Genomic DNA, 57088 nt, shown 5'->3' with positions numbered 1-57088 from the left:
CGTGAAGCCCGCCAACGTCCTGCTCGGGCCCGCTCCGCTCTCGACCGCGCCGGACCAGGGGCACCCCCACGGCCGGGTCGTCCTCACCGACTTCGGCATCGCGCACGTCCAGGGCGAGGAGTCCCTCACCGCCGGCGGAGAGTTCGTCGGCTCGCTGGAGTTCGTGGCGCCCGAGCGGATGTCCGGACGCGGCGCGGGACCGGCCTCCGACCTGTGGTCGCTGGGCGTCCTCCTCTACACGGCCGTCGAGGGCCACTCGCCGTTCCGCCGCCCGACCCCGGAGTCCACCCTCGCCGCGATCCTCACCACGGACCCACCCGAGCCGAAACGGGCCGGCCCCCTCGCACCTCTCCTCACCGCCCTCCTGGCCCGCGACCCGAACGACCGCCCCACCGCCGAGGAGACCGCCGGCGCGCTGGAGCGGGCGGCCGAGGGCGGATCCGCGTCCTTCCCCGCGGCGCAGACGGCCGGGAAGGACGCCGAGCCTCAGGACGCGGGGAGCCTGCGCGAGCTCGGGGACGACGTCGTGACGCTTCGGGTCGGGACGCCGCAGGCCGCGGGGCCGCGCCCCACTCCGACCTCCCGGCCCCGGCGTCCCCTCCACCGCCGCCCCCTCGCCCTCGCGCTGCTCACCGGGGTCCTCGTCGGCGGGGCCTGGCTGGGAACCTCCCTGCTCCCGGGGGAGGGCGGGAGCGGGGCGGGCGGGGAGCGGACGGTGACCTACGCCAGTTCGGCGCCGGCGGCTCCGTCGGAGCCTGCCCCCGCGATGGCGCGTTGGATCGCCCACCGGGAGGACGCGATGGACGCCGTGCTCTCCCTCCCGGGTGCGTACCGGGAGTCCGCCCGGCAGGGCGCCGCCGGTCGGCAGCCCCGCCAGGTGGTCTACTCGGCGGGCTCCGTCGACGTACGCCTCACGCAGTGGGATCGGGCGCCCGCCGCGCCGATGGCGCTGGCGGCCCAGGCGGACGAGACCTGGCAGGGCCACGCCCCCGACGCGCGCACCCAGACCACCCGCACCAGCTTCCGCGGCTACGACGCCGCGCTCGCCGACACCACCTACGGACGTGACGACACGCCGACCCGCGTCATGGAGCTCTTCGTCCGCACCGCCGACGCCCGCCTGTACGAACTGCGCGTCGACATGCCCAAGGGCACCCCGGACGAGAAGCAGGGCACCGCCGTGTTCAAGCAGGCCCGCGACCGTCTGGAGATCGGTGAACAACCTCCCCCGACGCCCTGATCAGCAGGTTTGTTGCCAGTGAACGCTGGCGTCGTGTGTGCGGTCGGTGAAACCGTATTACCGGCGGGTACCCAAAGTCTTCCCCACGTCATACCCTGCGCCTCATGACGGACTCGCAGGCCCCGGAAACGACGCCGGAGACAACACCGGAAACGACGCCGGACAAGACGTCGGCCAAGACCGGCACCAACCCGATCGCCCCCACCCCCACCGGTGTCCGCACCGCCGCCGACGTGGTCACGCCGGAGCTGGTCGCCCAGCTCACCAAGGGCGTGACCGGCTCCGGCCGTACGGCCAACCACACGCCGTTCACCGGCGAGAAGCTGGCCGACCTGCCCGAGTCCACCCCGGCGGACGTGGAGCGGGCCTACGAGGCGGCCCGCAGGGCGCAGGCGGTCTGGGCGCGCACGCCCGTGCGGGAGCGCGCCGCCGTCCTGCTCCGTTTCCACGATCTGATACTGGCCCGTCAGGCCGAGGTGCTCGACCTGATCCAGCTGGAGACCGGCAAGGCGCGCCTGCACGCCCACGAGGAGGTGCAGGCCGTCGCCGTCGCCGCACGGCACTACGGCCGCAAGGCCCCTTACTACCTGCGCCCCAAGCGGCACGCCGGCGCCATGCCGACCCTGACGAAGGTCACCGAGCTGCGCCACCCGCGCGGCGTCGTCGGCCAGATCGCCCCCTGGAACTACCCGCTGGAGCTGTCGGTCGGCGATGCGCTCCCCGCGTTCGTCGCGGGCAACGCGGTCGTCATGAAGCCCGACACCGAGACCTGCCTGACCGCCCTGTGGGCCCGCGACCTGCTCGTCGAGGCCGGCCTGCCCGCCGACGTCTTCCAGGTCGTCCTCGGCGAGGGCCCGGTCGTCGGCCCGGAGGTCGTCAAGCACGCCGACTACGTGTCCTTCACCGGCTCCACCCGCACCGGCCGCGAGGTCGCCCAGGGCGCCGCCGCCCGTCTCGTCGGCGTCTCCCTCGAACTCGGCGGCAAGAACGCCATGCTGGTCCTCGACGACGCCGACATCGAGAAGGCCGCGGCCGGCGCCGTCCGCGCCTGCTTCTCCTCCGCCGGTCAACTCTGCATCTCCATCGAGCGGTTGTACGTCCACGAGTCGATCGCGGACGCCTTCGTCGAGCGCTTCGCCGCCCGCACCAGGGCCATGCGCCTCGGCACCTCCCTCGCCTACGGCGCCGACATGGGCTCCCTGGTCGGCGAGCGCCAGCTTCAGACGGTGACCCGGCACGTGGACGAGGCCGTCGCCAAGGGCGCCAAGGTCGTCGCCGGCGGTGTCGCCCGCCCGGACATCGGCCCGTACTTCTTCGAGCCGACCATCCTCGACGGTGTGACCGAGCCGATGTCGGTGTGCACGGAGGAGACCTTCGGCCCGGTCGTCTCGATCTACCGCTTCAAGACCGACGACGAGGCGGTCGAGCAGGCCAACGCCACGCCGTACGGCCTGAACTCGTCGGTGTGGACGAAGGACGGCCGCCGCGGCCGCGAGGTCGCCTCCCGCGTGCGGGCCGGCACCGTGAACGTCAACGAGGGCTATGCCGCCGCCTACGGCAGCGTCCAGTCCCCCATGGGCGGCATGAAGGAGTCCGGCCTCGGCCGCCGCCACGGCTCCGAGGGCATCCTCAAGTACACGGAGGCCCAGACGGTCGCCCAGCAGCGTCTGCTGCCGCTGGCCCCGGCGCTGGGCATGGACGACGCGAAGTACGCGGAGTTCATGAGCCGGAGCCTGAAGGTGATGAAGGCACTCCGGCTGCGCTAGGTCGTGTTTCGCCCTAGACCCACCCGTTCTCGACGAGGAGAGCACGTGCCCCAGGACGCCCACGCCCACGCCCCCGCCCACTCCCGCGCCGACGGCCATGACCATGACTACGACGTCATCGTCGTCGGATCCGGCTTCGGCGGCTCCGTCACCGCTCTGCGCCTGACGGAGAAGGGCTACCGCGTCGGCGTCCTGGAAGCCGGCCGCCGCTTCACCCGTGAGGCGCTCCCGAAGAACTCCTGGGACCTGAAGAACTACCTCTGGGCCCCCGGACTCGGCCTGTACGGCATCCAGCGCATCCACCTGCTGGGCAACGTCATGGTCCTGGCCGGAGCGGGCGTGGGCGGCGGCTCCCTGAACTACGCCAACACCCTCTACATACCGCCCAAGCCCTTCTTCGACGACCCCCAGTGGCGTGACATCACCGACTGGCAGGAGGAGCTGAAGCCGTACTACGACCAGGCGCGCCGCATGCTCGGCGTACGCCTCAACCCGACCACGACCCCCTCCGACGTGCACCTGAAGGCGGCCGCGGAGCGGATGGGCGTCGGCGACACCTTCCACATGGCGCCGGTCGGCGTGTTCTTCGGCGACGGCGAGGACGCGGACGGCACAGGCGCTAAGGCGAGGCCGGGGCAGCAGGTGCCCGACCCCTACTTCGGCGGCGTCGGCCCCGACCGCAACGCCTGCACCGAGTGCGGCGAGTGCATGACCGGCTGCCGGCACGGCGCGAAGAACACCCTCAACGAGAACTACCTCCACCTCGCCGAACAGGCGGGCGCGGTCGTGCACCCGATGACGACGGTCGTGTCCGTCACGGACGACTCACAGGGCGGCTACGCCGTCGCCACCCTCCCCACCGACGACCGCCGCAAGGCGAAGGGCCGGATCTTCAAGGCCCGCCGGGTCGTCCTCGCCGCCGGCACCTACGGCACCCAGACCCTCCTGCACCGCATGAAGGCGGGCGGCCAACTCCCGTACCTCTCCGACCGGCTGGGCGAACTGACCCGCACCAACTCCGAGGCCCTGGTCGGCGCGCAGACCGACGACCGCCGCTACCGCAAGGCGACCGGCGCGCCGAAGGCGGACTTCACCCGCGGCGTCGCCATCACCTCCTCGATCCACCCCGACGCCGACACCCATATCGAACCCGTCCGCTACGGCAAGGGCTCCAACTCGATGGGCGGCCTGTCGATCCTCCAAGTGCCCTACGCGGACGGCTCGTCGAGGGTCGCCGGCTGGCTGGCGAACGCCGCCCGCCACCCCTTGCTCGTCCTGCGCTCGCTGTCCAACCGCCGCTGGTCGGAGCGGACCATCATCGGCCTGGTCATGCAGTCCCTGGACAACTCGCTGACGACCTACCTGAAACCGGACGGCGTCGGCAAGGGCCTGCTGACGGCACGTCAAGGGCATGGCGCCCCCAACCCCAAGCAGATCAGGGCCGCTTCCGAGGCGGCCTCCGCGATCGCCGCCGACATCAACGGCTTCGCCGGCTCCAACGTCGGCGAGCTGATGGGCACCCCTCTCACCGCCCACTTCCTCGGCGGCTGCCCCATCGGCGACTCCCGCGAGACCGGCGTCATCGACCCCTACCACCGCCTCTACGGCCACCCCGGCATCTCCGTCGTCGACGGCGCCGCGGTCTCCGCCAACCTGGGCGTGAACCCGTCCCTCACCATCACCGCGCAGGCCGAGCGGGCGATGTCGTACTGGCCCAACAAGGGCGAGACGGACCCACGCCCGGCACAGGGAACGGCGTACGAGCGGCTGAAGCCGGTGGAGCCGAAGAGCCCCGCGGTCCCGGCGGAGGCGTTCGGCGCGCTGCGCCTGCCCTTCCTGGGCATGCCGGCCGTCCCGCCCAAGCAGTAGGGCGACCGCCCAGGACATGGGCGAAGGGACCTGCGCCCCCCTCCGAGCGCAGGTCCCTTCGCTGGTCCTTCGGTCCTTCGGTCCTCGGACCGTCAAGACGTGTTACGCGTGCGAGCCCACCTTGCGGCGGCGAGCGGCGAACACCGCGCCCGCGCCGGCGATCACGGTGACCCCGCCGATCAGGCCGATCATCGGCAGCGCGGAGCTGGAGCCGGTGGAGGCGAGGCTGCCGCTGATCGGCTTGGCGCTGCCCTGGGGCCGGGCGCCGGTGCCGCTGGTGGGCTTGTCGCCGTTCGGCTTGGCGTCACCGGCGCCGCCCGCGTCGCCGCCGGCGGCGAGGATCTCGACGTCGTACTCGTCACCGTTGTAGTGGCAGTCGGCCTTGTCGCCCACGTAGACGGCTTCGCTCATCGCGAGCGAGGAGCCCGCCGGCGCCTTCGCACCGACCTTCACCCGCAGGTCGATGGTGGCGGAGGAGTCCTTCTCCAGCTCGTCCAGCAGACCCACGAAGGAACCGGTGACGTTGACGGTCTTGCCGTCCTCGTCCTCGTAGGAGTCCTGGTAGGCGTTGGTCCACTTGCCGTCCTCCTTGACCTGGACGACGGCGAGTCCCTCGGACAGCCAGGCGTCCTTGTCGTCGCCGTACTCCAGGAACGTGGCCATGTACACGTTCTTGAAGTCGACGGCGGAGTTGTTCTCCACCTCGTACGTGAAGTCGTGCCAGCCGGAACCGGCGACGATCTTGCTCGGCAGGCCGCTGATCGTCGCCGAGAGGTTCTTGTCCAGGTCGACGCTCTTGCAGTCCGTGTACGGGTCGAACCCGCCCGCGCCCGCGCTTGCCGAAGCGCTCGCGCCGGCCGTGCCCGAGCCGGTCGCGGACGGCGACGTGGTGCCCGACGGCGTACCGGACGCCTTCGCGCCGCCGTCCGACGAGGACGACGAGGACGGCGACGTGGTGTCGGTCGGGGAGCCGGTCGCGCCCGGGGCGTCCGCGTCGGCCGTGGACGGCGTGGAGGTGATGCTCTCCGTCGCGGTCGGGCTCGGGGAGGACGTGCCGTTCTCCTCCGCGAAGGCGGCGGGCGCGGACAGCAGGGTGAGTGGCGCGATGACGGCGGTCGCGGCCATGGTCACCATCGTGCGACGAAGCTTCATGAAGACCTCGGGTCGATCTGGCTTGGGGGGAGGCCTTCCGCATGGGGGTGTGGGAGTGGGCCTTGTTGCAGTAGGTGTGACAGGTGAAGCCTGTGAACAGTTGCCCTGAGCTCACAGGATCTTTATGTGGTGCGCATCACATCTTCCGGGGATCGGGTGACGGGTCGGGCGACGGGCCGGATTCAGCCACCGGTCGGCTTTGCGCCCCGCAGGATCCCCTGGACGCCGGCGGCCGGTTTCCCCGCGGCCCGGTATGCCACCGGTTCCTCGTCGCCGGGGATCAGCCGCTGCCGCAGCGCCGAGCGGTAGGCGTCGGCGGTGACGGTCTCCCCCTGGAACTCGCCCTCGCCGATCCGACCGCCGTCGCAGGGCAGGACGGCGCCCGAACCGAGCGGGGCCCACACTCCGTCGGAGAAGTGTCCGAACGCGACCACGTAGTCGTGGCCGACCTCCAGCCGCGAGGAGTCCCGCGACCCCACCTCCCTCTTCGCACCGTCCTTCAGCTGCCACCCGTCGGCGGTGACCGACACGGCGGCCGGCAGCGCCGGCGCGCCGGCGCGGGTCCAGAGCCGCTGTTCGACCCGGAGGTCGACCGTCCGCGACAGGTAATCCTCATCCGAGCCGTCACCCGAACCGTCCGAACCGTCCCCCGAGTCCGCACTTGAGTCCGCGCTCGAGGTCTCGGGCCGCTCGTGCTCGGCCGTGACCCGGACGACCGCGACCTGGTCGCCGTGCGACACCCAGTCGGTCGCGGTGAACGAGGGCACGGCCTCCTTCTCCGACTCGCCGAGCACGACGTTCCCGCCTGCGGCGGCGCTGTCGTGGCCGGTGTCGGGGCCGGGGCCGTCGTCCGTCAGCGGGACGAGCACGAGCGCGCCGGCGACGGCCGCGCCCAGCACGACCCCCGTGATCTTCGTTCGCGTGGTCATGGCCACGGGACTCCCCTTGGTCGGTACAGCAGGTCGCCACTGTGACGCCGCGAGGCCTGTGTTCGTTCGGGGAGGAAGCCCCCGGCCGAGTCGTGGCCCGAACGCTCGGGCCACGACTCGCATCAGTCACAGCGCATCTGTCACTGCGCGCCGGTCACTCCGTGTCGCCCGTGTCGTTCGGCAGGAGGTCGCCGACGTCGATGGTGCAGGCGCGCCCGATCCGGGTGGCCGCCGTCCTGCGGATGGTGCTGGCGGTCCAGGTGGACGTGTCGCCGGAGCGCAGCTGTGCCGCGTAGGCCCGCAGGATCGTGGCGTCCGCCGGCGTCTCCGTCATCCCGGCCAGGTCGCCCACGATGTCCGAGAGCTCACCCGGCGAGTACTTGCTGCCGGCGTCGGTCGCGAGCGGCGCCGCGACCCGGCAGAAGGTGTCCGTGGCCGCCGCCGCGGCCGCCGCGGCCTTGGCGACCAGCCGGGCCCGGGCCACCGCGTCGAGGGCGTAGTTCTGTGCGGCGGTGGCGTCGGGGGTCGCGCTGGTCAGCAGCGTCTTCACACCGGCCGCGGTCTTGCCGGCCGCCTGGTAGGTGAGGGGCTCGGCCACCCCGCTGACCAGCCGGGACGCCATCGTCGAGCGGTACGCCGAGGCGGTGACCGTCGTGCCCTCGTACTCGCCCTGGCCCACCTCGTTCCCGTCGTAGGGCAGGATGGCGCCGGTCCCCAGCGTCGACCACTCCCCGTCGGAGAAGTGGGCGAACGAGACCAGGTAGTCGTGCCCGACCTCCATGCGGGAGGCGTCCTGCGAGCTCACCCGGAGCTTGCTGTCGCCCTCCTTGAACTCCCAGCCGTCGGCGATGATCGACAGGCTGTCGGGCAGGGCGGTGGCGCCGGACCGCGACCACACGCGCTCCTTGACCTGGAGGTCGATCGTCCGGGACAGGTACCCCTCGCCGGCCGCGGTCTCCTCGCTGTCGGCGACCCCTTCGTGCTCGGCGGCCACATGGACGACCGCCGCCTGGTCGCCGTACGAGACCCAGTCGCTCGCGGTGCGGGAGGGGATGGCGTCCTTCGACGCGCCGAGGACGACGTCGCCGCCCCGGCCCGCCGCATCGGCGTGCGCGTCGCCCGTGAACGGGACGAGCGCGGCCGAACCGATCAGGACACCGGCCACGGCGGCGCCCAGCACGGTTCCCGTCACTTTTCTTCTGGTGCTCATTGCCACGAGATTCCCCCTGGTCAGCTCGTCAGATGTGAACTGTTCTCGCCAGATCCGGCCGGACCTCAGTAGGTCGCGTTGATGTTCTCTTTGTTGTTGGCGCCGAGCTTGTAGACGTCGTTGTACGACATGCAGCCGAGGCGGTCGTCGTACAGACCGAGCCGGGGGCTGGCGTCGGGGCCGTGGGTCAGGCCGACGGCGTGCCCGGTCTCGTGGCAGGCGTCCGACTTGTTGACCGAGCCGATTCCGGTGTGGTCCTTGTTGAAGACGATGTAGTGCTGGTCGCACGTCTTCGCGGTGACGGCGTCGTCACACCAGGTGATGCCGATCTTCCCGCGGGAGAGGGTCTTCGCCTTGTAGATGACGTCGGTCTCCGCGCCGCCCCGGTAGACGCCCGAGGACTGGATCTTCACGACGAGGTCGGTCGGCCCGAAGTAGTCCTTCGCCGCACGAGCGATGGTGTTCTTCTCGGCCGAGGAGAGACTGCCCTCCCTGTAGAGGGTGAGGGTCTTGTTGTCCGTCTGGCAGAACCCGTCGCCCATGTCCCCGTCGAAACAGGTGTGGAAGTAATTACTGGTCGGGTACATGTTGTCGGTCAGCGCGGCCTGGACCATGGTGGTGCCCGCGGCCAGGGCGGCGGTCGCCACCCCTATCACGAAGATCGTCCTCCGTTTGATCGCCACCTGCGATCCCCCCTGCCTGTCCGCCACCTGTGCGATTCATCGGAGGTTCCGGTGAGCGCGGGGCGGATGGGGCGATCTAACGGGATCAAGCGCTGGCCAAAAGTTGACCAAGCGCTGTTTGGCTCGATGTGATCTTTAAGAGGCTCGATGTGCGCATAGAGTGAAAGATCGGCGAAAGTTTTGAGAAATCCATGACCTTTGCCGGGACCTCTTCCCGGGACCCGTGCCGGGAAGAGGCCCCGGTCCGCTTCCCGTCCTTTCGCCCGACCGCTCGCCCGGACATGGCGAAGGGCCCCGCGGGACGGAATCCGCGAGGCCCTTCGTCATCGTCAGCACCGGCGTCAGGGCAGCGCCGGTGCCTGGGAGCGGCGCCGGGGGGTTGCGCCGCTGGCTTGTCGAGTGCCGTGCAAGGCCGAGGGGAGTGCACGGCCTCGCAGGGCCGAAATCCTTGCAGGGTCGAAATGGAGCTTTCTACGCATCGTGCTGGATGAGCGCGGCCCCCGCAACCGTTTGACCCAGCCCTTGTGCATTTTTGCATTTTTCCGCCGGTCGGCCCCGGGCGTCCCCGAGGCCGGCCGTTCTCTTGGGCGACCGGGCGGCTGTCCCCTGCCGTCCGGTCACCTTTCCGGAGCGAGGTCCCACGACGCACGGCACGATCCGCACGTCTCATCGCTCCAGCGAGCCACGCGTGGTTCTTACGGGCCGCCCCTGGCTGGAGCGGACACCGGGACCAACGACTCCGTCCGTGGGGCAGTCACGCGCCGTACGGGTGAGAGGCCGCCCGAACTCAGATGCGACCCCGGCACAGCTCCAGGAGCGTCATGGCGAGGGACGTACCCGGCTTGCCCAGTGCCTCGCTGTAGTGGCTGAGGATCTCCATCTCGCGGGAGAGGTTCACCCGCCGCCCGCCGGACGTGATCCGCGCCTCCTGGACGACGGCGGACACCGCCATCCGTTCCTGGATGAGCCCGATGATCCGGTCGTCCAGGGCGTCGATGCGCTCGCGTGCGCCGGTGATCACGTCGGCGGCCTCGGGGGTACGGGCGCCGGTCACGTCGGTGGCGGTCATGGGGGCTCCTCGTCGGTTCGGTGGGACACCCCGGAGCGACAGGATCCGGAAAACACCAGGCGCCCCGGACCTTGTCGGCCCGGGGCGCCTGGGAAGTCGCTTGTCAGTTGCTCAAGCAGCACGACCATGGCAGCCGGTGGGCCGGTTGCCATAGGTAAAGACGAAGGTCGTGTGCGTAAGCATGCGGCCAGTATGCAGCGTCGTCGGGCGAGTTCCAAGGCGGTTCGCATCCTGAGACGAAGCGGCTGTGCGGGCACGGGGCCGGACCTGCGCCCACCTCGGTAGAATTGGCCAGCACAGAGACCCCGCCCCACCGCCGGAAGGCCCCCGTGTCATCAGCGACTCCCGCTGCCGCCGCCCCCGACACCGTCCTGGTCGTCGACTTCGGCGCGCAGTACGCCCAGCTCATCGCCCGTCGAGTCCGCGAGGCGCGGGTCTACAGCGAGATCGTGCCGAGCACCACGCCGGTCGAGGAGATGCTCGCCAAGAACCCGGCGGCGATCATCCTCTCCGGCGGCCCCTCGTCCGTGTACGAGGAGGGCGCCCCGACCGTCGACCGCGCCCTCTTCGAGGCCGGCGTCCCCGTCTTCGGCATGTGCTACGGCTTCCAGCTGATGGCGCAGAGCCTCGGCGGCACCGTCGACAACACCGGCGCCCGTGAGTACGGCCGCACCGACCTGCACGTCTCCCGTTCGTCCTCGACCCTCTTCGAGGGCACCCCGGCCGAGCAGGCCGTGTGGATGTCGCACGGCGACGCCTGCTCCGCCGCCCCCGAGGGCTTCTCCGTCTCGGCGTCCACGGACGTCGTCCCGGTCGCCGCCTTCGAGAACGACGAGAAGAAGCTGTACGGCGTCCAGTACCACCCCGAGGTCATGCACTCCACGCACGGCCAGCAGGTGCTGGAGCACTTCCTCTACCGAGGCGCCGGGCTCACCCCGTCCTGGACCACGGGCAATGTCATCGAGGAGCAGGTCGCGGCCATCCGCGAGCAGGTCGGCGACAGGCGCGCCATCTGCGGTCTCTCCGGCGGCGTGGACTCCGCGGTCGCCGCCGCCCTCGTCCAGAAGGCCATCGGCTCCCAGCTGACCTGCGTCTACGTCGACCACGGTCTGATGCGCAAGGGCGAGACCGAGCAGGTCGAGAAGGACTTCGTGGCCGCGACCGGCGTCCAGCTGAAGGTCGTCGACGCGGAGGAGCGTTTCCTCACCGCTCTCAAGGGGGTCAGCGACCCCGAGGAGAAGCGGAAGATCATCGGCCGCGAGTTCATCCGCGTCTTCGAGCAGGCCCAGGCGGAGATCATCGCCGACGAGGGCCCGGCCGTGGAGTTCCTCGTCCAGGGCACGCTGTACCCGGACGTCGTCGAGTCCGGCGGCGGCACCGGCACCGCGAACATCAAGTCGCACCACAACGTGGGCGGCCTGCCGGAGGACCTCGAGTTCCAGCTGATCGAGCCGCTGCGCAAGCTGTTCAAGGACGAGGTTCGGATGGTCGGCCAGGAACTCGGCCTGCCGGAGGAGATCGTCCAGCGTCAGCCGTTCCCGGGTCCCGGCCTCGGCATCCGGATCGTCGGCGAGGTCACCAAGGACCGCCTGGACCTGCTGCGCGACGCCGACGCCATCGCCCGCGAGGAACTGACGGCCGCCGGTCTCGACCGGGAGATCTGGCAGTGCCCGGTGGTCCTCCTCGCCGACGTCCGCAGCGTCGGCGTCCAGGGCGACGGCCGCACCTACGGCCACCCGATCGTCCTGCGCCCGGTCTCCTCCGAGGACGCGATGACCGCCGACTGGTCGCGCCTGCCGTACGACGTCCTGGCGAAGATCTCCACCCGGATCACCAACGAGGTGCGTGACGTCAACCGTGTCGTCGTCGACGTGACCTCGAAGCCGCCGGGCACCATCGAGTGGGAGTGACCCAGTGACCCCCTCCACGGGGTTCAGGTCCGCTTGAGGGTGCGCACCGGCTCTCCGGGCTTCCAGACCTGGGCGACCAGATACGTGTCGTCCTCGACGTAGGTCCGCACGACCTCCGTCAGCTCGGTGCGGAAGAGGTGGAACGGCTCCGGCGGTTCCACCTCTTTCACGTACGCCGCCTTCGCCGCCCCGTCCACCACCTCCACGCCCCGGCCGACGATCCGTACGTCGCCCCCGCCCATCCCGGTGCCCTCGCCCGGGTTGGCCTGGAGGGCGAAGCGAGGGTCCCGGCGCAGATCGAGGGCCTTGAGCGAGCCCGGCATCATGCCGAGCCACAACTCACCGCCGAGGAAACGGACCTCGATACCGGTGGTGCGCGGGGAGCCGTCCTTGCGGAGGGTCGCGAGGACGTGGTGCGTGAAGGCCCCGAAGCGGTCCTCGGCGACCTTCGCGAGTGCGGGTTCGGCGGCGGCGAAGGCCGCCCAGTTCGCTGTCATACGGCGAGTCTGACGCCGATACCCGACATCTGCTGTCCGGTATGGCCAGGACGTCGGGTCAGAATGTCGGACCAAGATGTCGGGTCAGAATGTCGGACCAAGATGTCGGGCCAGGACGTCGGACCAAGATGTCGGGCCAGGACGTCGGGTCAAGATGTCGGGCCAGGACGTCGGGTCAAGATGTCGGGCCAGGACGTCGGGTCAAGATGTCGGGCCCGGACGTCGGGTCAGAATCCCTGCGGCACCGGCCGCACATACCGCTCCGACCCCGCCGCATCCCGCACCGACGTGCACCCGGCCGCCGTGAGCTGCTTGGCCAGCTTCGCGCGCCGGCTCGTGTTCACCCGCAGCGCGCCCAGCATGAACGCCGGCATCAGCACGGCGAGCGGGAGCAGCACGGCGTACACACCGGTCAGCACGGCCAGCAGCAGGAACAGCACCGCCGAGCCCCAGCCGATGAACTGCAACTGCCTGCGGTTGGCGGCCGCGCCGAGGGCGTCGTGGCGGATGAGCGCCGTGATCAGGTCGACGTCCGGCTGGGCCTCGGGGACCGGGGTGAGCGAGCCCAGGTACATGCCGGGAACGGGCCGGCCGGGGCCCGGGTCGGGGAAGGCCGCCGAGTTCGCCGCCGCCCGCTGCCGCGCCCACGGGCTGGGGTCGCGCACCAGCTGGACGTGTATGACGCGCTGCTTGCCGACAAGACGCACGCTCTCGTACCGGAAGCCGTAGCACTCGGCGATGTAGACCAGCGCACCGAACGTCTGCAACTCGGCGAAGGGATGGACCAGCTCGATGGCGTTGCGCGTCGAGATCTGACGCATGAGGGAGGTGATGTGGCGGTCGGCCATGCTCAAGACGTGCTCCGAAGGTGACGAAAATCGTCATCTTTGCATAACGGCTCTGCCCTTTTGAACTGACCGACGGTAACTTCCGCGTCGTAAAGCAACCCAGTGCTGGAGGACCGATGCACGGGCCCACACCGCCTGCCCCGCTGCCCACCGACCGGCTGCAGTTCGCGATGCCGCCGATGCACGACTCGACGGAGGACGAGCGCAGGCACCGCAAGGAACGGCTGGCAGGGGCGGTGCGGATCTTCGGACGGCTCGGCTTCGAGGACGGCGTCTCCGGGCACATCACCGCCCGCGACCCCGAGTTCAGCGACTGCTTCTGGGTCAACCCGTTCGGGATGCCGTTCAAGCACGTCACCGTCAGCGACCTGGTGCTGGCCAACGCCGACGGGCAGGTCGTCGAAGGCCGCTACCACGTCAACCAGGCCGCCTTCACCGTGCACGCGCAGGTCCACGCCGCCCGCCCCGACGCCGTCGCCGTCGCCCACTGCCACTCGGTGCACGGTCGCGCCCTGGCCGCACTCGGCGAACTGCTCGATCCCATCACCCAGGAGAGCTGCGCGTTCTACGAGGACCACGCCCTCTACGACGCCTATACCGGGGTGGCCGTCGACGCGGGTGAGGGGCGGCGCATCGCGGCCGCGCTCGGCTCCCACAAGGCACTTGTGCTGCGCAACCACGGCCTGCTGACGGTCGGCGACTCCGTCGACGCGGCCGCCTGGTGGTTCCTGTCTATGGAACGCTCCAGCCAGGTCCAGCTGACCGCGCGGGCGGCGGGCCGGCCCGTCCTGATCGACCACCGGGCGGCGGTGGCGACCCGGGAACAACTCGGCGGCGACCTGGTGGCCTGGATCAACTACCAGCCGCTCTGGCAGGACATCAGCCGCAGCGAACCGGACCTTTTGAGCTGAGCGAGCCGAGCGAGCCGAGCGAGCCGAGTGAGCTGAGTACGGTGGATTCAACGGGGGTTCAAGGGGCGTCCGGTCTCAGAAACCCCGCAGGACGACCGCCTTCGTCCTCGCGAACTCCTCGTCCGTCAGCACCCCGTCCCGGTGCAGCTCGCCCAGTTCGCGCAGCCGCCGCAGCAGTACGTCATGGTGGTCGGCCCGGGGCGCGAGGGCCGCGGCCGCCCTGCGGAACCGGTCGCCGCCCGCGCCCGCGCTCTCACCCTCACCCTCGCCCGCGTCCTCGTGGCCGAGTTCGGCGTGCGCGCGGGCCGAGGGGTGCGGGAGACGGGCGGTGACCGCGGTCGCCACCAGTGCCGTGAGCAGGTCGCGGCTCACATTGCCCCACAGGTCCAAGGCATACGGGTCCTTCTCGGCCGGCAGTTTCGAGAACACCGTCTCGCGGGTCACGAAGCGCAGGAAACCGTCCTCGTAACCGGCGTTGGGCAGCCACTCGACCTGCACCAGATCCCCGACGTCGATCACGCGCGGGCCGGTCGCCCGCTTCACCCGGTCCGAGGTGTCCGCCCAGTCGACGCGCACCTGGATGCCGTCGAAGGAGACCGTCCCGTCGGACGACCGCACGGAGACCGGAACCGGCGGACCCGGCAGCAGATACGCCCTGGTCGCCTCATGGGGGATCTGCTCGAGCAGCAGCGCGTGCCGGATCTCCTCGGCGAGGTACTCGGCGACCCCGGAACGGTCCATGTCCACGGTGAGCCGATAGGGATCGGCCGCGTCGGGCAACCGACCGCCCGTCGCCTGCAACAGCGGATCCGCCCCCTCGCGCAGCCGCATCCGCAGCCGGCCGCGCCTGCGTTCGGGCTCGTAGACGATCCCGGCGACCGCCTCCAGAGGCACGGCGATCTCCCCGTACGTCTGCCGGAACAGCGGCACGGAGCGATGCAGCCCCGGCGTGATCCTGACCGTCGTGCCGTCGAAGGCCCAGGTCCCGTCACGCTGGATGATCTCGGCCATACGGAAATTCTCGCAGCCGGGTCAACACGGCCCGCCCCGCTTCACCCGCGCCGATCACACCTACCGGAAACGACAGGGTGTGCCGTAGGGCACAATTCGCTGTCATCACAGGGGAGTTGTTCACAGGGTGGCGGGCGGGGTCCGCAGCGGGTTCTCCAGGGCCGCCATCCGATCGGGTCGCGGGGAAGGCGGGCGTCGGACGTGGCGGTGCAGGAGGCGAGACAGGGCATGGTCCCTGGCCAGGGAGCGGGCGCGCACGAGGGCGGCTGCACCTGCGGGGACTGCCCGCACGGGGCGCGCGAAGGGCACCGGCGCGCGGTGGCCGCGTTCCTGGTGAAACGGGACGAGTTCGCGGCCGGACAGGGCCTGCCGGCCGCCGTCGCCCACTCCGCTTCCGCCTCCCGGCAGTGGGTCTCCGAGGAGCTCACCCAGTCCGCGGAACTCGTCGCCGACCGCGGGCGGGCCGAGGGCGAGGCCTGGCTGGCCCGGCTGTGGTTCCGCACGGCGGTCACCGTATGGGTGATGGTCGTCGCGCTGCTGCTGGTCCAGTCCCTGACCGCCATCGGTGCGGGCTGGACCGCCGCCCGCACCGCCGGACTCCTCGCCGCGCTCGTCGTCGCCGGCGTGCTGACCGCCGCCTCCTGGTTCCACCGGGCCCGAGGCGGGGCGCTCGCCCCGGTGATCGGCGAGGACAACCGCCTCTCCACCTCCCGTGCGGTCGCCGCCGCCTGGGTCCTGCTCGTCGCCTACGCCGTGCTGGTCCTGGTCGGACGGCTCGCGGCCGCCTCCGACCACGCCGAACGCGACGCGCTGATCGCCGGCCTCGACCTCGCCCGCGGCGCCGGTGTGGTGACCGTCCTCGCCGTCGCCTGCGGGATCGCCGTGCTGGTGCGCCGGGTGGTCGGCCTGCGCGTCCTCGCCCAGCGGCTCCAGAAGGTCCGCGCCCACCGCCCGCGCGCCGCCGACCTGCTGACCGACGACGCCGGCCGCGGCACCTTCGCCGACATCCAGTACGTCGTGATCGGCGCCGTCGCCCTCGTCTTCGCCGCGGTCCGGCTGGCCCGCCGCCCCGACCAGCTCCCCGACCTGCCCTGGGGCCTGGCCGTCGTCGTCCTGGTCTCGGCCGCGACCTACCTCGCCGGCAAGTACGCCGAGGGCGGCCGTCCCGTGATCCTCTCCGTCGTCCGCTCCCGCGAGGCCGGCGACCTCGACGCCCCGATCCGCACCGGAGACGACATCGAGATCCGCGGCGCCGGCTTCGTGCCGCCCGGCGCCCAGACCGCGGACCGCCTCTCCCGCATGGTCGTCCGCATCGGCCCGGTCCACGTCCACGTCCCCCTCGTCCCGGTCACGGGCGGCTTCAGCAACCCGACCGACGCCGTCCTCACCGTCCCCGTCCCGGCGGACGTGGAACCGGGCCGAGTCGAGGTCCAGGTCGTCACAGCCGCGGGAACGGAGACGAACCGCTACGCGATCGACGTGACGGACTGAACGGGCGGGGGCGAGGACGGAGGGGGAGAGAACCGGGGGGAGTGAACAGTGGGGGTGAACCGGCGGGGTGGAGCACCCGTGCTGACAGTTGGTGGGCGGAGAAACCCGTGCAAGCAGTTGAGCGCACCCCCCATTTCGTACGTAAGGTCTGTTGAGGGGTCCCACCACTTCCGGGCGAGAGGCGGCTACGGGCGATGACTCACGGCATGCGGACGGACACCTATCCCCCTTACCTAGACGGCGGCGGCCGCAGTTGGCGTGACACCGCCACCCGGTACGCCCTCCTTCCTCTGCGCATCTTCCTCGGCGTCACCTTCATCTACGCGGGCCTCGACAAACTCACCGACAGCGCCTTCCTGAAGGCCAGCGGCGCCGGCTCGATCGGCGACACCATGCGCGCCGTCCGTGACTCCTCGGCCATCCCGGCCCTGGTCGACATGGCCCTGAAGAGCCCCGTCGGCTTCGGCTACGCCATGGCCTTCGGCGAACTCGCCGTCGGTATCGGCACCCTGCTGGGCCTCCTCACTCGAATCGCCGCGCTCGGCGGCGCGCTGATCTCGCTCAGTCTGTGGCTGACGATTAGCTGGGCCTCGGACCCGTACTACTACGGCAACGACCTCGCCTACCTCATGGCCTGGCTGCCCCTCGTCCTCGCCGGCTCCACGGTCTTCTCCCTCGACGCGGTCTGGCGCAGCCGACGACGACAGCGAACGGGAGGCCTGGCCTAGACCCACCCCGGCCGTCAGGGCCGAGCGGCCGACTGCTCCGACCGGCCGACTGCTCCGACCGGCCGACTGCTCCGACCGGCCGACTGCTCCGACCGGCCGACTGCTCCGACCGGCCGACTGCTCCGACCGGCCGACGGGTCGACCGGGCGGGTTGACCGCTCCAACGGGCCGAACCAGCGCCCGCGGTCGACCCCCACCGGCCTTCCCGACACGCGACCCGCCTGGCCCAGCGGCCCTGTGACCGTATGGCCGTGCAGTCGGGTATCCCGGCGGCCGGGCATACGCCCGCAGGGCACAGGTGGCCTTACGCCTGCCCGTAAGGCACTACGGCTTGGCGGTCCTGCGGTCCTGTGCCTGTAAGGCCGCGGGGGCGGGGTCCCGGCGGATGTGCGGCCCCGCGCCGGTGAGGCACGGGAGGCCGCGCCAGCAGCCAGCAGCGTGGCGGCCCGGCGGCCCTCCGGCCCGGCGGGCCTGCGAGGGCTTGGGGGCTTGGGGGCCTGGGGGTCCTGTGACTCGGTGGCTCTGTGAGCCGGTGGTCAGGGGGCTGTGTCCGTGTCGGCGCCGGCGCCGGTCCCGGTCCCGGTTGCGGCGGCGTGGCGGGACGGGCCGCGTCGTCTGCGTATGGTCCGGGCCACGGCGCCCGTCGCGCCCGCCAGACACAGGCCTGCCACGACGACGGGAATCACCACGAACCACGGCGTTTCCCAGAGGCCGCCCGCGTCACCCGCGTAGATGACGCCCGCGAGGGCGAAGAAGGCGCCGGCGACCAGCCTGCCGGGCCGGAACTCATGACGCAGCACGGGCCACCTCCGCCTGTCCGACTCCGACCTGGAGGTCGAGGTCGATCGTCCCGGCGTCCGCCTTGCCCGAGAGCGGCGACAGGATCACCTCCTTGTGCTTGCCCGGCTGCACGTCCACGTCCTTCTCGTCGTCACCCGGAAGCTGGATGTCTCCCAGCCCCACGTCGATCCTCACCTTCACGGTCACGTCCCGCGGCACGATCACCCGCAGCCGGCCCGCGCCCACCTCGGCGTTGGTGCTCACCGTCTGCCCCTTGACCAGTTCCAGCCGGGACAGGTCAAGCGTGCCTTCACCGGAGCCGAGGTCGTAGGCCGTCCTGACGTCCGCCACCGCCGTCGGCTGCCACGTCATGTCGGTCCAGCGCGTGCTGATGTCCTTCGGTATGACGGCCGTGCCGGCCAGCAGGCCCGCCGTGACGATCGCCAGGAACACCGATCCCGCCCCCGTCCGCCCCAGGAACGAGCTGACCGCGATGCCCACGCCGAGCACGATGAGCGCCGCCGCCAGGCCGGCCTGAAGGCTGGTGCCGAGCGGGTGATCGTCCCAGGTGAGCCGGGTGACGAGGCCGCCCGCGAGCACGGCCAGCAGGAAGAGCCAGCCGCCGATCCAGCGCGGCCCGCGTGGCCCGGGGTACGGCTCGCGCCGGGTGGGTATGCCCTCGGGGCGGCGCGTGTGGCCGATCAGGTCGACGTTGATGGCGGTCGTGATGTCCCGGCCGCGGGCGTCCCACGGGCCCCACAGATAGCCCGTGCCGCCGTCGTGCGTGCCGTCCTTGACTATGGGGTCGCGCCACCAGGACGGGTAGCCGGTGGGGGCCGGTGGCGCCTGGGCCTCCGGCGGTGCGTCGGCGACGGCCTGGGCGGAGAGCGGGTCGGTGTCGGAGGACTCCCGGTTCCGCGACCAGTACCCGGCACCCGCGAGGAGCAGGGAGACGACGACGGCGAAGGTCAGCACACTGCCGTTGTTCAGCATCGACAGGAACACCCCGCAGCCGACCAGCGCGAACAGCACGGCCGCGAGGGCTTGGCCGTCGACGCGGCCGGTCAGGAGCTTGCGCACCTCGTTCTGCCCGTCGTCGGAGTAGGGGACGAAGAGCCAGGCGAAGCCGTAGAAGATGAGGCCGATGCCGCCGGTCGCGGAGAGCACGGCGAGTGTGATGCGGAAGATCACCGGGTCCATGTCGCAGTGCCGCCCGAGGCCCGCGCACACCCCGGCGAGGACCTTGTGCTCCCGGTCCCGACGGAATCTGGGCGGAACACCGACGGCTCCCGCGCCGGCCGCCGCTTCGGCCGCTGCCCCGCCCGTCGCACCGGTCCGCGCCCCGGCGGCTGTCGCGGCCTCGGCAGCCGCCTCGGCCGACGTCCTGGACTCTGTCCCGGACTCCGTCCTGGCTTCCGTTTCCCCGGACGGGCCGTGTCCTTCGCGATCTCCCTGCTTTCCGTGCGCGCCCGCCCGCCCGTGCGCGCGAGGCTTCTCACCCGCGGCGCCCGGGGCGCCGGGGGACGGGGCGGCCGCGTCGGGCGCGGTGCCCCCGTCGGGCACGGCGTCCGCGGCGTGCTGGTGATCTGTCATGACTCCATGGTGGCGGGCCGACCGCCCCCGCGGCAGTCGGAATGACCCTGGTCGGACCCTGATATCGGCCCTGATCCGGGGCAGGGGAGGTGTTCGACCTGCGCGGGCCTCGAAGATCAGGGGCGTCTCGGGGGCGAACCCTGATGCCTGGCCCCGGCCCCCGTGTGACCATCGTTGGCATGCCGGAAGCCGCAGCAGCGCCACTCGTCGAACCGCGGCCCCCGCGCAAGCTCTACCGCAGCAGTGACGGACGCTGGCTGGGTGGCGTGGCGCGAGGGCTCGCCGGGCACCTCGGGCTGCCCGTGGTGTGGGTGCGGCTCGTCTTCGTCGGCCTGTTCATGGCGGACGGCCTCGGCGCCCTGCTCTACGCGGCTTTCTGGTTCTTCGTGCCGCTCGGGATAGGCGGTGTCGGCGATCAGAAACCGCCGGCGTTCGTCGCCACCGAGACGGCGCCCGACGGCCGTCGCAGACTCGTCGCCCGCAAGCCGGACAAGGGGCAGATCGTCGCCCTGCTCCTCATGGTCGTCGTCGCCATGGTCTTCGTGGGCAACGTGAATCTGGGCAACGGCGCCAAGGCCTACCTCCTGCCCGCCGTCCTCGTCGGCGCGGGCGTCGCCCTCGTCTGGCGTCAGGCGGACAACGCGCGCCGGGCGCGCTGGGTGGAGGTCGGTCGCAGACGCCGTACCCTCACGCTTCTGCGTGCGGGCGCCGGTGTCCTGCTGGTCACCGCCGGCGTCTCCGGCACGTTCGTGCTGCAGGGCTCCGCCGCCCACCTCGGCTCCGTTCTGCAGGCGGCGCTCGCCGTGATCGTCGGCATCACGCTCCTCGCCGGTCCCTACCTGGTCCGTATGACGCAGGACCTCTCCGAGGAACGCCTGATGCGCATCCGCGCTCAGGAACGCGCGGAGGTCGCCGCCCACGTCCACGACTCGGTGCTGCACACCCTGACCCTGATCCAGCGCAACGCTGAGAACGCCGGGGAGGTGCGCCGGCTCGCCCGCGCCCAGGAGCGCGATCTGCGCACCTGGCTCTACAAACCCGAGGGCACCGGCAAGGAGGAGGCCGACGAGCCGACCACGGTCGCCGACGCGGTGCGGCGCAACGCAGCGGAGGTCGAGGACAAGCACGGTGTCCCCATAGAGGTCGTGGTCGTCGGCGACTGCCCTCTCGACGACCGCGTCGGTGCACAGATGCAGGCCGCGCGCGAGGCGATGGTGAACGCGGCCAAGTACGGTGGCGAGGGCGGCGCCGTGCAGGTCTACGCCGAGGTCGAGGGCCGGACGGTCTTCGTGTCCGTCCGTGACCGCGGACCCGGCTTCGACCTCGACTCGATACCCGCCGACCGCATGGGCGTTAGAGAATCGATCATCGGCCGCATGGAGCGCAACGGCGGCACGGCGCGGCTGCGGGCGGTCCCGGGCGGCGGCACGGAGGTCGAGCTGGAGATGGAGAGGGCGGAGAAGACGTCATGAGCGATCCGACCGAGAGCGATCCGACCGAGACGAACGGCACGGCGGGAGCGGCGGGGGCAGCGGAGTCGGCCGCGCCGGCGAAGGCCTCCGGCGACGGCACGGGCGGGCGCCACGTGCGCGTGGTCCTGGTCGACGACCACCGCATGTTCCGTACGGGCGTACAGGCCGAGATCGGCCAGACCGAGCAGACCGGCGTCGAGGTCGTCGGTGAGGCGGCGGACGTCGACCAGGCGGTCACCGTCATCACCGCGACCCGGCCCGAGGTGGTCCTGCTCGACGTCCACCTGCCGGGCGGCGGCGGGGTGGAAGTGCTGCGCCGCTGTGCCCCGTTGATGGCCGACGCCGAGCAGCCGGTGCGCTTCCTCGCCCTGTCGGTGTCGGACGCGGCGGAGGACGTGATCGGGGTGATCCGTGGCGGCGCCCGAGGCTATGTCACCAAGACGATCACCGGGACCGACCTGGTCGACTCCATCTTCCGGGTGCAGGAGGGCGACGCCGTGTTCTCGCCGCGGCTCGCCGGGTTCGTCCTCGACGCGTTCGCCTCGACGGACGCGCCGCCGGTCGACGAGGACATGGACCGTCTCACCCAGCGTGAGCGCGAGGTCCTGCGGCTCATCGCCCGTGGTTACGCCTACAAGGAGATCGCCAAGCAGCTGTTCATCTCCGTCAAGACGGTCGAGTCGCACGTCTCGGCGGTGCTGCGCAAGCTCCAGCTGTCCAACCGTCACGAACTGACCCGGTGGGCCACGGCGCGGCGGCTGGTGTGACGGACGCGGCGTCGCCGAGGGGACGGTCACGGCTGAGGACCGGGGGCCTCACACCACTCGTGTAGCGCCCGCGAACGGCATCTCGTCGATCGGCGCGACGCGCACCGGGGCCGAAGGGTTCGGGGCGTGGATCATCTGGCCGTTGCCGATGTAGAGGCCGACGTGTGTGATGCCGGAGTAGAAGAACACCAGGTCGCCCGGGAGGAGTTCGGAGCGGGAGATCCGCTGCCCGGCACCGATCTGGGCGTAGGTCGTGCGGGGGAGGGAGACACCGGCGGAGCGGTACGAAGCCAGGACGAGGCCCGAGCAGTCGAAGGCGTTCGGCCCGGTCGCGCCCCACACATAGGGGCTGCCGAGCTTGGAGTAGGCGTAGGAAACGGCCGCTGCGGCACGAGAGTTGGGGGCGTCAGCGGTGTCGGTGGCGGAGCCGGGCGCCTGGAGGCCGGCGCGTCCGGTCGTCGAGGCGCGTGAGGCGCGGTCGGCCGTGGCAGTGCCGCCGGCATCCTCACCGATCCGGGAGCGCTGCGCCGCCGTCAGCTGGGACAGCAGGCGGCGTGCCGCGTCCAGCTTGCCGGTGATCGTTTTCCTCTGCGTCCTCAGCTCGGCCTGACGCGCCCTGAGCGAGGTCAGTTCGACGCGCGCGGCGCCGCGCAACTGCTCGATCTCCCGCAGCTGTCTACGGACCCCGGCGACGGCGGCGGACTGGCGGTCGCCGGCCCGTTCGACGAAGGCGGCGCCGTCCAGATACCGGTCGGGGTCGTCGGAGAGCGCCAGCTGCACGGCAGGGTCCAGTCCGCTGCTGCGGTACTGCGCCGCCGCCATCGAACCCAGCGCCTCCCGCGCCGAGTTGAGCTTCTCCTCCTTGCGCGCCGCCTCGTCGCGCAGGGTCGCCAGCCGCTGCTCGGCCGATTTCGCCTTCTCCTGCGTGCCGTTGTACTTCTCGGTGGCTTCCTCCGCCTCCTGGTACAGCTTGGCCACCTTCGCCTTGACCTGGGCCGATGTCAGGTTCGGCTCGGCCTGTCCGGTCCCGTCGAAGGCCGTCGCCGTCGCCGCGCCCGCGAGGGCGAGGGTGAACGCCGTACGGGCCGTCTGGCCGCCGAGCGAGCGCTGTCGGGGCTTGCGGTGCGCTGCCACTGGGACTGCACGTCCTTTCGTACGACCGCCTCGTCCGTCCTCCCACGCCTACCGGGTGACCGCCGTGGGGGAGCGGACGGGCGGCCTCGAGGGGAGCGGCTGACGCGTCCGGCGACGACCCGCACGGGGGAGCGGGACGCCGCCGGACTCCTCGGCGGTGGTGGCCGACTGCCGCCCCTGGCCCGGGCGGCGGTGGGGAGCCGGTCACCTGGGGGAGGACGCTAGGCCGGTTGATGTCGGGTCGGTAACGCGAAGTACGGAAGTGACGTGAGCGGACTGCCGGGTGACCGTATGTGACCGACAATGCGGACCGGGTACGTCAGGTTCGCGCGGAGCGCTGACCGAAGCGGTGATTCCAGGACATCTTCGGAGCGGCGGGTGCTATGGAGCGCATATATGCACATGCCGTAGGGAGGGCCGGTGTCGGGCGGCGAGAGGGCGGCTGATTAGCATCCGGCTTCATGGACGTACTCATCCATCTTTTCGTCGGCCTGCACATCATCGGCATCGCCGCGCTCCTGGGCGGCTTCCTCACACAGATGAAGGCGATGGGCCAGGGCACGGCACGGTTCGTTCCCGCGATGCTGCACGGCGCGGCGACGATGCTGGTCACCGGCGTGATCCTGGTCGGCCTCAACCAGGCCGACGACCAGCACATCAACAACATCAAGATCGGTGTGAAGCTGGCCCTGCTGATCGTGATCCTCGGCCTCGTCTATGTGAAGCGGGACGACGAGAAGGTGGAGAAGCCGCTGTTCGGCCTGGTCGGAGCGCTGACCGTGGCAAACGTCTTCATCGCGGTGCTCTGGACCTGACCAAGGCGCGGGCTGCGGCGAGTGCCAGAGCGGCGACGACCAGCCACGCCGCCACCGCCGCCCACAGCAGCACCTCCCCCGGTCCCTTGAGCGCCGGGACGTCGACGGCGGCGGCCACGGACAGGGTCGCCGCCGCTGTCATCCCCAGCGGGAACGCCGTCGCCCAGCGGCGCACGTCGTAGCGCGGCCGGGGCCATGCGACCTCGGCGATCAGCAGGACGGCGCACCAGGCCAGGTCGAGCACCAGGAGTGCGACGGTCACCGTGCGCAGGACACCGGTGTCGTCGCCGTTCCACAGGTACAGGTCCCCGTCGTCGGCCGCGAGGAGTTTCGCCCCGGCGAGCGCCGAGATGGCGAGGGCGCCGCCCGCGATCCACTGGTCCCCATGGCCCTCGGCCACCTGGCGCAGGTCGAACAGGGCCAGGGCGACGCAGTAGAGCACGATCCCGAGCCCGAACAGCACGAGCGCGGTGTGCGCGAGCCAGGCCGCGGACTCCGCCGCGGCGAGGGCCGCTCCGAGCACGGCGAGACCCTGGGTGGCCACGCAGCCCAGGAACACCGTCCCGGGCATGCCCCGCCTCCACCGCCGTACGACGGTCACGAACAGCACGGGCCACAGCACCGCCGCCAGCGCCAGCAGCGCCTCGGCGGGGGTCCGCCGGCCGAGCGCGCAGAGGCCGGTGCCGAGCACGGTCGTCGCCGCCACGGCGGTCAGCGCCCCTGGCGTGCCCGCCTCGGCCAGCCACCGCTCGGGCGCCCGCAGCAGGCGGACGACGAAGTCCGCCGCCAGCGCCGCCCACGCGACGCCCGCCATCGCCAGAGTGACGCGGGACAGCACGTCGTATCCCGTGAGGTGCAGGCCGACCGACACGATCCCGGTCGCCATCACCGCGGACCCGGCCGCCGGCGGCCTCCGCGTCCACCAGAGGCGGAGAGCGGAGCCGGGAGAGGGCGCGGGCGAGGGACGAGCCGAGGAGCCGGGCATGCGCCTGATGCTAGGGAGCACGACACACCCCATGAGCGGGGCACGCGCGCGGGCGACCAGAAATACGCGCGGGTGCAGGCGCGGGGGAGGGGCGCGCCGGGAGGCTGTGAGCGCGGGGTGTCCAGGGCCCGTGCAGGCGCAAGTCGTGTCACGCGGCCGCTCAGCGCGGCCGGCCCCCACCCCCGCCGGCGGCGAAGCCCACTGCCCGCTCCCGCCTCCGCCTTCGCGAACGAACCCCACGCGCGCGTGCGCCCGCCGCGACGCTCACGCGCGCGTGGCCGCCACGCAGGCCACGCGCGCGTGGCCCACCGGAAGCGGCTGGCCTACGCGCGCACGTCTGTGCTCAAGCCGGGCGTACCACGCTGTGGATGATCGACTCGCCGGCGTAGTAGATCGACTCCTCGCGGACGTAGGCGCCGGGCTTCGGGGCGTGGATCATCATGCCGTTGCCTATGTAGACGCCGACGTGGCTGACGTCGTCGTAGAAGAAGACCAGGTCGCCGGGCCGGGCGTCGGCGAGGGAGACGGTGGTGCCGGCGTTCACCTGGTCGTAGGTGGTGCGCGGGAGGGTGACGCCGGCGGCCTTCCAGGCGGCCTGGGTGAGGCCGGAGCAGTCGTAGGAGTCGGGGCCCGTGGCGCCCCAGACGTACGGCTTGCCGATCTGCGCGCGGGCGAAGGCGAGCGCCTTCTCGGCCTTGGTGGCGTACGTGGAGTCCGCGGTGGACGTGGAGGTGGAGCTGGAACCGGACCCCGTGCTCGACGAGCCCGTGCCGCTCTCCTGCTGCGCTGCGGCCTGCTCCGCCGCCTGCCGGCGGGCGAGTTCCGCCGCCTGGCGCGCGGCCTCCTCCTGCTTCTGCTTCTCGATCGCCGCGAGGCGGGCCTTCTCCTGGGCCGTCAGCCGGGACAGCAGTTCGCGGGCGTCGCCGAGCTTCTTCTGGACGGTGGCCTTGGCGGTTTTCAGGTCGCTCTGCGTGTCGGTGAGCGACGCGAGGCTCTCCGCGGCCTCCCGGCGCTTCTGCATCGTCGCCGACTGCTCGGTGACGAAGTCGTCGACCGCACCCTTCTCGCGGTCGGTCAGCCGGCTCATCAGCTGTTTCTGGTCGAAGTAGTCCTGCGGGGTGTCCGAGAGCAGGAAGGTCGCCGTGTCGGGCGCGGAGGCGCCGGTGCGGTACTGGGCCGCGGCATAGGAACCCAGCTCCTGCCGCGCCTCGTTGAGCTTCTGGGTGCGCTGCGCGACGTCGTCCAGGAGGCCGTCGACCTGCTTGCGCTGCTTGGTCGTCTTCTCCTTGGCGGCGTTGTACTTCTCGGTCGCCGACTCCGCCTGGCGATAGAGGTCGTCGACCTTCTTCTCGACCTCCTCCAGGCTTGGCTTGCCGTCGTCCGGCGGGGCGGCGTTCGCCGTCTGGGAGAGCAGGGCCACGGACGTCAGGGCGGCGGTGGCGAGGGCGGGCGTGCGGATGCCGGCCACGCGCGGGCCCGCGGAGCGCGGCTTGCGGTGCTGCGACGCCAAGGGAGGCGACTCCTTCCAGTGCTCCGCCTACCGGGTTAGCTGTCGGGTTCGGGCGGGTAGATCATCGGAAGGGTTGCCCTACGGCCGCCTCCCCGAGAGGGAGTTGGGCCGATTCACCCCAGGGTTTCGGTGGGTCCCCGGCTCCGGCTGGCGCGAGCGGGCGCGTCGGACTCGGCGGAGGCCGCGCGGCCCGGCGGGGTTCGCCGGTGGGGTTCGTACGGCCTGTCCGGCACGGTAGCCAACTCGTGTGGCCCGTGTGAAGGTTGATGGGTGATATGCCCGATACATTTCCGTGACCTCGGGCTGTGATCTCGTGCTTCGAGCACGTCGGTCGCGGATCGTGACGGCCGACTGCCGGAGGGTGGGTGGGGGAGATGTTTCCGGGAGGGCGGCCGGTTGTCAGTGGCGCCCCCTAGACTCGGAGAGCGATGAGCAGCCTCTTTGACGACAGCTTCCTGGCGGACCTCCAGGGCCCCCGTGCCCACGAGGAGGAGCCCCCGCCGCCGCCCGAGGACGATCACGGACCGGAGTCGGTTCCGGACGATCTGTTCGGCGGGAAGTTCGACGTGCCTCCGGACCGGGATGCCTACTACCGCGGCGGCGCCCCGCGCCCGGCGCTGGACGCGGCGGCGCTCCTGGAGGGGCTGAACGACAACCAGCGCGCGGCGGTCGTCCACGCCGGCACCCCGCTGCTCATCGTGGCCGGCGCCGGCTCCGGCAAGACGCGCGTGCTCACCCACCGCATCGCCCACCTGCTGGCCGAGCGCAACGTGCACCCGGGGCAGATCCTCGCGATCACCTTCACCAACAAGGCCGCGGGCGAGATGAAGGAGCGCGTCGAGCAGCTCGTCGGCCCGCGCGCGAACGCGATGTGGGTGATGACGTTCCACAGCGCGTGCGTGCGCATCCTGCGCCGGGAGAGCAAGAAGCTCGGCTTCACGTCGTCGTTCTCGATCTACGACGCCGCCGACTCCAAGCGCCTGATGGCCCTGGTCTGCCGCGACCTGGACCTCGACCCCAAGCGCTACCCGCCCAAGTCCTTCAGTGCCAAGATCAGCAACCTCAAGAACGAGCTGATCGACGAGGAGGACTTCGCCGCCCAGGCCGCCGACGGCTTCGAGAAGACCCTCGCCCAGGCCTACGCCATGTACCAGTCGCGGCTGCGCGAGGCGAACGCCCTCGACTTCGACGACCTGATCATGACGACGGTCAACCTGCTGCGTGCCTTCCCGGACGTCGCCGAGCACTACCGCCGCCGCTTCCGTCACGTCCTCGTCGACGAGTACCAGGACACCAACCACGCCCAGTACGCCCTGGTCAGGGAGCTGGTCGGCACCTCTGAGCACCCTGTCGACGTGCCCCCGAACGAGTACGACGTGCCGCCCGCCGAGCTCTGCGTCGTCGGTGACGCCGACCAGTCGATCTACGCCTTCCGGGGCGCGACGATCCGCAACATCCTCCAGTTCGAGGAGGACTACGCGGACGCGACGACGATCCTGCTGGAGCAGAACTACCGCTCCACGCAGACGATCCTGTCCGCCGCCAACGCGGTCATCGAGCGCAACGAGGCCCGCCGCCCCAAGAACCTGTGGACCAACGCGGGCGCGGGCGCGCGCATCACCGGCTACGTCGCCGACACCGAGCACGACGAGGCGCAGTTCGTCGCCGACGAGATAGACCGGCTGACGGACGCCGGCGACGCGAAGGCCGGTGACGTCGCCGTCTTCTACCGCACCAACGCCCAGTCCCGTGTCTTCGAAGAGATCTTCATCCGAGTCGGCCTGCCCTACAAGGTCGTCGGCGGCGTCCGCTTCTACGAGCGCAAGGAGGTCCGGGACGTCCTGGCCTACCTGCGCGTGCTGGCCAACCCCGAGGACTCGGTGCCGCTGCGCCGGATCCTCAACGTGCCCAAGCGCGGCATCGGCGAGCGTGCCGAGGCGATGATCGACGCCCTGTCCCAGCGCGAGAAGATCAGCTTCCCGCAGGCGCTGCGGCGCGTCGACGAGGCTTACGGCATGGCCTCGCGGTCGACGAACGCCGTGAAGCGGTTCAACGCGCTGATGGACGAGCTCCGTACGATCGTCGAGTCGGGCGCGGGGCCCGCGACGGTCCTGGAGGCGGTGCTCGAACGCACCGGCTACCTCGCCGAGTTGCAGGCCTCCACCGACCCGCAGGACGAGACCCGTATCGAGAACCTCCAGGAACTGGCCGCGGTGGCCCTGGAGTTCGAGCAGGAGACCGGTGAGGGGGAGGGCGAGGTCGCGACGCCGGCCGGGCTCTCCGACTTCCTGGAGCGGGTCGCCCTGGTCGCCGACTCCGACCAGATCCCCGACGAGGAGGACGGCTCGGGCGTCATCACCCTGATGACCCTGCACACCGCCAAGGGCCTCGAGTTCCCGGTCGTCTTCCTCACCGGCATGGAGGACGGCGTCTTCCCGCACATGCGTGCCCTCGGCCAGACCAAGGAGCTGGAGGAGGAGCGCCGGCTCGCGTACGTGGGCATCACGCGCGCGCGTGAACGGCTCTATCTCACCCGGTCGTCGCTGCGCAGCGCCTGGGGGCAGCCGTCGTACAACCCGCCGTCCCGGTTCCTGGAGGAGATCCCGGCGACGCACGTGGACTGGAAGCGGACGGGGGCGACCGCGCCCGTGTCCTCCGGCCCGGTGTCCGGGGTGGCGGCCTCGCTGTCCTCGTCCCGCTCGCGTTCCTCGGCCGCGGGCGCGTCCGGCTTCGCGACGCGCCGGACGGCGGAGAAGCCGGTGGTCGCGCTGACCGTCGGCGACCGCGTCACCCACGACCAGTTCGGACTGGGCACGGTCGTCGGCGTGAAGGGCACGGGCGCGAACGCGGAGGCCACGGTCGACTTCGGCGACACCAAGCCGAAGCGGCTCCTGCTGCGGTACGCGCCGGTGGAGAAGCTCTAGACACGACAGGGCGCAGGCGCGGCAGGACGCCAGCGCGACGGGACGCAGACGCGGCAGGGCGTCACGGGACGCGGGCGGAAGTGGGCGGAAGCGACACGAAAAGGCCCGACGGCGGGGGACCGCAAGCGAGTTGTCCGGTTGCGGTCGCTTACGTCGGGTTGAGCCCGTGGCTGCGCAGCCACGGCAGGGGGTCGATGGCCGAGCCGCCCGCGGGCCGGACCTCGAAGTGCAGGTGAGGGCCGGTGGAGTTGCCGGAGTTGCCGGAGTAGGCGATCGGGTCGCCGGCCTGGACGGTCGTACCGGAGGACACGCGGTAGCTGGAGAGGTGGCAGTACCAGGTCTCCGTGCCGTCCTTCGCCGTGAGGATCAGCATGTTGCCGTAGGCGCTGTTCCACTGCGTCCGCACGGTGCCGTCGGTCGCCGCCATCACCGTCGTGCCGTAGGAGACGGGGAAGTCGATACCGGTGTGCTGGGACATCCAGTTGATGCCGGCCTGGCCGAAGTAGGCGCTGAGGCCGTGCTGGGCGACCGGCAGGGCGTACTTGGGGCGCAGCCGCTCCTTGCGGGCCGCCTCCGCCGCCGCCTTCTTCTTCTCGGCTTCCTGCTGTGCCTTGAGGTCGATGCGTTCCTGTGTCCGGCTGGCGCGGTCGGCGAAGTCGTCGGCCCCGGCGCTGAGGGTCGCGAGCTGGGCGTCCAGCTTGTTGTTGGCGGCGGACGGCTTCACCGGCTGGGCGTCCGGCGCGGACGCCGTGGTGTCCTTGCCCTCGCCGCCGGTCAGTGTGCCGACCGAGGCCGCGGCGATCCCGGCGACACCCATCACGCAGGCCGAGGGCACGGCCACGGTCAGCAGGGCGGAGCGCTTCGCGGGCATACGCCGCCGGGAGCGGTTCGCGTTGCGGGTGGCCGCCCGCCCGAGCGGGGCGGGGGCGGCCTCCTCCTGGTCGTCGAGGAGGGGAAGCGGGTCGCTGCCGGTCAACTCGCCCTCGGCCAGGGCGGGTTCGTCGGACTCGAGGTGCTGGAAGGTGGAGGTGGCCTGCTGGTCGAACGGGACCTCGGCCTGCTGCTCGTACTCCTCGGCGGCCTCGGCGGAGGCGTTGTCGCCGCCGTCGGAGTTCCACTGCGTGGCGTCGTACGCGCCGGTGTCGAAGGCCTGCGTGCCCCATTCCCACTGCTGGGTCTGGTCGGCCGGGCTTGCGCACTGGTCGGGCTGCAGCCAGGCCGCGGCGTCCCACTGCCCGCTGGCATCGGGTGCCGTCGCCTGCTGCGGGACGGCGGCCAGGTGGTGCTGGTCGGTGGACCAGGCGGTCGCGTCGTACACACCCGAGTCGTAGGCGGCGTGGTGCTGGGCCGCGTACCCGTCGTAGTGCAGGGCCTGGTGACCGCCTGTGTCGAGAGCCTCGTGGCTGCCCGTGTCCAGCGGCTGGTGGCCGCCGGTGCTCCACTGGGTGCTGTCGTACGCGCCGGTCGCGCTGTCGCCCGGGAACTCGCCGAAGAGGGGGTCGGCCGCCGGGAAGTGCCCGGTCGGGTGGGCGCCGGTGTCGAAAGCGCCGGTCTCCTGACCGTGGTACGTGGTGAAGCCGTCGTACTGGGCTTCCTGGGTGCCGTACGACGCGTAGTGCGCCGAAGCGGCGTCGGAAGCCGGGGCCGGGGGGGTGATCATCCCCGACGGGTGACGGTCGTTCACCAACTTCTCTTTCGCCGACAACAGGGGCTGCCAGAGCAGTGCGGCGACTGTACCCGTCGGTACGCGGGCACGACAATCTTCTGCAGGTTTCGCGCTCGCAGGAAAGGGGCATTCGGCCGTGTTTCGGGGGACGGCGGGCGCGGGTTTGGCCCTATGTTCGAATGGCGTTCGATGGTGGAGGGGTGTCGAACGCGGGTCGGACGCCTATGGAACGCCTGTCGGGGGTGCGATCAGGCCACGGTGAGGCCGCCGTCGCGGGCGTCGGCGGAGGCTCCCGGGTGCGCCGCGTCGGAGGCCGCGTCGAGGGCCTGGCGGATGCCGGTCGCGACGGCCGGGTGCACGGGCAGGGCGAGGTGGCCGATGCCGGTCACCCGCACGTTCTGCGCCAGCAGGTCGGGGTGGTCGACGCAGGCGCTCTCCAGTGGGTCCATCAGGTGGTCGAGATCGCTCCAGAAGCTGACGAAGTGCGTACGGCAACCCGGCGCGGGCCGGGCGAGCTCCTCGATCACCTCCGACCCGGGGCGCATCTGGCGCACGATCGGGTGCGCGTTCGCCAGCGGCGCCACCCGGGTGCCCGAGTGCGGGGTGCCCAGCGTGACGAGCGTCCGGACGCGGACGTCACCGCCCAGTCGCTGCACGTAGTACCGGGCTATCAGGCCCCCCAGGCTGTGTCCGACCACGTCGACCTGCCGGCTTCCGGTGCGCTCGCAGATCTCCTCTATGTGCCGGCCGAGCAGCTCGGCCGCCGTGCGGATGTCGCAGGTCAGCGGTGAGTAGTTGAGCGACTCCACCCGGTGCCTGCCGTGCTGGGCGAGGCTGCGGCGCAGCAGCACGAACACGGAACGGTTGTCTATGAACCCGTGCAGCAGGACGACCGGGGGCCGGGCGGCCTGGGCGGGCAGCTGGGCGGGGTCCGCGGCGCCGGTGGCCCTGGGCAGCGCGGGGCGGGCCGCGACGCGGCGCTCCTGGGCGATGCCGGAGGGGTAGAGGAGCACATGGCCCGCGAGGATCGCGAGGTCCAGAGCGGTCGCCTTGAGGAGCGTCATGGAGAGCCCGGCCAGCCTGCTCGGAAGGCTGGGGAGGCTGGGGAGGCTGGAGATGTTCGGGATGTTCGGCAGATTGGGGAAGCTCGAGAGGTGGGGGAAGCTCGAGAGGTTGGGGAAGTTCGGAAGGGTCGGCAGGTCCGGCAGTAGATGCCGGTACGGCGGAAGAAAGGGCTGCAGTGCCCGGGTGACCTTCATGGCCGACCTCCTGTCGGCACGCTGAGGACTTCTCTGTCCCCCGTGTGCCCTCGTGGAAGTCGCGGTGGAGGAGGTCGATCGGGCACGAGAGGGTGTGGAGCGGGCGCGGCTGCGGCTGTGCGGGGTGTGTGCCGTGCGTCCTGTGCACGGCGGGGGGTGTGACACCCGTGACGCCGATGACGTGACGAGGATCCCTGCCGGTGGCGACGAGGCTCCCCGCTGTCGTGCCTTACCTGCCCTACGTGCCCATCGTGCCCTCCGATGCGCCGTACCGCCACGCCACGCGGCTCGTGGCACGGCGGTACGGCGACCTCGTCGCGGCTCCCGGTGCGACTGTTCCCCCGTGGCGCGGGGGAACAAGTGCGCGGTGAAAGTGTGTCCCTCCGTGTGATTTCCCCCTCGGTGCGCACCGTGAAACTGCCGGTTGCGGGATGCTGGCGATAACGTTCGTTCACTTCCCCGGGCGGTCTGGCACGGGGTGTCCGTGCCGTTGAGGATGGACGTAGTCGCTTCATGGAGGCAGTGATGGGTGTGGCAGCCGGTCCGATCCGCGTGGTGGTGGCCAAGCCGGGGCTCGACGGTCACGATCGCGGGGCCAAGGTGATCGCGCGGGCGCTGCGCGACGCCGGTATGGAGGTCATCTACACCGGGCTGCACCAGACGCCCGAGCAGATCGTGGACACCGCGATCCAGGAGGACGCCGACGCGATCGGGCTGTCCATTCTGTCCGGGGCCCACAACACGCTCTTCGCCGCGGTGATCGAGCTGCTGAAGGAGCGGGACGCGGCGGACATCCTGGTCTTCGGCGGAGGGATCATTCCGGAGGCGGACATCGCGCCGTTGAAGGAGAAGGGGGTCGCGGAGATCTTCACGCCGGGCGCGACCACCGCGTCGATCGTGGACTGGGTCCGGGCGAACGTGCGGCAGCCTGCGGGGGCTTAGCCGGTTGTCGTGCCGGTGGCTTGAGCGGCCGCCGTCCGGGGGCTCCCCAGCTCCTGGTTCATCACCGCTCTCAGTCTCAGCGTTCTCGCCAGTCGCTGGAATGCTTCCGACCAGTAGCCGGCGGCGCCCGGGGAGGCGTCCTCCGGGTCGTCCGGCGTGGTCAGGAGGGCGTCGAGGTGGGGTGCTTCCGAGGGGTCGAGGCAGCGTTCGGCCAGGCCCATCACGCCGCTGAAACTCCAGGGGTAACTGCCCGCGTCCCGTGCGATGTTGAGTGCGTCGACCACGGCCCGGCCGAGCGGCGCCGCCCATGGGACGGCGCACACCCCGAGCAGTTGGAACGCCTCCGACAGGCCGTGGGCCGCGATGAAACCGGCCACCCATTGCGCCCGTTCGGCCACCGGCAGCGTGCTCAGCAGCTTCGCCCGCTCGGCGAGGGAGACCGCGCCCGGGCCGCCCGCGCCGGGCGCCGACGGCGCGCCGAGCAACGCTTGCGCCCAGTCGGCGTCCCGCTGTCGTACGGCGGCCCGGCACCATGCCGCGTGCAGGTCGTCGAGCCAGTCGTCGGCCACCGGCAGCGCCACGATCTGCTCCGGCGTACGGCCGCCCAGGCGCTTCGGCCAGGTGGCGAGCGGGGCCGCCTCGACCAACTGGCCGAGCCACCAGGACCGTTCGCCCCGGCCGGACGGGGCCTTGGCCGACACGCCGTCGCGTTCCATGGCCGTATCGCACTCGTGGGGCGCCTCCACGAGGAGCGTGGGCGTGTCCCGGGTGTGGTCGACGGCCACGCACGCGCCGGCCCGGACCGCCATCCGCGCGGCGAGTGCCGAGCCCGGCAGCGCCGACAGCAACTCCGCGGCCGTCGCCCGCACATTGCGGCTGCGGTCCGCCAGAGCCTGTTCCAGGAACGGCTCGTCCCGCGCGCCGAGGCCGGTGCGCAGCGAGTCGAGGAACATCAGCCGGTCCTCGGCGCGTTCCGTCGGCCAGGTGGCCGCCAGGAGCTCCCGGGCCGCGTCGGGGTCGCGGGAACGGATCGACGCCAGGAGGGTGACCCGTTCCGCGAACAGGCCCTCCTGCCACAGCTTTTCGGTGCGCTTGGTGTCGTCGGGACCCGGCAGCGCCGGACCGGCGCCAGGGGCGCCGCGCAGGGCGAACCGCCAGTCCGGGTTGAGCCGGGCCAGCCACAGCGCGCGCGGGCCGGCGAACTCCAGCGCCGCGGGCCGCAGGTCCGTTCGCCCGCGGGCCGCGTCGAGCAGTGCGGGCAGGGACTCGGCCGGTGCGGCGAATCCGCGCGCGTTGACCGCGGTCAGCCATTGGGGCAGCAGTTCCATCAGATCCGGGGCCGTGCCCCGGCGGCTGCCTCCGCCGGCGCCGGGGCGGTCGGCCAGGAGCAGGGCGAGTCTGCGGGCCGCCGCGGCCGGCAGCGCCGGGCGCGGGTCCTCGGCGGCCGGCTCCGGGAGGGGGGCCGCCCGGCCGGGGCGCAGACCGGCCCGTCGGCGTACGGTCTCCGCGGCTGCCGCGTCCAGCAGGGCGGCCGGCGCGTTCCGGCCGGGCGTGGCTCCCGGGGGCGTACGCCGGTCGGTGCCGAGGAGGGCCGCGGTGACCAGGTCCTCCCAGGCCGGTGGGCGGGGCGCGGGCGGGGTGGCGTTCATGAGACTCCCTTCTGTTGCCGTGGTTGTCGTGCGCGGGGTTCGGTCAGCACAGGCGCACCGGCTCTCCTGGGCCCGTCGGCCAGGCCGTCAGCGGGGTGAAGCCGCGGTGGCCGCACTCGCCGAAGACCCTGACGGGGGCGCCGCCCGAGAGGGCGACCAGACGCCACAGGCCGGCGCGGGAGGTCGCCGGGGTGAGGGGCAGGGCCGTGGCGCCGTCGGCGTCCGCCAGTTGCCAGGAGTCGCCGTCGGGGGTGGGGACGACATCGGCCAGGGTGAGGGGGACTGAGTCCTGCCACGGGTCCTGGCGCAGGGCCTCGCCGTAGCGGGCGGTCGCCTCGGTCGTCGTCATGCCCGTAGGACGGGCACCGGTGGGTATCGGCGGCGCGAACTGTTCGACGATCGAGGCCCGTTGCTGCCCGGCCCCCGGGTGTGCGGACAGCTCGGCGTCCAGAGCGAGGCCGACGGGCAGCGTGAGCTCCGGGGAACGGCCCGCGGCGCCGTAGGAGAGGAGGAGCGCGGTGCGGCCGGAGGCGGTGCCGTGGAGCCAGATGCGGCGGGTCGTCAGTTTCGGGTCCTGCGTGTCGTACTGGGCGAGAACCAGCCAGTCGTCCCGGACCGGCGGGCCCTGCGGGGCGGAGGGCAGGCCCACGCGGGTGCGGACCGTGGCCGCCAGGGCGGCCGGCAGCCGCTCGCGGTGCAGCCAACCCTGGTCGAGGAGGTGGAGCAGCGCGCACTCCTCCAGCAGCCGCACCGGCCAGCCGGGACCGGACCCCGGGATCGCCCCCAACTCCCGTACACACGAGGCGAGTCCGGGTACCTGGGCGTCGACCATGCGGGCCGCCGTCTCCTCCCACAGCCCGTACCCCGCCTGCTCGGCCGTGGCCAGGCCGGAGCGCAGGAGGTCGGCGAGTCGCTCCTCCAGCTCCGTCGCCCCCGCGGTGATCCGCTCGGCGCGCCGCTCCGCACGGCGGCGCGCCCCCTCCGGGTCGGCGGGGCCGGACCCGGAACCCGCCGGGCCCGCCTCCTGTTTCTCCCCCTCCCGCGCACGGCCGCGGTCGGCGATCCACTGCTCGGCCCAGTCCGGCGCCCGCCCCACCGGCACCGATCCCTCCCCCTCGGCAGACCAGAGCAGCAACAGCCCGAGCGCGTGCTTGCACGGGAACTTGCGGCTCGGGCAACTGCACCTGTACGCCGGGCCGGATGCGGCCGCGGCCGGGTGCGTGACGTCGACGACCGTCCGGTACGACGTGCCGCCGCTGCCCGCGCACAGCCCCCACACCACCGCCCCCTCCTGCGACCTGCCCGTACCGGACCACGGGCCGGCCGCGCCGAGTTTGCTCCCCGCTTTGCGTGACGCGGAGTCAGGCGCCAGTGCCAGCACCTGTTCCGCAGTCCAGCGCACCCCCTGCTGAGTCATGACATCGAAGGTAGAGCCCACCACTGACAATCGGTCCGCCGAGCGCCCCGCGAAGGCTCGGCCGGCCTGGTCGTGAGGACGTTTCCGCAGGTCGGATCGCATTGTCAGTGGCGTGGTGCACGGTGGACACCAGATCCGAACCGGCCGAGCTGGAGGGGGCCTCAGCCATGTCTGTGTCCGTAGACCCGACGTCCGTGAATCCGACTGGGAACGAGCCGGTGCAGACGTTGCGTCCGCACGCCGAGGACGCCTTCGCCGACGAACTCGCCGCGCTGGCCGCGCAGGACGACCGGCCGCGCCCGGCCCGCTGGAAGCTGTCGCCGTGGGGCGTCGCCACCTATCTCCTCGGCGGCGTCCTGCCGGACGGCACGGTGATCTCGCCGAAGTACGTCGGCCCGCGCCGCCTCGTCGAGGTCGCCGTCAGCACCCTCGCCACCGACCGCGCCCTGCTTCTGCTCGGAGTCCCGGGCACCGCCAAGACCTGGGTCTCCGAGCACCTGGCCGCGGCGGTCAGCGGTGACTCGACACTGATGGTGCAGGGCACGGCGGGCACACCGGAGGAGGCGATCCGCTACGGCTGGAACTACGCGCAGCTGCTCGCACACGGGCCGAGCCGGGACGCGCTGGTGCCCGGCCCCGTCATGCGGGGCATGGCGCAGGGGGCGACGGTACGGGTGGAGGAGCTGACCCGTATCCCGGCCGACGTCCAGGACACGCTGATCACCCTTCTCTCCGAAAAGACGCTCCCGATACCGGAGCTGGGGCAGGAGGTGCAGGCCGTCCGCGGGTTCAACCTCATCGCCACGGCCAACGACCGCGACCGCGGGGTCAACGAGCTGTCCAGCGCCCTGCGCCGGCGCTTCAACACGGTGGTGCTGCCGCTGCCGGAGAGCGTGGAGGCCGAGGTCGACATCGTCGCGCGGCGCGTCGACCAGATCGGCCGCTCCCTCGACCTGCCGGCCGTGCCCGACGGCATCGACGAGATCCGCCGCGTCGTGACCGTCTTCCGCGAACTGCGGGACGGCGTCACCTCCGACGGCCGTACCAAGGTGAAGTCGCCGAGCGGCACGTTGTCCACCGCCGAGGCCATCTCCGTCGTCACCGGGGGCCTCGCACTCGCCGCCCACTTCGGGGACGGCGTGCTGCGGTCGGGGGACGTCGCCGCGGGCATCCTCGGCGCGGTCGTCCGCGACCCGGCCGCCGACCGGGTCGTCTGGCAGGAGTACCTGGAGGCGGTCGTGCGCGAACGCGCCGGCTGGACGGACTTCTACCGCGCGTGCCGGGAGGTGAGCGCGTGAACGGCGGCGACGAGAACGAGGAGAGCCGGGTCCGGACCTGGGGCCGGTACCGACACCGAGGAGTGGGGAGGGTGGCTGTGAACGACGACACGAAGTGGCCCCGCAGGTGATGGGGGACGGGATGACCGGCGCCGTGGGAAGCGATGGCCAGGGCGCCGGGGCGGTGCGGCCGCTGCTGCTCGGGGTGCGTCACCACGGGCCGGGGTCGGCGCGGGCGGTACGGGCGGCACTGGAGGCCGCCCGGCCCCGGACCGTGCTCATCGAGGGACCGCCCGAGGCCGACGCGCTGATCCCGCTGGCCGCCGACGAGGACATGCGACCGCCGGTCGCCCTGCTCGCCCACGCCGTCGACGAGCCCGGCCGGTCGGCCTTCTGGCCGCTCGCCGAGTTCTCCCCGGAATGGGTCGCACTGCGCTGGGCCCTGGACCACGAGGTCCCGGCGCGCTTCATCGACCTCCCCGCCTCGCACACGCTCGCGTGGGAGGAGACGGAGGGAGAGGCGTCGGGCAGTCGTGCGGTGCGGGGGGATCCGTTGGCGGTGCTGGCCGAGATCGGCGGGTACGACGATCCCGAGCGGTGGTGGGAGGACGTCGTCGAGCATCGGACCGCCGCGGCCAAGGATCCGTACGCGCCGTTCGCCGCACTCGAGGAGGCCATGGAGGCCCTGCGGGAGAAGCACGACACCGACGAAGGAGGGCACGGAACCCGGCGGGACCTTGTGCGGGAGGCGTACATGCGCGTCCAGGTGCGGGCGGCACAACGGGAGTTCGGGGCGGACGGGGTGGCCGTGGTGTGCGGGGCGTGGCATGTGCCCGCGCTGCGCCGGAAGGTCGCCGTCGCCGCCGACCGGGCGCTGCTCAAGGGGCTGCCCAAGGTCAAGACCGACCTGACCTGGGTGCCGTGGACCCACCGCAGGCTGGCCCGGGCCGGGGGGTACGGCGCGGGCATCGACTCGCCGGGCTGGTACGCGCATCTGTTCGGCGCGCCCGACCGGCCGGTCGAGCGCTGGCTGACGAAGGTGGCGTTCCTGCTGCGCGAAGAGGACCGGACCGTGTCCTCCGCGCACGTCATCGAGGCGGTCCGGCTGGCCGGGACGCTCGCCGCGCTGCGCGGCCGGCCGCTGCCCGGCCTGAGCGAGACGACCGACGCCGTGCGCGCGGTGCTGTGCGAGGGCTCGGACGTCCCGCTGGCGCTGGTGCAGGACCGGCTGGTGGTCGGGGACGTGCTGGGCGAGGTGCCGGCCGGCGCGCCCGCGGTGCCCCTGCAGCGCGACCTCGACCGGGTGCAGCGTCGACTGCGGCTCAAACCGGAGGCCGCCGTACGGGAGTTGGCGCTCGACCTGCGCAAGGAGAACGACGCCGAGCGCAGCAGGCTGCTGCACCGGCTGCGGCTGCTGCGCGTCGAGTGGGGCGAGCCGGCCGTCTCGCGCGGCAGCACGGGGACGTTCCGGGAGACGTGGCGGCTGCGGTGGGAGCCGGAGCTGTCCGTGCGGGTCGCCGAGGCCGGGGTGTGGGGGACGACCGTGCTCGCCGCGGCCACCGCCAAGGCGGAGGCGGACGCCGTCGGCGCGCGGGGCCTCGCCGAGGCGACGGCCCTCGCCGAGCGCTGCCTCCTGGCCGGGCTGCCGGACGCGCTCCCCACGGTGATGCGGGTCCTGGCCGACCGGGCCGCCCTCGACACCGACGTCGGCCACCTCGCCCAGGCCCTGCCCGCCCTCGTCCGCTCCCTGCGCTACGGCGACGTACGCGGCACCGACACCCGCGCCCTCGCGGAGGTGGCCGTCGGCCTCGCCGAACGGGTCTTCGTCGGCCTCCCCCCGGCGTGCGCCTCGCTCGACGCGGACGCGGCGGACGAGATGCGGCGCCATGTGGACGCGGTGCACGGGGCGGTGGGGATGCTGCAGGAGACGGCCGCACCGGAGCGGGGCGACCGAGAGCCGAGCGGCGGCGGTCTGCGGGCGCGCTGGCGAAGTGTGCTGCGGGTGTTGGCGGGGCGGGACAGCGTGGCCGGTGTCGTGCGGGGGCGTGCGGTGCGGCTCCTCCTGGACGAGGCGGAGCTGGATCCGGACGAGGCGGCGCGGCTCATGGGGCTCGCCCTGTCGCCGGGCACGCCGCCGCCGGACGCGGCCGCCTGGATCGAGGGCTTCGTCGGCGGCGGCTCCTTTGGAGGCGGGCTGCTCCTCGTGCACGACGAACGGCTCCTCGGGCTCGTCGACGGCTGGCTCACGGCGGTCCCGGCGGAGGCGTTCACGGACGTACTGCCGCTGCTGCGGCGGACGTTCTCGGCGTACGAGCCGGGGGTGCGCAGAACGCTCGGGGAACTGGTCCGGCGCGGGCCGGGGCAGAGCGGGAACGCGTCGGCGGCCGACTTCGGGGTACCTGGCTTCGCGGCCGAACAGGACGCCGGGCGCGCGGACGCCGTGCTGCCGGTCGTGCGGCTGCTCCTCGGGCTGGACGGAGCGGAAGAGGACGTCGACAACGACCTTGTGGGGGTGGCGGGATGACGAAGAACCGACTGAGGGAACCGCGAGAGGGCGCTCACATGACGGCCGCCGGCAGGAACAGGAACAGGAACGGGAACAGGAGCAGGAACGGGGTCGAGGCCGATGGCCGTCCGGCGGTCGCCGTCGCGGTGATGCCGCTCTGGGAGCGGCCTCGCACGGGGGCGCACCGGTGACGACCGAGGCGCTGGACCCTACGGGGGAGCGGCTGAGGCGCTGGCGGCTCGTGCTCGGTGGCGACACGGCGGACGGAACCGAACACGGCCTCTCGGGGCGCGACGCCGCGATGGACGGGGCGCTCGCCGCGCTCTACGGGAAGGACGACGCGGCACGGACCGGGCGGGACCGTGCCGCGGGGCTCGGGGCGTCCGCGCCGTCCGTGGCCCGCTGGCTCGGGGACATCCGGACGTACTTCCCCTCCTCCGTCGTGCAGGTCATGCAGCGCGACGCCATCGACCGGCTCGGGCTGTCCGCGCTGCTGCTGGAGCCGGAGATGCTGGAGGCGATGGAGGCCGACGTGCATCTCGTCGGCACGTTGCTCTCCCTCAACAAGGCGATGCCGGAGACGACGAGGGAGACGGCACGGGCGGTTGTCCGCAAGGTCGTCGAGGAACTGGAGGCGCGGCTCGCCACCCGCACCCGGGCCGCCCTCACCGGCGCCCTGGACCGGGGCGCGCGGGTCAGCCGGCCGCGCCACCGCGACATCGACTGGAACCGCACGATCGGCGCCAACCTCAAGCACTACCTGCCCGAGTACGGGACCGTCGTGCCCGAGCGGCTCGTCGGGTACGGGAGGGCGTCGCAGTCGGTGAAGAAGGAGGTGATCCTCTGCATCGACCAGTCGGGGTCGATGGCGGCGTCGGTGGTGTACGCGTCGGTGTTCGGGGCGGTGCTGGCGTCGATGCGGTCGATCAGCACCCGGCTCGTCGTCTTCGACACGGCGGTCGCCGATCTCACCGACCTGCTCGACGACCCCGTGGACGTCATGTTCGGCACCCAGCTCGGCGGCGGCACGGACATCAACCGGGCGCTCGCCTACTGCCAGTCGCAGATCACCCGGCCCGCGGAGACGGTGGTGGTGCTCATCAGCGACCTGTACGAGGGCGGGATACGCGACGAGATGCTCAAGCGGGTCGCCGCGATGAAGGCGTCGGGCGTGCAGTTCGTCGCGCTGCTCGCGCTGTCCGACGAGGGCGCGCCGGCCTACGACCGCGAACACGCGGCGGCGCTCGCGGCGTTGGGCGCACCGGCGTTCGCCTGCACACCCGATCTGTTCCCGGAGGTCATGGCAGCGGCGATCGAGAAACGTCCGCCGCCTGTCCCGGACAGCGCCTGATACAGGAGGGGGGCTTGCGCGACCTCGGGACGCGCGTGCAAGGATCGAGGGCACGTTGTCGCCGCACCGAGGACCTTCCCTCTTGATCTGGCCCATCGCTCTTCCCGCTGCCGCTCTGCGCGTCCTGCGCACGGCGGTCGGGCGGCGTGTGCTGCAACTCGCGTTGCTGGTGGCCGGGTTGTTCGCGCTCGGGTTCCTCTGCGGGGAACAGGCGCAGGCGGCGGAGGGCGTGCCGACGCCGATTGCCGTGACGACCCCGATTGCTGTGACGGCCCCGACTGCCGTGACGACCCAGGTCGAGAACCCGACTTCGGCTGCGGTTCCGGCCCCGGCCCCAGCTGCGGCCCCGGCTGCGGTTGTGGTTCCGGCTGTGGTTCCGGACAAGGTCGTACAGCCCGTCGGTGAAATCGTGGCGGCGGTGAGCGCGGAGTCGGGGAGGACCTCGACGCCGGCGCCGCCTGTCTCGGCGCCGCCGAGGTTGCCGTCGCTGCCCGTCGTGTCGGACCTCTCCGACCTCCACGGTCTGCCGGGCCTCTCCGAACTGCCCGGCATCCCAGGCATCCCAGGCATCCCCGGCATCCCCGCCCTCCCGGGGCTTCCGGCGATTGAGGTGCGGACGCTTCCGGCGCCCGTCGTGCAGGCGCCCGCGCCCGATTCGGCGGTGAGCCCGTCGTCGGACGGCCGTGCGGCCGGTGACCGGGCGACGGCCGAGAGCGCGGTGTCGTACGGGCCGGTGGGCGCTGTCATTGGCGGTTCGGACGGCGTAGGCCGTCGCGTCGCGCCCGCCCACACCGGCCACCTCCCCCTGCCTGTGCGGCACGGGCCCGCCGGTGGCGGCAATGGCGTGCTGGGCGGCGGGTCGGTGCTCGACGGCGGCGCGTCGCGACACGGCGACGCGCATGCCGTCACGCCGTATCAGCGGGTGCCGCTGCGGCTGGCGCCCGGCAGTGCCGTGCGTTCCGACGCGGCCGAGACACAGGACAGGTTCCGGGACATTCCGGTCTTCCCCGGCTAGGGACAGGCGGTCTTCCCCCGCCCCAGACCTGCCGCGCGGGGGTGGAGCAGGTCTGCCCACCCGTCCGAAGTCCCGGAACCCTTCTAAGGATCTGACGCACGCATGAACAAGAACATCCGCCGCTCCCTCGTCATAGCCGCCGGTGTCGGCGGTGCGTGGGCCCTCGGGTCCGCCGTCGCCAGCGCCGACGAACTGCCCGCCGCCTCCGTGTCCACGCCGGACGTACCGACCACCGACGTGACCGACGTGACCGACTCCCTCAAGGGCACCGTCAGCGACACGGCCCACACGGTCACCGCCACCACCTCCACCACCGCCACCAAGCCCGCCGCCTCGACGGTGGCCAAGGTGAAGGGTGGCGCCGCCAAGGCCATCCAGGGCGCCCAGGCCGCCCGGGCGAAGGCGCAGGCCCCGGCCGCCCCGGCCCCGGCCCTCCGCCCCAACGTCCACGACGACGACAGCGCCGTCGACTACCTCTTCGGCCCTCTCTCCGCCTTCGCCCCGGAACTGGAGCAGGAGCAGAACGTCACGGACGCGGTCGTTCCGCCGGTGGCGGCCGCCGCCGTGGACGGCGTGGTCCCCGTGGCTCACGGGGCCGTGACCGGGGTCGTGCCCATCGCGGGCCACACGGTCGAGGGCGTGACGTCCGTCGCCACCGGCACGGTCGCCGACGTGCACCCCTACGCCATGGGTGTCGCCACGCAGGCCGTGCCCTACGCCACCGGCCTTGTCGGCCAGGTCACCGGCGACGCCGCGGGGGCCGTGCTGCCGCCCGTCGCGCGCACCGTCGTGGACGGCGTGGTGCCGGTCGCCGGGCAGGCCGTCGTGGACGCGGGCGCGGTGGCGTCCGGCGTCGTGGGCGACGTCCGGCCGTTCGCCGGGGGAGTCGTCGGCGAGGTCCCGCCGTTCGCGCACGGGGTGGCCGGTGCCGTACAGCCGGTCGTGGACACCGTCACCGGCACGGTCGACACGACCGTCCGGCCCGTCGCCGGCAGCGGTACCGCACTGGCGTACGGCGTCGCCGGTCATGCCGGGACCTTCGCGCAGGACCTGTCGGGGACCGTCGGGGCCACCGGCGGTCCGCTGGCCGGGCACGCCGTCACCGGCGTCCAGGGCGTCGCCGAATCCGTCGCCTCGGGTTACGCGGTCGGTCTCGCCTGATCTGTCATCGACTTCGTGAGGCGACAGGCCCCGGACGGCCGAAAGCCGTCGGCTCGTCCGGCCGAAACCTCGCGGACGGGGCGGGGTGGTCCCCATTGGGGTGGGGATCACCGGCCCTGAGCCCCTGAGGGGCTGTTCAGAGGGCCTCACCGGGCCAACCCCAACCCGGTGAGGCCCTTCCCCGAGTCCTCACGTCCGGCACGCGGTGCCAGTGAGCGCGGCATCATGTGACAGGTATCACCGCTCAGGTGTGACCCTCGATTTAGGGGCCTCCTGCAAGCAGCGATAACCTGCGAGACGGACATGCCGCGCGCTCGGACACCGTGTGCGCCTCCCCTGTGACTAGCGGACGTCACGTTGCCCTTCGCGGCACGCCCACGCATCCAACGAACCGCGAGATCACTGATAGGGACGGAAGCGCGTGGACCTGTTCGAGTACCAGGCGAGGGACCTCTTCGCCAAGCACGATGTACCGGTGCTGGCCGGTGAAGTCATCGACACGCCTGAGGCGGCCCGCGCAGCCACCGAGCGCCTCGGTGGCAAGTCTGTCGTCAAGGCCCAGGTGAAGGTCGGCGGCCGTGGCAAGGCCGGTGGCGTGAAGCTCGCCGCCACCCCGGACGAGGCCGTCGCCCGCGCGACGGACATCCTCGGCATGGACATCAAGGGCCACACGGTCCACAAGGTGATGATCGCCGAGACGGCCCCGGAGATCCTGGAGGAGTACTACGTCTCCTTCCTCCTCGACCGTGCCAACCGCACCTTCCTCTCCATCGCGTCCGTCGAGGGCGGCATGGAGATCGAGGAGGTGGCGGCCACCCGCCCCGAGGCCGTCGCCAAGACGCCGATCGACGCCAACGAGGGCGTGACCCCGGAGAAGGCCCGCGAGATCGTCGCGGCCGCCAAGTTCCCGGCCGAGGTTGCCGACAAGGTCGCGAACGTCCTGGTCACCCTGTGGAAGACCTTCATCGAAGAGGACGCGCTCCTCGTCGAGGTCAACCCGCTGGCCAAGGTCGCCTCCGGTGACGTCATCGCCCTGGACGGCAAGGTCTCCCTGGACGAGAACGCCGAGTTCCGTCAGCCGGGACACGAGGAGTTCGTCGACCACGCGTCGGCCAACCCGCTCGAGGCCGCCGCCAAGGCGAAGAACCTCAACTACGTCAAGCTCGACGGCGAGGTCGGCATCATCGGCAACGGCGCGGGTCTCGTCATGAGCACCCTGGACGTCGTCGCGTACGCCGGTGAGAACCACGGTGGCGTCAAGCCCGCCAACTTCCTCGACATCGGCGGCGGCGCCTCCGCGGCCGTCATGGCGAACGGCCTGGAGATCATCCTCGGCGACCCGGACGTCAAGTCCGTCTTCGTCAACGTCTTCGGCGGCATCACCGCGTGCGACGAGGTCGCCAACGGCATCGTGCAGGCGCTGAAGCTCCTGGAGGACCGCGGCGAGGACGTCACCAAGCCGCTCGTCGTCCGGCTGGACGGCAACAACGCCGAGCTGGGGCGTCAGATCCTCTCCGACGCCAACCACCCGCTGGTCCAGCGTGTGGACACCATGGACGGCGCGGCCGACAAGGCCGCCGAGCTCGCGGCTGCGAAGTAAGGAAGAGGGACTCAGACAGCCATGGCTATCTTCCTCAACAAGGACTCCAAGGTCATCGTCCAGGGCATGACCGGTGCCACGGGCATGAAGCACACCAAGCTCATGCTGGCCGACGGCACGAACATCGTCGGTGGCGTGAACCCGCGCAAGGCGGGCACCTCCGTCGACATCGACGGCACCGAGATCCCGGTCTTCGGCACGGTCGCCGAGGCGATCGAGAAGACGGGCGCCAACGTGTCCGTCCTCTTCGTGCCGCCGGCGTTCGCCAAGGCCGCCGTGGTCGAGGCGATCGACGCCGAGATCCCCCTGGCCGTCGTCATCACCGAGGGCATCGCCGTCCACGACTCGGCCGCGTTCTACGCGTACGCCGTGTCCCAGGGCAACAAGACCCGGATCATCGGCCCGAACTGCCCCGGTCTCATCACGCCGGGTCAGTCGAACGCCGGCATCATCCCGGGCGACATCACCAAGCCGGGCCGTATCGGCCTGGTCTCGAAGTCCGGCACGCTGACGTACCAGATGATGTACGAGCTGCGTGACATCGGCTTCTCCTCCGCCGTCGGCATCGGTGGCGACCCGGTCATCGGCACCACGCACATCGACGCGCTCGCCGCGTTCGAGGCCGACCCCGACACCGACCTGATCGTGATGATCGGTGAGATCGGCGGCGACGCCGAGGAGCGGGCCGCGGCCTTCATCAAGGACAACGTGAAGAAGCCGGTCGTCGGCTACGTCGCGGGCTTCACCGCGCCCGAGGGCAAGACCATGGGCCACGCCGGCGCCATCGTCTCCGGCTCCTCCGGTACGGCCGCCGCGAAGAAGGAGGCCCTCGAGGCCGCCGGCGTCAAGGTCGGCAAGACGCCGACCGAGACGGCGAAGCTGGCGCGGGAGATCCTCTCCGCGGGCTGAGGTTCGGGAGCTGAACGTCGGTGGGCCCGTCCCCTTGGGGGGCGGGCCCACGGCCGTTTCCGCAGCGGGCTCTCACCTCGGCTCCGGGAGCAGTCGCTCCGGGCCGTGGGCTGTGTGCGCGCGCAGCTTTGCCCTCAGGTTCAGCTGTGCGTTCGAGAGGGGGCCCGCGGCCGCGCGCGGGGGGACGCCCTGCACCTTCTCGCCGGGGGGAACCGGGGCCTCGTACTGCGTGGGAGCCGTGCGCAGGGTCAGTGCGGTCGCGCCGATGATCGCGACCGTGAACGCGATCGCCGATCTGGCCCAGAAGCGGGCCCGCTGTTCACCGCCCGCGCGGACGGCGGGCGGCCCCGCGGCGCGCAGCCGTTCGGCGGACGCCACCTCGGCGAGCCTGCGGTGCAGTGCGGCGGGGTCCGCCAGCTCGGGCAGTCGCGCCGCGATCGCCGCACGCGCGTGGAGCAGCCGGTTCGCGGCGGCGGGCGTGCTCGCCTCCGTCTCCGCCGCGGTCTCCGGGAGGTCGAGGCCGATGCCGTCGTAGAGGAGGAGCGTGCGGCGGTACGGCCTCGGGAGGGCGAGCAGGACGTCCATCAGTGCGCGGTCGGACGCGTCGGGCGGGGGTGGTTCCGGGTGGCGGAAACGGGGGCGGAACCGGTGCCAGGGGGAGAGGGCGTACTCGTATGCCGTCGCCCGTACCCAGCCCGCCGGGTCGCGGTCCACGGCCACCTCGGGCCAGCGCTGCCAGGCGAGTTGGAAGGCCCGCTCGACCGATTCGCGCGCGAGTTCACGACGGCCGCAGAGCAGGTAGGTCTGCCGGACGAGCGCGGGGGCGCAGAACGCGTAGAGGGCGTCGAAGGCCTGAGCGGGGGTCAGGGGGACGGGGGACGGCGTCGCCGGCAGCGGCTGGGGGCGGTCGTCGGGGTTTTTTGTCAGGCACACCGTCACCTGGGGTCGAGGCGCTGCCTCCTGGGTGTTCGTCACCTTGTCCGCCTTGTTCAGCGATGCCGGCAGCGCGAAAAAGTACATAAACGTATATTGAGCGACACAACGGTAGTTCGCCTGTTACGACGGGAAAGCGCGTGTCGTTGGCAGCATGACGGTCGTGATCCAGACGACCCCTCGCCGACTGCCCTTGTCGCCCCTGCTCGACCGGATGCGCGACCGCTCCCCCGGACTGGCCGCCGGTCTCCTGGGCGGCGCCCTCGCGGCCGGGCTGGGGCTCGGTTCGTTCGCCGTGCTCGTCATGGTGCTGTGGATCAGCTCGCCGTATCCCGACAGCGGGCCGGAGGGTGCGCTGCATGCCGCCGCCGCCCTGTGGCTGCTGGCGCACGGTGCGGAACTGGTGCGCGTCGACACGCTGTCCGGGGTTGCGGCGCCGGTCGGCGTCACGCCGCTGCTGCTGCTCGTGCTGCCCGTGTGGCTGGTGCGGCGCGCTGGGCGGGACGCGGTGGACGGGGGCGGCGAGGCCGAGGGCGGGGGTGCGGCCGGGGACGGTGTGCTCGTGGGTGCGCGTACGGCGTGGGTGGGGGTGGTGCTCGGGTATCTCGCCGTGGGGGCGGGCGCCGCCTTCTATGCGGCCGCCGGTGCTGCGCTGCGGCCCTCGTGGGCGTGGACGGGGGTGTGCGTGCCGATGGTCGCCGTAGCGGCCGCCGGGGCGGGGGTGTGGTCGGCCTGCGGTCGTCCGCGCGGGCCGGCGGAGAGCGTGCTGCTCGTGTTGCCGCGCCGGGTGCGGCGGTTGCTCCTCGGGGCGGAGGGCCGGGAACGGGCCGGGGTCGCCGGGCGGGCGGCGGGGGCGGGAGCCGCGGTGCTCGTCGGGGGCGGAGCGCTGCTGGTGGCGGTGTCGTCCGTGTGGCACGCGGGCGCCGCCCGGGAGGCGTTTGTGCAGCTGACGGAGGGGTGGACGGGGCGATTCGCGGTGCTGTTGCTGTGCGTGGCGCTGATGCCGAACGCCGCGGTGTGGGGGGCGGCGTACGGCCTCGGGCCGGGGTACGCCCTGGGGGTCGGACATGTGGTGTCGCCGTTGTCCTCGGATCCGGCGCCCTTGCTGCCGCCGTTTCCGCTGCTGGCTGCGGTGCCGGAGGCGGGCGGCGGGACGTGGTGGAACTGGGCGGCGGGGCTGGTGCCGGTGGCGGCCGGGGCGACGGTGGGGGTGTTCGTGGGCCGGGCGGCGGGGCCGGGCGGCGGCGGGTGGTCGCGGGGGAGAACCGCGGGGGTTGTCGTGCTCGCGGGTGCGGGGTGCGGGGTGCTGGTGGGAGGGCTGGCGGGGTTGGCCGGTGGGCCCTTGGGCGTGAACGCGTTGGCTCGGTTCGGGCCGGTGTGGTGGCAGGTGGGGGGCGCGGTCGTGTTGTGGACGGTGGGGGTGGGGGTGCCTGTGGCGGTGGCAGTGCGCGGGTGGTGCCGGCGGGGCGAGTGGGGCGCAAGGAAGGGGCGGAACGGGCGGAACGTGTGGAAGGGGTCGGAGGGGCCGAAGGTGTCGATGGGGTCGAAGCTCTGGGGGCGGCAGAGGGGGCCGGGGCAGGCGGAGGGTTCTGGTGCGGCGGCTGCCGCGAAGTCGGAGCTGTACGACTTCGCGCGCGTCGAGACCTCCGTGCCTGCCGTGCCTCCTGCGCCTGCCGTGCCCACTGTGCCTGACGTGCCTCCTGTGCCTCCCCTGCCCGCCCTGCCTCCCTTGCCCGCCCGGCCTTACGTGCCTTCTGCGCCTCCCGTCCCGCCGGCGCCTGCCGTGCCCGTCCAGTCGTTCGAGCCGGTCGCGGCTGTCGAGCCGGTCGCGGCTGTCGAGCCGGCGGACCCGGCGTGGCACGAGGATGCGGCTCGGGAGGCCGGCTGGGCGGCGTTGCGGGAGGTGGAGGAGGTGCGGGAGGTGCGGAAGGCAGGGGAAGAGGGCGAGGAGAGGCCCTGAACGGGCCTCTCCTCAAGTGCCGGACGGGCTGATTGAAGCGCGCCTGGGTGGCCTCCCTCAGGCGTTGCCCCCCAGGATGTCCTTCAGCTCCTTGGGGAGGAGGTCGTTGCAGGACTGCTTCGCCGCGTTGGTGAGGGCGTCGTTCGTGCAGGTGTAGTAGTCGCTGTAGACGAACTGGGCGGTGAAGCTCGCGGCGACCAGGGCCAGGGCCAGCGAGGCGGTGACCAGGCCGGTGATGGCGGCGGTCCGCTGGGGGCGGCCCGTGGGCTCGGGCGTGTCGGGGTCGGGGGTGCGGGGCTTGCTGCGCAGGGCGCTGATTCCCCAGTTCAGGGCCAGCGCGCCGAGGAGCAGGGCGACGTAGGGCCAGCCGAAGAGGACGAAGAAGAAGGCCCACATGCCGCACAGCAGGGCGTAGCGTGCGCGGCGCTGGGCGGGGTCCGTGGGGTCCCAGCGCTTGCCGGGGTCCGTGCCCGGGCCGCCGCCCTCGGGGCTGTTGCCGCCGCCGGGGCGCTCGCCGAAGCCGCCGGGGGAGCGGCCGGGCTGCTGGTCGCTCCACTGGCTGCCCCAGGGTGAGCGCCCGTCCTCGGGGGCGCCGCCCGCCGGGCGCCGGGGCTGCCACGGCCGGTCCGGGGCGCCCTCGGGCGGCGGAGCGAACGGGTTGTCGTCCTCGGGAGGCTTGCTGTCGCCCGAGGGGGCGTCCGGGGGAGAGGCTGGGCGCTCCCGCAGCAGCACGGCGCCGCGCTCCCCTCCCTGCGGTGACTGCGGGGGGAGCGTGAGGAGTCGCAGACTGCGGTCCGGCATCAAGTGAGCGTCTTCCCCTAGGAGATACGGCGTCTGGAGTGAGCTGTCACTTCGGGAACGCACCGCACCACCACCGCGTTCCCGAGCCCGCTCGCCCCAGACGCTACCTTCCGGCCACGCCCCCGTCCCGTGGGGGCCGCCCGGTGTGCCGGTATCGTTGCTGACGGTCGGCTGCTTCGTAGGCTTCCCCGTATCCGGGGGCGCGATGCATTCGTACGAAAGTACAAGCCCACGTCCAGGCCCGCCACCCCGTACGTGCTTCCCCGAGAAAGGGCCCCACCGTGGCCGCCAAGCCCGTGGCCAAGCGCCTCGTCGTCCTGGTCTCCGGATCCGGTACGAACCTGCAGGCTCTCCTCGACGCCATCGCGGACGCCGGCGTCGACGCCTACGGCGCCGAGATCGTGGCCGTCGGGGCCGACCGGGACGGCATCGAAGGGCTCGCCCGTGCCGAGCGGGCCCGGATCCCCACCTTCGTGTGCCGGGTCAAGGACTTCGGGACCCGCGAGGAGTGGGACGCCGCTCTCGCCGAGGCCGTGGCCGCCCACGAGCCCGACCTCGTCGTCTCCGCCGGATTCATGAAGATCGTGGGCAAGGAGTTCCTGGCGCGGTTCGGGGGGCGGTTCGTCAACACCCATCCCGCTCTCCTCCCCAGCTTCCCGGGGGCCCACGGGGTGCGGGACGCGCTCGCGTACGGGGCGCGGGTCACCGGCTGCACCGTCCACTTCGTCGACGACGGTGTCGACACCGGACCGATCATCGCCCAGGGCGTGGTCGAGGTCCGGGACGAGGACGACGAGAGCGCTCTGCACGAGCGCATCAAGGAAGTCGAGCGAAGGCTGCTCGTCGAGGTCGTGGGGCGGCTCGCCCGCAACGGCTATCGCATTGAGGGACGAAAGGTAGTTATCCAGTGACCGCCGACAGCACTGTCACGGCCGAGAGCAGCAAGCGGGGCATCCGTCGCGCGCTCGTCAGCGTCTACGACAAGACCGGTCTGGAAGAGCTCGCGCGCGGGCTGCACGAGGCGGGCGTCGAGCTCGTCTCCACCGGGTCCACCGCCTCCCGCATCGCCGCCGCCGGCGTCCCCGTCACCAAGGTCGAGGAGCTCACCGGCTTCCCCGAGTGCCTGGACGGCCGGGTCAAGACCCTGCACCCCAAGGTCCACGCCGGCATCCTCGCCGACCTGCGGCTTGAGAGCCACCGTCAGCAGCTCGACGAGCTGGGCGTCGCGCCGTTCGACCTCGTCGTCGTCAACCTGTACCCGTTCCGCGAGACCGTCGCCTCGGGCGCCTCCGACGACGAGTGCGTCGAGCAGATCGACATCGGTGGGCCGTCCATGGTGCGCGCCGCCGCCAAGAACCACCCCTCGGTGGCCGTGGTCACCAGCCCGGCACGGTACGGCGACGTCCTCGCGGCCGTTCGTGACGGCGGCTTCGACCTCGCCGCCCGCAAGCGGCTCGCCGCCGAGGCCTTCCAGCACACCGCCGCCTACGACGTGGCCGTCGCCTCCTGGTTCGCCTCCTCCTACGCGCCCGTCGACGAGTCGCAGTTCCCCGACTTCCTCGGCGGCACCTGGGAGCGCCAGAACACCCTGCGCTACGGCGAGAACCCGCACCAGCCCGCCGCGCTCTACGTCGACGCGAGCGGCGCCGGTCTCGCGCAGGCCGAGCAGCTGCACGGCAAGGAGATGTCGTACAACAACTACACGGACACGGACGCCGCGCACCGTGCCGCGTACGACCACGCCGAGCCGGCCGTCGCGATCATCAAGCACGCCAACCCGTGCGGGATCGCCGTCGGCGCGGACGTGGCCGAGGCGCACCGCAAGGCGCACGCGTGCGACCCGCTGTCGGCGTTCGGCGGCGTCATCGCCGTGAACCGGCCGGTCAGCAAGGAGATGGCGGAGCAGGTCGCGGAGATCTTCACCGAGGTCATCGTCGCGCCCGACTACGAGGAGGGGGCCCTCGAAGCCCTCACCAAGAAGAAGAACATCCGGGTGCTGAAGGCGCCCGCCGGGCCCGCCAATGCCGTGGAGCTCAAGCCCATCGGCGGCGGCGCGCTGCTCCAGGTCGCCGACCGCCTCCAGGCCGACGGCGACGACCCGGCCAACTGGACCCTCGCCACCGGCGAGGCGCTGTCCGACGCCGAGCTCGCCGAGCTCTCCTTCGCCTGGAAGGCGTGCCGGGCCGTGAAGTCCAACGCCATCCTCCTCGCCAAGGACGGCGCCTCGGTCGGCGTCGGCATGGGGCAGGTCAACCGGGTCGACTCCGCGAAGCTGGCCGTCGAGCGGGCGGGCGCGGAGCGCGCCCAGGGCGCCTACGCCGCCTCCGACGCCTTCTTCCCCTTCCCGGACGGGCTGGAGGTCCTCGTCGAGGCCGGCGTCAAGGCCGTGGTGCAGCCCGGCGGTTCGGTCCGCGACGAGCTCGTCGTCGAGGCCGCGAAGAAGGCCGGCGTGACGATGTACTTCACGGGGACGCGCCACTTCTTCCACTGAGCCGACACGGGTCGGTGCGTACGACGCGAGACGGGCGGTCCGGCAGCAGGCCGGACCGCCCGTCTCCCGTTTCTCCGCGGCTCAGGTCAGCCAGGTCGCGCACTCGCCGGCGGTCACCCAGCGGTGCGAGCGGATGTTGTTGTCCACGATGGGGTGGCCTGTGTTGAAGGAGTTGTCGGACAGGTCGTCCGCGAAGTACTCGTTCGGGGACAGACAGGTGTAGGCCACCTCGTAGTTCTGCAAGCCCCAGAACTGCACGACGTCCTTGCCGCCGGTGTAACCGGCGTTCATGACGGACGACGCCTTGTCCCAGGCGTTCTCGAAGCCCCCGCCGGCCGCGTTCCAGTCGGGGTCGGAGCCCGCGGTGTGGCCCAACAGCGTGCCCTGGCAGTCGTAGCCGTCCCAGGCGTAGACCTGGCCGTTGCGGCCCGGCCACTTGTTGTTGCAGCCGGTGACCTGGACCCCCGTGCCGGCCGCCTGGGCGGTCGTCGCGGGCACGGTCAGGCCGAGCGCGGTCAGGCCGATGACGGCCGCCGTGACAGCGAACTTGCGCATGACGGTTCCCCTCGTTCGGTTGTGGTGCGTTTCCTGGTTGGTGCGTCGATGTTGGTGCGTCGATGCGTCAGGCGCGCTGCGGCACGATGTGCACCGCGCGGTCGTACGCCTGGCGCTGGAGGCGCCGGTAGGTGTCGAGCGCCTCGCCGTACCGGTCCGGGAGCCGGTCGACGTAGTGGGTCTCGCGGGCCGCGGCCACCGACTTCAGGGAGGTCGCGCGGGCGCAGGTCGCGTCGGCGACCGCGGTCTTCCGCTCGGTCGCGAACGCCTGGTCGGCGCCGGCCGGGCCCAGCCGCGCGGTGTTCGCCCGTATCGCGTCCCGGGCCGCCTGCGGGTCGGGGTAGGACAGGCCGGACTTCTTCATGCACGTGGACCAGGCGGCCACGGCGGCGGTCAGCTGCCGGTCGTGCATGAGGTCGCCGGAGTACAGCGCGTTCAGGCCGGTGGCGGTCTTGGACGCGCGGAACCAGTCGCCCAGGTCGCCGTAGAGGGCTTTCTCCGCCTCCGCCGTGCAGCCGCCGAGCCGGCTGCGGACCTCGCGGGTGCTGCCGGGGAGCTTCGCCGAGACCACCTGGACGTCGTCGGCGCCGTCGAGCGCCTTGTCGAAGGCGGCCCGGCGCGCGGCGGACAGACCCTGCCGGTAGGCGGCGGTGGGGTTGTGCAGCCGCACCTGCTCCTGCTCGGCGTCGATCCGGCCGCCGTAGCCGTACGTCCGCGCCCACGCCACGTCGTCCTGCACGAACCGCACCGGCATGCTCTCGCGCAGGGTCAGGGTGCGGTCTTCCGGGTACGTGAAACCGTGCCGCTTCATGCACCGGGAGGTCAGGTGCTGCTGGGCGTCGGACACGCGGAGTTCCTGCTGCCAGGTCAGCGGCTGCGGCCGGGCCTCGCCGGCGGACCCGTCGTCCTGGGCGCAGCCGGCCACCGCCGTGACCGCCGCCATCGCGCACACCGCGGCGAACGCCCGCTTCATGGTCCTACCCCCGCTTTCCCCGTGGGCCCTGTGGCCGCTTCCCCCGTCGGCCTGTGGCCGGTTCGGTTGTCGGTGCGGGGTCCGGCCCTCCCCCGAGGGGGCCGGACCCCGCACCGACGTAGGACCAAGGTGGCGGGAAGACACGCCTGCCGGTACCTCTGACTTCACAGGGTCACGTGCGGCCCGGGGGCGTGTACTCCTTGAGGTAGTGGGCGACCTGGGTCGCGTAGTCGCGGGTCTCCGGCGGGACGCCGCCCGCCTTGTTCACCACGTTCCAGGAGGTGCGGTAGGCGGCGGCGACCAGGACGCGCCGGTCGCCGGGGAGTTCGGTTTTCAGGCGCGGTGCGATCCAGCACAGGTAGCGGCCCATCGCCGGGATGGACTCGGCCGGCGGGAACGGGGGCGACGGGACGGCCTCTCCGGGCGTGCCGTCGGCGTTCATCCACCAGCGCAGCACGCTCGGGGTCCAACGGGCGATGCCGTACTCGTTCTCGGCGGGGTCGGAGAGGCTCGGATCGAAGTTGCTCTCGACCTTCAGCATGGCGGCGATGAGGGAGGGGGTGACGGCAGGCTGGTCGCAGTCGTGCGCCGTCTCGACGATCAGCAGCCGGTACGCGGCCGGTACGCCCTTGTCGGTGCGCAGGTCCACGGCGCCGTACTGCGCGGCGGGTGTCACCGTCGCGCTCCCGCCGGGCGCCTTGTCGTCGCCGGAGGTTCCGTCGCCGGTCCAGGTGCTGATGCCGTAGCCGAGGGCCGCCAGGACGACGGCCGCGAACGTGGTGGCCAGGATCGTCGTACGACGGGACGGGCGGGACGGGCTGAACGGGCGGGAGGGGCTGAACGGGCGGCCGGGGAGCAGACGGAGCCGTCCGCCGGCCGGGGCCGTTCCGGTGGCCTTCTCCACCCGGCGCAGCAGGGCCTGGGTGCCGATCCGGTGGGCGTGCGTGCGGGCCAGGCAGGCGCGGACGATGTCCCGCCAGTCCTCCGGGAGTTGGGGTGACAGACGCAGTTCGGCGGTGCCGCGGGCGTAGGCGACGGCCGCGTCGCGGCGGGCCGTCGGCGTGCCGCCGGGCAGCGGGAAGGAGCCGGTGAGGACCAGGTGGGCGAGGACGCCGAACGCCCAGACGTCGGCGGAGGGACGGATCCGGCGGCCCCGTTCGCCGATCTCGGCCCACAGCAGCTCGGGCGGGGTGTAGTCGGGGGTGGAGAAGGCCGGGGTGTAGGCGTGCGTGCCCTCCAGCTCGGCGGCCATGTTGAAGTCGGCGAGGCGGGCCGAACCGTCCTTCATCAGCAGGACGTTGGCCGGTTTCAGGTCGCCGTGCACCCAGCCCGCCCGGTGCAGCTGGGCCAGGCCCGCGCAGACCTGGGCGAGCAGGGCCGGCCCGGCCGCGGGTTGGGCGTCGCGTCTCAGCAGCGCGGACAGCGAGTCCTCGGCCTTCTCCAGCACCAGCACGGTGGCGCCGTCGAGTTCGGGGCGGGACGGGTCGTCCACGGTGAGGGTCTCGTAGAGGCGGATGAGGCGCGGGCTGCTGAGACGGCTCAGCAACTCCACCTCACGCTCGGCCAGTTCGCGCAGATGGGCCAGCTGGCGGGGGGTGTGGGTGCCGGTGGGCAGGAACTTGAGGGCGGCCGAGGGGGCGTCGTTGTCGGGGAGGTCCCGCCGGGCCGCGTACACACTGCCGAACGCGCCGGTCGCGATCGGCTCCTGCACCTCCCAGCCGCCCACCCGGTAGCCCCTGGGGACCCGGACGGCGTACGGCTCGGTCACCGCACGGCCGCCCGGTCGGCGGGTGCGGGCGCCCGTCCCGCGAGGACGCCGAGGTCGTCCTCGCGCACCAGGTCGAAGCGGAGCGCCAGCGACACCAGGGACTCTTTCTTGCCGTTGAGCCGCGGGCCCGGGTCCGCGGTGTCGGGGGCGGGTTTGAGACGCAGCTTCACGGCCAGGTAGTCGATGTTCCACTGCACGGAGGTGCGGGAGGCGGCGGGCCAGTCCGGGCGCAGCCGGGCGACGACCTGGTCGACGGTGGGCAGCGGGGCGTGCGGTTCGCCCCGCAGCCGGGGCTCGCACAGGGCGGCCAGCACCGCGAAGTAGCGCTTTGAGCGGTCGAGGGAGAACGCGGGCGCCGTGGTCGCGCCGTCCAGGTCCGACGCGGCGCCCAGGTAGTCGTGGCGCGGCGCCCACACCTCGAACGTCAACAGGTCGCCCGCCGCGGGCAGCACGATCCGGGCGAACTCGAAGGGGACGGGCGCGTCCAGCCGTCCGGGCGCGACCTTGATGTGCTCGCCGGCGCCCTCCGGGTTGTCCACGACGTACGTCTGGTCCCGGCTGAAATTGCTCAGTATCCAGAACGCGCCCTGCGCGGTGATCTCGCCGGCCCGCCGGGAGACGCCCTCGTGCGGGATCTCCAGGCCGTTGTCGTGCGCCGACCGTCCGAAGGTCAGCCGCTCACCGGGGGCGAGCCGCAGCTGCCCCGGCTCCTGGCCGCCGGGTCCGTCCTCCCGCTGTACCAGAGGTACCGGAGGTACGACGATGATGCTGTACACGGTGTCACCCCGTCCCCACCCGCCCTTACGGCATCAGAGTGGGTGACGGGACGGGGCCGTGTCACGACACGACACGGCCCCGGCGAGGAATGGCGAGAAGACGCCGTTGCGTCGCTCGCCGTGCTGCTGGTCCGGCTGCCGCCGTCAGTACCGCGGACGACTGAACCAGGCCCCGCCGCTGATCATCGCGGAGAGGATGATGCCGCCGAACGCGAGCGAGATGACGCCCCCGAAGGTGCCCGAACCGCCGGCGCCGTTCACGATGTTGACCAGGCTGCCGAGGATCATCAGCGACGAGTACACGATGGTCGTGACCCGGATGCCGCCGCGGCCGGACTTGAACTTGACGCCCAGGAAGATCGACAGGGCGCCCAGCGCCAGCACCAGCAGACCGACCCCGACCAGCACGCCGGTCGCCGTGCCGGTCTCGTCGCCGGAGCCGAAGCCGTTGGAGGTGTCCTGCATGAGGCCGCCGACGATGCCGACGAAGATGCCGACCAGGATCTGGAAGCCGGCGATGATGAACAGCAGCACCCGGGCGGTCTTGACCAGGCCGGGCATCTCCTGCGGGACGCCGTAGCCGTATCCGTGGGGAACCGGCGGGGCCTGCGGGTAGCCGTAACCGGGCTGGCCCTGGGGAGCGGTGGGGTAGCCGTAGCCGGGCTGGCCGGGCGGCGGGCCCTGCGGCGGATAGCCGGGCGGCGGGCCCTGGGGCGGACCCTGCGGCGGACCCTGGGGCGGGCCGTAGGGGTTGTTCGGGTCGCCGAAACTCATGGCGGTCCTTC

Annotated in this window: 47 protein-coding genes and 1 riboswitch (1 of these 48 cut by a window edge); of the genes, 22 read left to right on the top strand and 25 right to left on the bottom strand. The window is 72.3% G+C overall.

Annotated elements, in window-relative coordinates:
- The 3 genes from ACZ5SK_RS38915 to ACZ5SK_RS38905 form a co-directional block, all read left to right on the top strand.
- Positions 1 to 1240 carry the 3' portion of a serine/threonine-protein kinase gene (locus ACZ5SK_RS38915; protein ID WP_361707231.1) on the top strand. 455 nt of this gene lie to the left of the window's left edge, so only the last 1240 of its 1695 coding nucleotides appear in the window; its start codon lies off the left edge, out of view; its stop codon occupies positions 1238 to 1240.
- Positions 1241 to 1344: 104 nt separating this feature from the next.
- Positions 1345 to 3006: a succinic semialdehyde dehydrogenase gene (locus ACZ5SK_RS38910; protein WP_334577759.1), complete on the top strand. Its 1662-nt coding sequence runs from the start codon at positions 1345 to 1347 to the stop codon at positions 3004 to 3006.
- A gap of 45 nt (positions 3007 to 3051) precedes the next feature.
- The gene (locus ACZ5SK_RS38905) at positions 3052 to 4875 is read left to right on the top strand and encodes a GMC family oxidoreductase (protein WP_334577758.1); all 1824 of its coding nucleotides are present in this window, start codon (positions 3052 to 3054) and stop codon (positions 4873 to 4875) included.
- 102 nt (positions 4876 to 4977) lie between these two features.
- On the opposite strand, the gene ACZ5SK_RS38900 is transcribed toward ACZ5SK_RS38905, so the two are convergent.
- From ACZ5SK_RS38900 to ACZ5SK_RS38880, 5 genes are all read right to left on the bottom strand, one after another.
- Positions 4978 to 6000: an LPXTG cell wall anchor domain-containing protein gene (locus ACZ5SK_RS38900; RefSeq protein WP_361707223.1), complete on the bottom strand. Its 1023-nt coding sequence runs from the start codon at positions 5998 to 6000 to the stop codon at positions 4978 to 4980.
- Positions 6001 to 6209: 209 nt separating this feature from the next.
- Positions 6210 to 6956, bottom strand: coding sequence for a hypothetical protein (locus tag ACZ5SK_RS38895; protein ID WP_334577756.1), 747 nt, complete (start codon positions 6954 to 6956; stop codon positions 6210 to 6212).
- 154 nt (positions 6957 to 7110) lie between these two features.
- Positions 7111 to 8166: a hypothetical protein gene (locus ACZ5SK_RS38890; RefSeq protein ID WP_334577755.1), complete on the bottom strand. Its 1056-nt coding sequence runs from the start codon at positions 8164 to 8166 to the stop codon at positions 7111 to 7113.
- Positions 8167 to 8231: 65 nt separating this feature from the next.
- Positions 8232 to 8849 carry a zinc metalloprotease gene (locus ACZ5SK_RS38885; protein WP_334577754.1) on the bottom strand — a complete coding sequence of 206 codons (618 nt, stop codon included), beginning with the start codon at positions 8847 to 8849 and terminating at the stop codon, positions 8232 to 8234.
- Positions 8850 to 9636: 787 nt separating this feature from the next.
- Positions 9637 to 9960 carry a chorismate mutase gene (locus ACZ5SK_RS38880; RefSeq protein ID WP_334581203.1) on the bottom strand — a complete coding sequence of 108 codons (324 nt, stop codon included), beginning with the start codon at positions 9958 to 9960 and terminating at the stop codon, positions 9637 to 9639.
- 287 nt (positions 9961 to 10247) lie between these two features.
- Here ACZ5SK_RS38880 and guaA point away from each other — a divergent pair, with 287 nt between their 5' ends.
- On the top strand, positions 10248 to 11828 hold the full coding sequence (guaA, locus tag ACZ5SK_RS38875; RefSeq protein ID WP_334577753.1) for a glutamine-hydrolyzing GMP synthase: 1581 nt from the start codon (positions 10248 to 10250) through the stop codon (positions 11826 to 11828).
- A 23-nt stretch (positions 11829 to 11851) separates the two neighbouring features.
- On the opposite strand, the gene ACZ5SK_RS38870 is transcribed toward guaA, so the two are convergent.
- Together ACZ5SK_RS38870 and ACZ5SK_RS38865 are read right to left on the bottom strand one after the other, a co-directional pair.
- On the bottom strand, positions 11852 to 12325 hold the full coding sequence (locus ACZ5SK_RS38870) for a pyridoxamine 5'-phosphate oxidase family protein (RefSeq protein WP_334577752.1): 474 nt from the start codon (positions 12323 to 12325) through the stop codon (positions 11852 to 11854).
- 227 nt (positions 12326 to 12552) lie between these two features.
- Entirely contained in the window at positions 12553 to 13173 is a 621-nt protein-coding gene (locus ACZ5SK_RS38865) for a hypothetical protein (protein ID WP_334581202.1), read from the bottom strand.
- A 116-nt stretch (positions 13174 to 13289) separates the two neighbouring features.
- Here ACZ5SK_RS38865 and ACZ5SK_RS38860 point away from each other — a divergent pair, with 116 nt between their 5' ends.
- Positions 13290 to 14084 carry a class II aldolase/adducin family protein gene (locus ACZ5SK_RS38860; RefSeq protein ID WP_334577751.1) on the top strand — a complete coding sequence of 265 codons (795 nt, stop codon included), beginning with the start codon at positions 13290 to 13292 and terminating at the stop codon, positions 14082 to 14084.
- Between the two features lie 75 nt (positions 14085 to 14159).
- Here the strand turns inward: ACZ5SK_RS38860 and ACZ5SK_RS38855 are convergent, their stop codons facing one another.
- The gene (locus ACZ5SK_RS38855) at positions 14160 to 15095 is read right to left on the bottom strand and encodes a DUF4429 domain-containing protein (RefSeq protein WP_334577750.1); all 936 of its coding nucleotides are present in this window, start codon (positions 15093 to 15095) and stop codon (positions 14160 to 14162) included.
- Positions 15096 to 15296: 201 nt separating this feature from the next.
- Between ACZ5SK_RS38855 and ACZ5SK_RS38850 the strand changes: the two genes are divergently transcribed.
- Positions 15297 to 16586 (top strand): hypothetical protein, encoded by a 1290-nt coding sequence (locus tag ACZ5SK_RS38850; protein ID WP_334577749.1) that lies wholly within the window; start codon positions 15297 to 15299, stop codon positions 16584 to 16586.
- 194 nt (positions 16587 to 16780) lie between these two features.
- Positions 16781 to 17314: a DoxX family protein gene (locus tag ACZ5SK_RS38845; RefSeq protein WP_334577748.1), complete on the top strand. Its 534-nt coding sequence runs from the start codon at positions 16781 to 16783 to the stop codon at positions 17312 to 17314.
- 536 nt (positions 17315 to 17850) lie between these two features.
- Here the strand turns inward: ACZ5SK_RS38845 and ACZ5SK_RS38840 are convergent.
- Together ACZ5SK_RS38840 and ACZ5SK_RS38835 are read right to left on the bottom strand one after the other, a co-directional pair.
- Positions 17851 to 18114: a hypothetical protein gene (locus tag ACZ5SK_RS38840; RefSeq protein WP_334577747.1), complete on the bottom strand. Its 264-nt coding sequence runs from the start codon at positions 18112 to 18114 to the stop codon at positions 17851 to 17853.
- On the bottom strand, positions 18101 to 19687 hold the full coding sequence (locus tag ACZ5SK_RS38835; protein ID WP_334577746.1) for a PspC domain-containing protein: 1587 nt from the start codon (positions 19685 to 19687) through the stop codon (positions 18101 to 18103). The genes ACZ5SK_RS38840 and ACZ5SK_RS38835 overlap by 14 nt, the downstream gene beginning before the upstream one ends.
- Before the next feature lie 143 nt (positions 19688 to 19830).
- Here ACZ5SK_RS38835 and ACZ5SK_RS38830 point away from each other — a divergent pair, with 143 nt between their 5' ends.
- Positions 19831 to 21159, top strand: a complete 1329-nt coding sequence (locus tag ACZ5SK_RS38830) for an ATP-binding protein (protein ID WP_443041238.1) — start codon at positions 19831 to 19833, stop codon at positions 21157 to 21159.
- Positions 21156 to 21926 carry a LuxR C-terminal-related transcriptional regulator gene (locus tag ACZ5SK_RS38825; RefSeq protein ID WP_079660341.1) on the top strand — a complete coding sequence of 257 codons (771 nt, stop codon included), beginning with the start codon at positions 21156 to 21158 and terminating at the stop codon, positions 21924 to 21926. Before ACZ5SK_RS38830 ends, ACZ5SK_RS38825 begins: the two co-directional genes overlap by 4 nt.
- A 48-nt stretch (positions 21927 to 21974) precedes the next feature.
- Here the strand turns inward: ACZ5SK_RS38825 and ACZ5SK_RS38820 are convergent, their stop codons facing one another.
- Entirely contained in the window at positions 21975 to 23060 is a 1086-nt protein-coding gene (locus ACZ5SK_RS38820) for a C40 family peptidase (protein ID WP_468418202.1), read from the bottom strand.
- A 461-nt stretch (positions 23061 to 23521) separates the two neighbouring features.
- Between ACZ5SK_RS38820 and ACZ5SK_RS38815 the strand changes: the two genes are divergently transcribed.
- Positions 23522 to 23875, top strand: coding sequence for a hypothetical protein (locus tag ACZ5SK_RS38815; protein WP_319672236.1), 354 nt, complete (start codon positions 23522 to 23524; stop codon positions 23873 to 23875).
- On the opposite strand, the gene ACZ5SK_RS38810 is transcribed toward ACZ5SK_RS38815, so the two are convergent.
- Together ACZ5SK_RS38810 and ACZ5SK_RS38805 are read right to left on the bottom strand one after the other, a co-directional pair.
- Positions 23853 to 24860 carry a tellurite resistance/C4-dicarboxylate transporter family protein gene (locus tag ACZ5SK_RS38810; protein WP_361707212.1) on the bottom strand — a complete coding sequence of 336 codons (1008 nt, stop codon included), beginning with the start codon at positions 24858 to 24860 and terminating at the stop codon, positions 23853 to 23855. The two genes, ACZ5SK_RS38815 and ACZ5SK_RS38810, sit on opposite strands and share 23 nt — an antisense overlap.
- Positions 24861 to 25203: 343 nt before the next feature.
- A complete protein-coding gene (locus ACZ5SK_RS38805; RefSeq protein ID WP_334577741.1) occupies positions 25204 to 26370 on the bottom strand; it encodes a C40 family peptidase in 1167 nt (388 codons plus the stop codon).
- 7 nt (positions 26371 to 26377) lie between these two features.
- A riboswitch (cyclic di-AMP (ydaO/yuaA leader) is annotated at positions 26378 to 26543 on the bottom strand.
- A gap of 255 nt (positions 26544 to 26798) precedes the next feature.
- Here ACZ5SK_RS38805 and pcrA point away from each other — a divergent pair.
- Positions 26799 to 29294: a DNA helicase PcrA gene (pcrA, locus tag ACZ5SK_RS38800; protein WP_468577231.1), complete on the top strand. Its 2496-nt coding sequence runs from the start codon at positions 26799 to 26801 to the stop codon at positions 29292 to 29294.
- Positions 29295 to 29442: 148 nt separating this feature from the next.
- Here the strand turns inward: pcrA and ACZ5SK_RS38795 are convergent, their stop codons facing one another.
- Together ACZ5SK_RS38795 and ACZ5SK_RS38790 are read right to left on the bottom strand one after the other, a co-directional pair.
- Positions 29443 to 30954 (bottom strand): M23 family metallopeptidase, encoded by a 1512-nt coding sequence (locus tag ACZ5SK_RS38795; protein WP_334577739.1) that lies wholly within the window; start codon positions 30952 to 30954, stop codon positions 29443 to 29445.
- A 254-nt stretch (positions 30955 to 31208) separates the two neighbouring features.
- Positions 31209 to 32219 (bottom strand): esterase/lipase family protein, encoded by a 1011-nt coding sequence (locus ACZ5SK_RS38790; protein ID WP_334577738.1) that lies wholly within the window; start codon positions 32217 to 32219, stop codon positions 31209 to 31211.
- A gap of 525 nt (positions 32220 to 32744) precedes the next feature.
- Between ACZ5SK_RS38790 and ACZ5SK_RS38785 the strand changes: the two genes are divergently transcribed.
- Positions 32745 to 33161, top strand: a complete 417-nt coding sequence (locus ACZ5SK_RS38785) for a cobalamin B12-binding domain-containing protein (RefSeq protein WP_099936101.1) — start codon at positions 32745 to 32747, stop codon at positions 33159 to 33161.
- Here ACZ5SK_RS38785 and ACZ5SK_RS38780 read toward each other — a convergent pair.
- Positions 33158 to 34810: a DUF5691 domain-containing protein gene (locus tag ACZ5SK_RS38780; protein ID WP_334577737.1), complete on the bottom strand. Its 1653-nt coding sequence runs from the start codon at positions 34808 to 34810 to the stop codon at positions 33158 to 33160. The genes ACZ5SK_RS38785 and ACZ5SK_RS38780 overlap by 4 nt on opposite strands.
- Before the next feature lie 43 nt (positions 34811 to 34853).
- Positions 34854 to 36227, bottom strand: a complete 1374-nt coding sequence (locus ACZ5SK_RS38775; RefSeq protein ID WP_334577736.1) for an SWIM zinc finger family protein — start codon at positions 36225 to 36227, stop codon at positions 34854 to 34856.
- A 167-nt stretch (positions 36228 to 36394) separates the two neighbouring features.
- Between ACZ5SK_RS38775 and ACZ5SK_RS38770 the strand changes: the two genes are divergently transcribed.
- Both ACZ5SK_RS38770 and ACZ5SK_RS38765 read left to right on the top strand, forming a co-directional pair.
- Positions 36395 to 37525 (top strand): ATP-binding protein, encoded by a 1131-nt coding sequence (locus tag ACZ5SK_RS38770; RefSeq protein ID WP_334577735.1) that lies wholly within the window; start codon positions 36395 to 36397, stop codon positions 37523 to 37525.
- Positions 37526 to 37646: 121 nt separating this feature from the next.
- The gene (locus ACZ5SK_RS38765; protein ID WP_334577734.1) at positions 37647 to 40028 is read left to right on the top strand and encodes a DUF5682 family protein; all 2382 of its coding nucleotides are present in this window, start codon (positions 37647 to 37649) and stop codon (positions 40026 to 40028) included.
- A 34-nt stretch (positions 40029 to 40062) separates the two neighbouring features.
- Here the strand turns inward: ACZ5SK_RS38765 and ACZ5SK_RS38760 are convergent, their stop codons facing one another.
- Positions 40063 to 40185: a hypothetical protein gene (locus tag ACZ5SK_RS38760; RefSeq protein ID WP_334577733.1), complete on the bottom strand. Its 123-nt coding sequence runs from the start codon at positions 40183 to 40185 to the stop codon at positions 40063 to 40065.
- A 12-nt stretch (positions 40186 to 40197) separates the two neighbouring features.
- Here ACZ5SK_RS38760 and ACZ5SK_RS38755 point away from each other — a divergent pair, with 12 nt between their 5' ends.
- From ACZ5SK_RS38755 to sucD, 5 genes are all read left to right on the top strand, one after another.
- Positions 40198 to 41361: a VWA domain-containing protein gene (locus ACZ5SK_RS38755; protein ID WP_361707197.1), complete on the top strand. Its 1164-nt coding sequence runs from the start codon at positions 40198 to 40200 to the stop codon at positions 41359 to 41361.
- 148 nt (positions 41362 to 41509) lie between these two features.
- Positions 41510 to 42376, top strand: a complete 867-nt coding sequence (locus ACZ5SK_RS38750) for a hypothetical protein (RefSeq protein WP_334577731.1) — start codon at positions 41510 to 41512, stop codon at positions 42374 to 42376.
- 102 nt (positions 42377 to 42478) lie between these two features.
- Positions 42479 to 43537: a hypothetical protein gene (locus ACZ5SK_RS38745; protein WP_334577730.1), complete on the top strand. Its 1059-nt coding sequence runs from the start codon at positions 42479 to 42481 to the stop codon at positions 43535 to 43537.
- A 421-nt stretch (positions 43538 to 43958) separates the two neighbouring features.
- Positions 43959 to 45137: an ADP-forming succinate--CoA ligase subunit beta gene (gene sucC / locus ACZ5SK_RS38740; RefSeq protein ID WP_468577225.1), complete on the top strand. Its 1179-nt coding sequence runs from the start codon at positions 43959 to 43961 to the stop codon at positions 45135 to 45137.
- Between the two features lie 21 nt (positions 45138 to 45158).
- Positions 45159 to 46046, top strand: a complete 888-nt coding sequence (gene sucD, locus ACZ5SK_RS38735; RefSeq protein WP_079660326.1) for a succinate--CoA ligase subunit alpha — start codon at positions 45159 to 45161, stop codon at positions 46044 to 46046.
- A gap of 72 nt (positions 46047 to 46118) precedes the next feature.
- Here the strand turns inward: sucD and ACZ5SK_RS38730 are convergent, their stop codons facing one another.
- A complete protein-coding gene (locus ACZ5SK_RS38730) occupies positions 46119 to 47066 on the bottom strand; it encodes a SigE family RNA polymerase sigma factor (protein ID WP_334577729.1) in 948 nt (315 codons plus the stop codon).
- A 67-nt stretch (positions 47067 to 47133) separates the two neighbouring features.
- Here ACZ5SK_RS38730 and ACZ5SK_RS38725 point away from each other — a divergent pair, with 67 nt between their 5' ends.
- Positions 47134 to 48939, top strand: a complete 1806-nt coding sequence (locus ACZ5SK_RS38725) for a cell division protein PerM (RefSeq protein ID WP_361707190.1) — start codon at positions 47134 to 47136, stop codon at positions 48937 to 48939.
- A 57-nt stretch (positions 48940 to 48996) separates the two neighbouring features.
- Here the strand turns inward: ACZ5SK_RS38725 and ACZ5SK_RS38720 are convergent, their stop codons facing one another.
- Positions 48997 to 49740: a hypothetical protein gene (locus ACZ5SK_RS38720; protein ID WP_361707187.1), complete on the bottom strand. Its 744-nt coding sequence runs from the start codon at positions 49738 to 49740 to the stop codon at positions 48997 to 48999.
- Positions 49741 to 50021: 281 nt separating this feature from the next.
- Here ACZ5SK_RS38720 and purN point away from each other — a divergent pair, with 281 nt between their 5' ends.
- Complete coding sequence (gene purN / locus ACZ5SK_RS38715) at positions 50022 to 50651, top strand: phosphoribosylglycinamide formyltransferase (protein WP_334577726.1); 630 nt, start codon at positions 50022 to 50024, stop codon at positions 50649 to 50651.
- Complete coding sequence (gene purH / locus ACZ5SK_RS38710; protein ID WP_334577725.1) at positions 50648 to 52231, top strand: bifunctional phosphoribosylaminoimidazolecarboxamide formyltransferase/IMP cyclohydrolase; 1584 nt, start codon at positions 50648 to 50650, stop codon at positions 52229 to 52231. The genes purN and purH overlap by 4 nt, the downstream gene beginning before the upstream one ends.
- A gap of 81 nt (positions 52232 to 52312) precedes the next feature.
- On the opposite strand, the gene ACZ5SK_RS38705 is transcribed toward purH, so the two are convergent.
- The 5 genes from ACZ5SK_RS38705 to ACZ5SK_RS38685 all read right to left on the bottom strand — a co-directional run bounded on the left by ACZ5SK_RS38705 (position 52313) and on the right by ACZ5SK_RS38685 (position 57077).
- Positions 52313 to 52786 carry a hypothetical protein gene (locus ACZ5SK_RS38705; protein ID WP_334577724.1) on the bottom strand — a complete coding sequence of 158 codons (474 nt, stop codon included), beginning with the start codon at positions 52784 to 52786 and terminating at the stop codon, positions 52313 to 52315.
- Between the two features lie 67 nt (positions 52787 to 52853).
- Positions 52854 to 53759: a hypothetical protein gene (locus ACZ5SK_RS38700; protein ID WP_468577220.1), complete on the bottom strand. Its 906-nt coding sequence runs from the start codon at positions 53757 to 53759 to the stop codon at positions 52854 to 52856.
- A gap of 172 nt (positions 53760 to 53931) precedes the next feature.
- Positions 53932 to 55527, bottom strand: a complete 1596-nt coding sequence (locus ACZ5SK_RS38695; protein WP_334577722.1) for a protein kinase domain-containing protein — start codon at positions 55525 to 55527, stop codon at positions 53932 to 53934.
- Positions 55524 to 56303, bottom strand: a complete 780-nt coding sequence (locus ACZ5SK_RS38690; RefSeq protein ID WP_334577721.1) for an FHA domain-containing protein — start codon at positions 56301 to 56303, stop codon at positions 55524 to 55526. The genes ACZ5SK_RS38695 and ACZ5SK_RS38690 overlap by 4 nt, the downstream gene beginning before the upstream one ends.
- 144 nt (positions 56304 to 56447) lie before the next feature.
- Positions 56448 to 57077 (bottom strand): hypothetical protein, encoded by a 630-nt coding sequence (locus tag ACZ5SK_RS38685; protein WP_334577720.1) that lies wholly within the window; start codon positions 57075 to 57077, stop codon positions 56448 to 56450.
- Between the last annotated feature and the right edge of the window lie 11 nt (positions 57078 to 57088).

It is taken from the genome of Streptomyces sp. NPDC031474 (assembly GCF_055581185.1).
This window is presented reverse-complemented; position numbering and strand designations above follow the sequence as displayed.

Bases quoted from the DNA above. Each gene is read 5' to 3' on its own strand.
- ACZ5SK_RS38765 (WP_334577734.1), top strand. From the start codon at position 37,647: ATGACCGGCGCCGTGGGAAGCGATGGCCAGGGCGCCGGGGCGGTGCGG.
- sucD (WP_079660326.1), top strand. From the start codon at position 45,159: ATGGCTATCTTCCTCAACAAGGACTCCAAGGTCATCGTCCAGGGCATG.
- ACZ5SK_RS38705 (WP_334577724.1), bottom strand. From the start codon at position 52,786: ATGCGCAAGTTCGCTGTCACGGCGGCCGTCATCGGCCTGACCGCGCTC.
- ACZ5SK_RS38845 (WP_334577748.1), top strand. From the start codon at position 16,781: ATGACTCACGGCATGCGGACGGACACCTATCCCCCTTACCTAGACGGC.
- ACZ5SK_RS38775 (WP_334577736.1), bottom strand. From the start codon at position 36,227: ATGACTCAGCAGGGGGTGCGCTGGACTGCGGAACAGGTGCTGGCACTG.
- ACZ5SK_RS38770 (WP_334577735.1), top strand. From the start codon at position 36,395: ATGTCTGTGTCCGTAGACCCGACGTCCGTGAATCCGACTGGGAACGAG.
- ACZ5SK_RS38730 (WP_334577729.1), bottom strand. From the start codon at position 47,066: ATGTACTTTTTCGCGCTGCCGGCATCGCTGAACAAGGCGGACAAGGTG.
- ACZ5SK_RS38830 (WP_443041238.1), top strand. From the start codon at position 19,831: ATGCCTGGCCCCGGCCCCCGTGTGACCATCGTTGGCATGCCGGAAGCC.
- ACZ5SK_RS38860 (WP_334577751.1), top strand. From the start codon at position 13,290: ATGCACGGGCCCACACCGCCTGCCCCGCTGCCCACCGACCGGCTGCAG.
- ACZ5SK_RS38870 (WP_334577752.1), bottom strand. From the start codon at position 12,325: ATGACAGCGAACTGGGCGGCCTTCGCCGCCGCCGAACCCGCACTCGCG.
- ACZ5SK_RS38865 (WP_334581202.1), bottom strand. From the start codon at position 13,173: ATGGCCGACCGCCACATCACCTCCCTCATGCGTCAGATCTCGACGCGC.
- ACZ5SK_RS38785 (WP_099936101.1), top strand. From the start codon at position 32,745: ATGGGTGTGGCAGCCGGTCCGATCCGCGTGGTGGTGGCCAAGCCGGGG.
- ACZ5SK_RS38890 (WP_334577755.1), bottom strand. From the start codon at position 8,166: ATGAGCACCAGAAGAAAAGTGACGGGAACCGTGCTGGGCGCCGCCGTG.
- ACZ5SK_RS38795 (WP_334577739.1), bottom strand. From the start codon at position 30,954: ATGATCACCCCCCCGGCCCCGGCTTCCGACGCCGCTTCGGCGCACTAC.
- ACZ5SK_RS38780 (WP_334577737.1), bottom strand. From the start codon at position 34,810: ATGAACGCCACCCCGCCCGCGCCCCGCCCACCGGCCTGGGAGGACCTG.
- ACZ5SK_RS38855 (WP_334577750.1), bottom strand. From the start codon at position 15,095: ATGGCCGAGATCATCCAGCGTGACGGGACCTGGGCCTTCGACGGCACG.
- ACZ5SK_RS38815 (WP_319672236.1), top strand. From the start codon at position 23,522: ATGGACGTACTCATCCATCTTTTCGTCGGCCTGCACATCATCGGCATC.
- ACZ5SK_RS38810 (WP_361707212.1), bottom strand. From the start codon at position 24,860: ATGCCCGGCTCCTCGGCTCGTCCCTCGCCCGCGCCCTCTCCCGGCTCC.
- ACZ5SK_RS38700 (WP_468577220.1), bottom strand. From the start codon at position 53,759: ATGAAGCGGGCGTTCGCCGCGGTGTGCGCGATGGCGGCGGTCACGGCG.
- ACZ5SK_RS38825 (WP_079660341.1), top strand. From the start codon at position 21,156: ATGAGCGATCCGACCGAGAGCGATCCGACCGAGACGAACGGCACGGCG.
- ACZ5SK_RS38835 (WP_334577746.1), bottom strand. From the start codon at position 19,687: ATGACAGATCACCAGCACGCCGCGGACGCCGTGCCCGACGGGGGCACC.
- ACZ5SK_RS38910 (WP_334577759.1), top strand. From the start codon at position 1,345: ATGACGGACTCGCAGGCCCCGGAAACGACGCCGGAGACAACACCGGAA.
- ACZ5SK_RS38685 (WP_334577720.1), bottom strand. From the start codon at position 57,077: ATGAGTTTCGGCGACCCGAACAACCCCTACGGCCCGCCCCAGGGTCCG.
- ACZ5SK_RS38745 (WP_334577730.1), top strand. From the start codon at position 42,479: ATGAACAAGAACATCCGCCGCTCCCTCGTCATAGCCGCCGGTGTCGGC.
- ACZ5SK_RS38725 (WP_361707190.1), top strand. From the start codon at position 47,134: ATGACGGTCGTGATCCAGACGACCCCTCGCCGACTGCCCTTGTCGCCC.
- ACZ5SK_RS38900 (WP_361707223.1), bottom strand. From the start codon at position 6,000: ATGGCCGCGACCGCCGTCATCGCGCCACTCACCCTGCTGTCCGCGCCC.
- ACZ5SK_RS38720 (WP_361707187.1), bottom strand. From the start codon at position 49,740: ATGCCGGACCGCAGTCTGCGACTCCTCACGCTCCCCCCGCAGTCACCG.
- pcrA (WP_468577231.1), top strand. From the start codon at position 26,799: ATGAGCAGCCTCTTTGACGACAGCTTCCTGGCGGACCTCCAGGGCCCC.
- ACZ5SK_RS38895 (WP_334577756.1), bottom strand. From the start codon at position 6,956: ATGACCACGCGAACGAAGATCACGGGGGTCGTGCTGGGCGCGGCCGTC.
- ACZ5SK_RS38790 (WP_334577738.1), bottom strand. From the start codon at position 32,219: ATGAAGGTCACCCGGGCACTGCAGCCCTTTCTTCCGCCGTACCGGCAT.